Annotated in this window: 31 protein-coding genes and 1 pseudogene; 11 read left to right on the forward strand and 21 right to left on the reverse strand. The window is 45.6% G+C overall.

Translation table 11 applies throughout. The features are described 5' to 3' along the window. From AC55NX_RS17145 to cobB, 5 genes are all read left to right on the forward strand, one after another. Nucleotides 1-263, forward strand: a 263-nt coding sequence (locus AC55NX_RS17145) for a helix-turn-helix domain-containing protein (RefSeq protein ID WP_496996838.1), incomplete at its 5' end; no start/stop codon positions are given. A gap of 241 nt (nt 264-504) precedes the next feature. After that, entirely contained in the window at nt 505-888 is a 384-nt protein-coding gene (locus AC55NX_RS17150; RefSeq protein WP_496996839.1) for a DUF3305 domain-containing protein, read from the forward strand. A 315-nt stretch (nt 889-1,203) separates the two neighbouring features. After that, complete coding sequence (locus AC55NX_RS17155) at nt 1,204-2,424, forward strand: ammonium transporter (RefSeq protein ID WP_496996840.1); 1,221 nt, start codon at nt 1,204-1,206, stop codon at nt 2,422-2,424. A gap of 370 nt (nt 2,425-2,794) precedes the next feature. Further along, entirely contained in the window at nt 2,795-4,048 is a 1,254-nt protein-coding gene (locus tag AC55NX_RS17160) for an aromatic amino acid transport family protein (RefSeq protein ID WP_496996841.1), read from the forward strand. Nucleotides 4,049-4,270: 222 nt separating this feature from the next. Next, a complete protein-coding gene (gene cobB, locus AC55NX_RS17165; protein WP_496996842.1) occupies nt 4,271-4,987 on the forward strand; it encodes a Sir2 family NAD+-dependent deacetylase in 717 nt (238 codons plus the stop codon). Between the two features lie 117 nt (nt 4,988-5,104). Here the strand turns inward: cobB and AC55NX_RS17170 are convergent, their stop codons facing one another. The 4 genes from AC55NX_RS17170 to potA form a co-directional block, all read right to left on the reverse strand. Continuing rightward, nucleotides 5,105-6,157 (reverse strand): extracellular solute-binding protein, encoded by a 1,053-nt coding sequence (locus tag AC55NX_RS17170; protein WP_496996843.1) that lies wholly within the window; start codon nt 6,155-6,157, stop codon nt 5,105-5,107. A 159-nt stretch (nt 6,158-6,316) separates the two neighbouring features. Next, the gene (potC, locus tag AC55NX_RS17175; protein ID WP_496996844.1) at nt 6,317-7,099 is read right to left on the reverse strand and encodes a spermidine/putrescine ABC transporter permease PotC; all 783 of its coding nucleotides are present in this window, start codon (nt 7,097-7,099) and stop codon (nt 6,317-6,319) included. 3 nt (nt 7,100-7,102) lie between these two features. Next, complete coding sequence (gene potB / locus AC55NX_RS17180; RefSeq protein WP_496996845.1) at nt 7,103-7,960, reverse strand: spermidine/putrescine ABC transporter permease PotB; 858 nt, start codon at nt 7,958-7,960, stop codon at nt 7,103-7,105. Next, a complete protein-coding gene (gene potA, locus AC55NX_RS17185; protein ID WP_496996846.1) occupies nt 7,941-9,065 on the reverse strand; it encodes a spermidine/putrescine ABC transporter ATP-binding protein PotA in 1,125 nt (374 codons plus the stop codon). Before potA ends, potB begins: the two co-directional genes overlap by 20 nt. Before the next feature lie 308 nt (nt 9,066-9,373). Between potA and AC55NX_RS17190 the strand changes: the two genes are divergently transcribed. From AC55NX_RS17190 to ttcA, 3 genes are all read left to right on the forward strand, one after another. Continuing rightward, the gene (locus AC55NX_RS17190; RefSeq protein WP_496996847.1) at nt 9,374-10,159 is read left to right on the forward strand and encodes a hypothetical protein; all 786 of its coding nucleotides are present in this window, start codon (nt 9,374-9,376) and stop codon (nt 10,157-10,159) included. After that, a complete protein-coding gene (locus AC55NX_RS17195; RefSeq protein ID WP_496996848.1) occupies nt 10,152-10,973 on the forward strand; it encodes a glucosaminidase domain-containing protein in 822 nt (273 codons plus the stop codon). The genes AC55NX_RS17190 and AC55NX_RS17195 overlap by 8 nt, the downstream gene beginning before the upstream one ends. A 171-nt stretch (nt 10,974-11,144) precedes the next feature. Further along, nucleotides 11,145-12,038 (forward strand): tRNA 2-thiocytidine(32) synthetase TtcA, encoded by an 894-nt coding sequence (gene ttcA / locus AC55NX_RS17200; RefSeq protein ID WP_496996849.1) that lies wholly within the window; start codon nt 11,145-11,147, stop codon nt 12,036-12,038. A 139-nt stretch (nt 12,039-12,177) separates the two neighbouring features. Here the strand turns inward: ttcA and uspE are convergent, their stop codons facing one another. Together uspE and fnr are read right to left on the reverse strand one after the other, a co-directional pair. Next, on the reverse strand, nt 12,178-13,125 hold the full coding sequence (gene uspE, locus AC55NX_RS17205; protein ID WP_496996850.1) for a universal stress protein UspE: 948 nt from the start codon (nt 13,123-13,125) through the stop codon (nt 12,178-12,180). A gap of 130 nt (nt 13,126-13,255) precedes the next feature. Continuing rightward, nucleotides 13,256-14,005, reverse strand: coding sequence for a fumarate/nitrate reduction transcriptional regulator Fnr (gene fnr / locus AC55NX_RS17210; protein WP_021020298.1), 750 nt, complete (start codon nt 14,003-14,005; stop codon nt 13,256-13,258). A 322-nt stretch (nt 14,006-14,327) separates the two neighbouring features. Here fnr and AC55NX_RS17215 point away from each other — a divergent pair, with 322 nt between their 5' ends. From AC55NX_RS17215 to AC55NX_RS17225, 3 genes are all read left to right on the forward strand, one after another. Beyond that, a complete protein-coding gene (locus AC55NX_RS17215) occupies nt 14,328-14,687 on the forward strand; it encodes a hypothetical protein (RefSeq protein ID WP_496996851.1) in 360 nt (119 codons plus the stop codon). A gap of 148 nt (nt 14,688-14,835) precedes the next feature. Continuing rightward, on the forward strand, nt 14,836-15,963 hold the full coding sequence (locus tag AC55NX_RS17220; RefSeq protein WP_496996865.1) for an FIST signal transduction protein: 1,128 nt from the start codon (nt 14,836-14,838) through the stop codon (nt 15,961-15,963). Continuing rightward, a complete protein-coding gene (locus tag AC55NX_RS17225) occupies nt 15,960-17,693 on the forward strand; it encodes an ATP-binding protein (RefSeq protein ID WP_496996852.1) in 1,734 nt (577 codons plus the stop codon). The genes AC55NX_RS17220 and AC55NX_RS17225 overlap by 4 nt, the downstream gene beginning before the upstream one ends. Nucleotides 17,694-17,739: 46 nt before the next feature. Here AC55NX_RS17225 and AC55NX_RS17230 read toward each other — a convergent pair whose 3' ends face one another. The 15 genes and pseudogenes from AC55NX_RS17230 to AC55NX_RS17300 form a co-directional block, all read right to left on the reverse strand. Beyond that, on the reverse strand, nt 17,740-18,078 hold the full coding sequence (locus AC55NX_RS17230; RefSeq protein WP_496996853.1) for a hypothetical protein: 339 nt from the start codon (nt 18,076-18,078) through the stop codon (nt 17,740-17,742). 61 nt (nt 18,079-18,139) lie between these two features. Continuing rightward, nucleotides 18,140-18,868, reverse strand: coding sequence for a DUF1295 domain-containing protein (locus tag AC55NX_RS17235; protein WP_496996854.1), 729 nt, complete (start codon nt 18,866-18,868; stop codon nt 18,140-18,142). Between the two features lie 53 nt (nt 18,869-18,921). Next, nucleotides 18,922-19,971 (reverse strand): hypothetical protein, encoded by a 1,050-nt coding sequence (locus tag AC55NX_RS17240; protein WP_496996855.1) that lies wholly within the window; start codon nt 19,969-19,971, stop codon nt 18,922-18,924. A 2-nt stretch (nt 19,972-19,973) separates the two neighbouring features. Next, entirely contained in the window at nt 19,974-20,708 is a 735-nt protein-coding gene (locus AC55NX_RS17245) for a 4'-phosphopantetheinyl transferase family protein (protein ID WP_496996856.1), read from the reverse strand. Further along, nucleotides 20,692-21,006: a RedY/HapK family protein gene (locus AC55NX_RS17250; RefSeq protein WP_059120772.1), complete on the reverse strand. Its 315-nt coding sequence runs from the start codon at nt 21,004-21,006 to the stop codon at nt 20,692-20,694. Before AC55NX_RS17250 ends, AC55NX_RS17245 begins: the two co-directional genes overlap by 17 nt. Nucleotides 21,007-21,053: 47 nt before the next feature. Then, a complete protein-coding gene (gene pigJ, locus AC55NX_RS17255) occupies nt 21,054-23,420 on the reverse strand; it encodes a prodigiosin MBC biosynthesis protein PigJ (protein WP_496996857.1) in 2,367 nt (788 codons plus the stop codon). Then, nucleotides 23,417-24,883 carry a D-alanine--poly(phosphoribitol) ligase gene (locus tag AC55NX_RS17260; protein WP_496996858.1) on the reverse strand — a complete coding sequence of 489 codons (1,467 nt, stop codon included), beginning with the start codon at nt 24,881-24,883 and terminating at the stop codon, nt 23,417-23,419. The genes pigJ and AC55NX_RS17260 overlap by 4 nt, the downstream gene beginning before the upstream one ends. Before the next feature lies 1 nt (nt 24,884). Then, nucleotides 24,885-26,822, reverse strand: coding sequence for an aminotransferase class I/II-fold pyridoxal phosphate-dependent enzyme (locus AC55NX_RS17265; RefSeq protein ID WP_496996859.1), 1,938 nt, complete (start codon nt 26,820-26,822; stop codon nt 24,885-24,887). Next, nucleotides 26,819-27,085, reverse strand: a complete 267-nt coding sequence (locus AC55NX_RS17270; protein WP_496996860.1) for a hypothetical protein — start codon at nt 27,083-27,085, stop codon at nt 26,819-26,821. Before AC55NX_RS17270 ends, AC55NX_RS17265 begins: the two co-directional genes overlap by 4 nt. A gap of 7 nt (nt 27,086-27,092) precedes the next feature. Continuing rightward, a complete protein-coding gene (locus AC55NX_RS17275) occupies nt 27,093-28,127 on the reverse strand; it encodes a methyltransferase (protein ID WP_059120767.1) in 1,035 nt (344 codons plus the stop codon). Between the two features lie 66 nt (nt 28,128-28,193). Next, a complete protein-coding gene (pigE, locus tag AC55NX_RS17280; RefSeq protein WP_496996861.1) occupies nt 28,194-30,749 on the reverse strand; it encodes a prodigiosin MAP biosynthesis aminotransferase PigE in 2,556 nt (851 codons plus the stop codon). Further along, complete coding sequence (gene pigD, locus AC55NX_RS17285; RefSeq protein WP_496996862.1) at nt 30,746-33,334, reverse strand: prodigiosin MAP biosynthesis protein PigD; 2,589 nt, start codon at nt 33,332-33,334, stop codon at nt 30,746-30,748. The genes pigE and pigD overlap by 4 nt, the downstream gene beginning before the upstream one ends. A gap of 217 nt (nt 33,335-33,551) precedes the next feature. Then, nucleotides 33,552-36,212 carry a prodigiosin ligase PigC gene (gene pigC, locus AC55NX_RS17290; protein ID WP_496996863.1) on the reverse strand — a complete coding sequence of 887 codons (2,661 nt, stop codon included), beginning with the start codon at nt 36,210-36,212 and terminating at the stop codon, nt 33,552-33,554. Then, entirely contained in the window at nt 36,209-38,272 is a 2,064-nt protein-coding gene (gene pigB, locus AC55NX_RS17295) for a prodigiosin MAP biosynthesis oxidoreductase PigB (protein ID WP_496996864.1), read from the reverse strand. The genes pigC and pigB overlap by 4 nt, the downstream gene beginning before the upstream one ends. Before the next feature lie 1,438 nt (nt 38,273-39,710). Beyond that, nucleotides 39,711-40,510: pseudogene (locus AC55NX_RS17300) on the reverse strand (IS3 family transposase). Nucleotides 40,511-40,577 lie beyond the last annotated feature (67 nt).

Genomic DNA, 40,577 nt, shown 5'->3' on the forward strand with positions numbered 1-40,577 from the left:
TGATGCAGCCATCACAGTATGCATCAAAAGTGATGGTTACCGTTTCTCATCACAGCGAAATTCCTGAATTTCATCCTTCAGGACCACAAACGCTGATGCGAGGCTATCCTAGTGACTGGAGTCTCCAAGAAATAGAGAGAGCTCATATACAGAAAGTGGTTGATTTTTATAATGGTAATAAGTCAGCTGCGGCTCGGCAGCTCGGTATTTCAAGAAAAACACTGGACAGAAAATATAAAGAATGGCAATCAGAATCTGATTAAGATCACTAAAACGTATCATGTTACCTTTTTTGCAATAAAAAACCCTACCAATACTTCACTCTTCTCTAAAAAATGAGACATCTGCTTATTTATTGATACGCTATTCTATCCTGATATTCGGATATTAAACCTTATTTTTTTGTCTTGGCGTTACGATAGTTGCCATACAAAACATTGTAGTAAATAAAAATAGGGATGACCGAATATTTAATGCCTGCTATTAAAAATAAGAGCGAAAAAAATGTCATATTTAACAAAACCTGCAAAGTCAGAAATTACATGGCTAATTGAATGTCAGTTTATTGAGCATCAGATCACAGCCGGAGCATGGATCACGATACAAAAACAGTTAGTCGGGTTTGAACTGATTCCTGATCACGCCTCGGAAAACCTCGGTATGTTACAACTTCACCGTCGTGAAAAAAAAGACTACCGAAATAACTTAAAATCCAAAGAACCTAAGCTTTATGCGATATTAAATACAACCCCTCAAAAAGATATTCGAATGCTGACTGCGTCTCCCCGAACGGCTCGACAATTTATGGATCAAGAATATTTGGTTCTGTCGAATCGGATGCCGGATGAAGTCAGGGCATGGATAGCGTCTTATATTGATAAGCGCTAGCGCTGATATCGAGAATTATTTCACTAAATTGGGTGCCCAATATTGATGCATGAAATCAATATTGGTGCACTCCGTTATGCCATCACAATGTTTATCGATGTTGTATAAATTGAATAATTATTAATTTTCAAATAGTTATATCATGTCAGTTTGACGCTCTTCGCTACAATATAACTTGGCATAAATACTGCTTAACTCGCTGCAAACTATTATTCTCCCCAAAATGGGGATTTTTCATTTTTATTGGCACTAAGTTAGGGCGTTTCATGAGAGATGTCATTCCCGAGTGCAGTTGAATTGATGGAGAGAACGCGAATGGAGCACAACTTAAGTCAAGTTCAGGGAGCAGTCCAGACCCTGACTCAAAGTTCAGATACACTGTTTTTATTGCTGGGTGCGATCATGGTTTTTCTGATGCATGCTGGCTTTGCTTTTCTGGAGGTTGGCACGGTTCGAAAGAAAAATCAGGTCAATGCTTTGGTCAAAATACTGGTTGATTTCGGCGTCTCAACCATCGCCTATTTTTTCATTGGTTACTGGATTGCATACCATACGACTTTTTTCTCGAGTGCCGAAGTCCTTGCTGCCGGTAATGGTTATGCTTTGGTCAAATTTTTCTTTCTACTGACTTTTGCGGCTGCTATCCCTGCAATTGTTTCCGGTGGTATTGCTGAGAGAGCACGATTTCACCCAATCATGCTCGCCACCTTTTTTACGGTTGGTGTGATTTATCCGTTTTTCGAAGGGGTGATCTGGAATGGAAACTTTCAATTCCAAAACTGGCTTGAGACTCAGTTCGGCCATCCGTTCCATGACTTTGCCGGTTCGGTTGTCGTCCATGCTGTGGGCGGGTGGATTGCACTGGTTGCCGTAATCTTTTTGGGGATGAGAAAAGGGCGGATTCGAGCCGGAAAACATACCAACTTCGCCCCTTCAAACATTCCATTCCTCGCTTTAGGTGCTTGGATTCTCAGTGTGGGATGGTTTGGTTTTAATGTGATGTCTGCGCAAACGCTCAATGGGATTAGTGGCCTTGTTGCGATGAATTCTCTCATGGCAATGGTCGGCGGTATTCTGGCAGCATTTATTGTCGGAAAAAACGACCCCGGATTTATTCATAACGGGCCTTTGGCCGGTTTGGTTGCCGTGTGTGCCGGTTCGGATCTGATGCATCCCCTTGGTGCATTAGTCACAGGGGCTATCGCGGGTGTCCTGTTTGTTTGGGTCTTTACTTGGCTACAAAATAAAACCCATATTGATGATGTATTAGGGGTGTGGCCGCTCCATGGTTTATGTGGTGCGTGGGGAGGCATTGCTGCCGGCATTTTTGGTCAGCAGTCACTCGGGGGGATCGGTGGGGTGAGCTTTGCTTCTCAGTTGCTGGGAACCATCGCTGGCATTCTCGTGGCGCTACTTGGCGCTCTGATTGTTTATGGTTCACTGCAAAAAATTACAGGACTGAGACTTTCTGAGGAAGATGAATTTAATGGGGCGGATCTATCGATTCATAAAATTTCTACGATTAATGAAGAATAAACCGTAACGCTAGGGGCAGTTGATCTTTCGTGGTTGAATTCTGTTCAATCTGAACGGGTATTGATCGCGGTGTGAGGCATGCCGCTTAGCCATCCTAAGCACGGGGTTCACCCCGTGCATATTGGCTGATGTAAAAATTGACTTCATTGAAGCAACATATCCTCAACAATCCTATTTCGCATCAGTTTTTCTTATTCATATGATTAAAAATAATCATGTATAGCACGTAAATTTCGTGACCCGGATTGATTTTTGTTAAGCTTCTCTCCAAGTTCATTCACTTGCGTATTCCCAAAACTTCTCATTACTGGTCAAATATAACTGAAACTTATTTTTAGTATATTATTTTACCAATGATGAGAAACTTAACATGAACACAACAATATTAGTACAAAATAACAAATATTCATCTGGTAAATGGACTTACAAAGATTTTACATGGTGCCTCTCTCTGTTTGGAACAGCAGTCGGAGCTGGCGTACTTTTTCTACCGATTAAAGCAGGTGCCGGTGGTTTTTGGCCATTAGTCATTCTTGCCCTGATTGCCGCCCCGATGACATGGTTTGCACATAAAAGTCTGGCGCGTTTTGTGTTATCAGCCAAACATCCGGAATCCGATATTACGGATACGGTTGAAGAACATTTTGGTAAAACCGGAGCCAATCTGATTACATTTGCTTATTTTTTCGCAATTTATCCGATAGTGTTAATTTATGGTGTGGGAATTACCAACACGGTGGACTCATTTTTGGTGCATCAACTCGCGTTGCCATCGGTTCCCCGCTGGTTACTGTCCGGCGTATTAATTCTTGCGATGACGGGTGGGGTGGTATTTGGTAAAAACCTGATGCTGAAAGCCACTTCATTGATGGTTTATCCGCTGGTGTTAATCTTACTCGCATTATCGGTTTACCTGATTCCCGACTGGAATACATCCATGATGGAAGTTCAGCCGGATTGGTCCGGGATGCCGATGATCATTTGGCTGGCGATTCCACTGATTGTTTTTTCGTTTAATCACAGCCCGATTATTAGTCAATTTACCAAAGAACAACGGCTAACTTATGGTGATGATGCTGCGCAAAAAACAGATATGATTACTGGCGGTGCAGCATTTATGCTGATGGCATTCGTGATGTTTTTTGTATTTTCAGTCGTTTTGTCTCTTTCTCCGGAACAACTCGCTATTGCCAAAGCGCAAAATATTTCCGTGTTGTCTTATCTGGCGAATGAACATGGTTCACCGTTGATCTCTTATCTGGGACCTATCGTGGCGTTTGCTGCGATCACATCCAGCTATTTTGGTCATTTTCTTGGTGCACATGAAGGTTTGGTCGGGCTGATTAAATCTCGCAGCAACATGGCAGTGAAATCAATTGACAGAGCTTCTCTGATTTTTATCGTATTGACGACGTGGATCGTTGCCATGATTAATCCGAGCATTTTAGGCATGATTGAAACCATGGGAGCACCTATGATTGCTGCCATTTTGTTTATTATGCCAGTCTATGCCATGAGACGCGTCGGGGCGATGAAGAAGTTCAGAACTACGGTGTCGGTACAAATTTTTACGGTGATCTGTGGGTTGGCTGCAATCACCTCGGTTATTTGTGGCGCTTTATAAATATTTGCGAATCCTCTGAAACCCGCACAACCCCACAGGTGTTATCATCGCCTGTGGGGTTGTTGCTTTTGAGTCCAGCGCAAGCATCTTGCCCAATTGATGCCGGATGATAAAGATTTGATATCACTGTCGCTCGCAGAGCAGGGTATACCATTGTCTATTTTTTTCTGCAAAAAAGATCAGGTATATTAAGGTCAAAACATGAAAGCATAAGGATATGACATGCACTATCCATATCGTAATATCGTTGTTCTTACTGGTGCCGGAATTTCTGCGGAATCAGGGATTCAAACGTTCAGGGCACAGGATGGTCTTTGGGAAAACCACAGCATTGAAGATGTTGCGACTCCCGAAGGGTTTGAACGTAACCCGGAACTGGTTCAGAATTTTTATAATCAACGGCGGCGCAAACTTCTTTCTGCATCGATTCAACCGAATCCTGCTCACCTTGCTTTAGGTAAACTTGAAGCGGAGCTCGATGGGCAGGTTACCGTCGTGACACAAAATATCGATAATTTGCATGAGCGCGGTGGCAGTAAAAATGTGATCCATATGCATGGCGAATTGTTGAAAGCGCGTTGCTGCGAATCACAGCAAGTGATTGACCAAACCGATGATCTGAATATGGGAGATCTTTGTCATTGCTGTCAGATACCTTCTCAGTTACGCCCGCATATTGTGTGGTTTGGTGAAATGCCACTGAGAATGGGGGACATCTATACTGCACTCGAACAAGCGGATTTATTTATTTCCATTGGCACATCAGGGGTCGTGTATCCTGCGGCTGGTTTTGTTCATGATGCAAAAATGCATGGTGCTCATACGATAGAAATTAATCTTGAGCCGAGTGCCGTTGAAAGTGAATTTGTCGAAAAGCGTTATGGCAAGGCCAGTATTGAGGTGCCGAAACTGGTCGATGAGTTGCTTGCGTCTGATTAGGGCATTGGCTGAAGGGATGTCCGGTTTTATCGCAGTTAATCAAGCATAAAAAAAGTGGCCAAAGCCACTTTTTTTATTGGAAGGACACTGTCAGTTCCGGCGCGGACAACAATATCATTAGTTACTGACTTTCAGTTTTTGGAAATACGATTCGTACAAATGGTTGGCATCACCGACTTCATCTTGCCAAACACCGCTGTTCATCACGGATTGAGGCGGGAAGATATTCGGATCATTGGCAAATTCGCTTGGCAACAGTTTATAGGCCGTTTTAACGGGGGTCGGATAACCGATTTCCAGCGCAATTTTAGCTGCATTTTCAGGGCGAAGCAGGAAATCAATCATTTTATGAGCAGCTTTAATATGTTTGGCACCAGAAGGGATTGCCAGACTATCCATCCAGAAAATCGTGCCTTTTTCCGGCCATACGATATCAATGGGTGCACCTTCTTGCCGTGCCATATAAGCAGAACCATTCCATAACATTCCCAGCGAAACTTCATCGGCAATATATGGATTTGCCGGAAAATCCGAGTTGAAAACCAGTACGTTCGGAATGAGCGATTTTAATGCTTCGTAAGCTGCTTTAATCTCATCAGGATTGGTAGTATTCGGTGAGTAACCCAGCTTTGATAATGCGATATGAAAAACTTCGCGTGCGTCATCCATCAGTAATAGCTGACCTTTCCATTGAGGATCCCATAAATCATCCCAGCGATGGATCGTTGATTTATTGATAATATCAGTGTTGACTCCGATGCCTGTCGCACCCCAGATATAAGGGATTGAATAGTTGTTATTCGGATCAAACGATTTATTCAGATAATTGGGATCCAGTCCGTTGAAGTGAGGTAGGAGAGATTTGTCAATCGGTTGCAACATGCCTTCTTTGCGCATTTTCGAGACAAAGTAAGTGGATGGCACAACTAAATCATAACCTGAGCCCTGAGTCTTCAACTTTGCGTACATCGTTTCATTCGACTCGTAAGTTGAATAGATCACTTTAATCCCGGTTTCTTTGGTAAATTCCTGAAGGACTTCATTTGGAATATATTCAGACCAGTTATAGAAATAAAGCGTCTGATCGTCTGCCATACTATCGTTTGCCATACTGTAGCCAGAAAATAATGCGACTGTAGACAAAATACCTGCAAAGAATTTATTTTTCATTGTTGCTGTGGTTCCCTGTTACCATGGAAAATTTTAATCACACCGAAGGAGATACTGTCATCCGTCTGTGTAATTATGGATTTGAAAACAATCAATTATAGCAAATGAAGCTCACTTAAAGCTTCAAAGAATGATGTATTTCTTATCTTTGTGACACTCTTATTTTTGATGGAGTTGCAACTTGTCTCTCCCGATATAGTGAGAAATAACAACCAGTGTAAAGGATATCAGCAACATCACTGTAGCCAATGCATTTACTTCCGGAGAAATGCCTACTTTCACCATTGAATATATTTTTAAGGGGAGTATTTCGTAGCTCGGTCCGGTGACAAATGAGCTGATAATGACATCGTCCAGTGAGAGGGTAAAACTAATCAGCCAACCAGAGGCCACGGCTGGTTTAGCTAACGGGAAAATGATTTTATACAGAATCACCCATTCGCTGGCTCCCAAATCTCGGGCTGCTTCCAACATTTTGACATCAAAACCATTAAGACGCGTATAGACGGCAACGACAACAAAAGGCAGACAAAATGTAATATGGGAAAAGAATAACGTCAGAAAACCGAGATGGACACCTATCACCAGAAAGAGAGCCAGCAGTGAAATCGCCATCACGATATCCGGGGACATCATCACGACAAACAACATCCCGTTGACAAGCGGTTTACCTCGGAATCGATAACGGAATAGTGCAACTGCAGTCAAACTACCGATAATTGTTGCCGTTGTTGCCGAAAACACCGCGACATTTAAAGAGTGCCATGCCGCCTGCATCAAACTGTCATTTTCGATGAGAGAGTAATACCACTTGGTGGAGAATCCATCCCATCTCATGCCAAATTTATTGGCATTAAATGAATTGACGATCAAGACAAAAATCGGAAGGTACAGAAAACTATAGACAATCGTCATCAAACTAAAACGAAAGATTTTTGTCATGATTTAAAGTTCCATTTTTCTGTTTAACAGACGGCCTGTCTTATAATAAACATAAAGTAACAGCGCCATGACGAGTGTAAGAGCGATGCTGGTCGCTGCGCCCGCCGGCCAGTCTCGTGCATTGAGTATTTGGCTCTTAATAATATTACCGATCAGTGGGTTTTTCGCACCGCCCAACAAATCAGAAATATAAAACATGCCAAGTGCGGGTAATAGCACTAATAAACAGCCACCAATTATTCCCGGCATTGTGAGGGGAATGATAATTTTGATTAACGTCTGAAACTTATTTGCGCCGAGATCTTGTGCCGCTTCCACATAGGCGTAATCCAGTTTTTCGAATGCCGAGTAAAGCGGCAGAATCATAAAAGGGAGTAAAATATAGACAAGCCCGATCATGACAGCAATTTCGGTATACATGACTCGAAATGGGGTATCAATCAGCCCTAAAGTAAGCAATGATTTATTCAGGATACCATTGGTTCCCATGACGATTTTCAAACCATAGGTCCGAATCAGGGAGTTGGTCCAGAATGGCACAATCACTAGAAATAGCAGAAAAGGGCGACGGGACGGTGGCATTTTTGCAATGGCAAATGCGAAAGGGTAGCCGATGAGCAGACAGAGCAATGTCGCAATTCCCGCCATATAAAATGAATGCGCCAGCACTTTGATATAGAGTGGGTCGATCAGACGAATATAGTTTTCCCACGTGAGTGTAAAATTGATCAGATTGGTTTCATCCCGGGTGAGAAAGCTGGTGCCGATCACCATCAAGTTAGGGATGAAAACAAAGAGCAGTAACCAGCTTACAATCAGATAAATAATCGCTTGGCGGAGACTAATTCGGGGCATTTTCATCCAGAACGACCTCCCAACTTTCAACCCAAGTGAGCACAACTTTTTGCCCGAGAGAGTGATCGACATCAGGATCATCTTCGTTGAAAAACTCACTGACCATGATGCGCAGGCCGGACGACAATTCAACCACCGAATCCAACGTCATCCCTTTGTAGGTTCGATCAATCACATGACCGGTAATCCCTTCGCTATCCGTTTCTTTCACTTCTTTGAGACGAATATCTTCAGGGCGCAACAAAACCTGAAGCTGCTGGCCGGCAATCACAGGCTTGTCGAAGTCAATGACCGCATTCGTCCCTTCGATTGAAACGAGAATCCGTTTGTCATCCACTCTTTCGATCGTCACGGCTTCAAAGACATTGATTTCACCGATAAAGCGGGCGACGAAAAGGTTTTTCGGATCTTCATAAATCGCTTTCGGTGTGCCGTCTTGTTCGATATAACCATCTCTCATGACAATAATACGATCTGACATCGATAGCGCTTCTTCCTGATCATGGGTGACGAAAATAAAAGTAATCCCCAACTGGCGCTGAAGCTGTTTGAGTTCGACTTGCATTTGTTGACGCAGTTTATAGTCGAGTGCGGATAATGACTCATCCAGCAAGAGTACTTTCGGTTTGTTGACCATGGCCCGGGCAATCGCAACCCGTTGCTGTTGTCCTCCGGACAACTGATGAGGTTTGCGTCCGGCATAATCGTCTAATCGCACCATTTTCAGCACATCTAATACTCTGGTGTGAATATCCGCGGCAGGTACTTTTCGCATTCTCAACCCAAAGGCTACATTGTCAAAGACCGTCATATGCGGGAAGAGGGCATAACTTTGGAACACGGTATTGACGTTACGATGTTCTGCCGGGATAGCTGTGACATCCTGTCCGTCGAGAAAGATATTGCCCTGATCAGCTGATTCAAATCCTGCAATCATTCTCAGAATGGTTGTTTTACCACATCCGGATGGCCCGAGAATGGTTAAAAACTCACCGTGATTAACTTGCAATGAAAAGTCATCAATGATTTTTTTCCCGTCGTAACTCTTACTCATTCCTACCAGAGAAACCACGGGAGATTCATGCGGTTGTGCTGCGTTCAATGTTTCCATTTCTCCATTGAAAGGCTGAGACTGTCAGCGTCGATTAAGGTATATATCATGGCGATTCATGCTATTCGCTGCATCATAATATTCACTCATTTGAAGTCAATCCAATTTTCGAGGCTTGACGATGAATTTTTATTACAGTACCGACAAACCGCTCGGATGATGAGCGAAAATCAGCACCAACGAGAGCATTTTCATAAAATGAATGAAAAAAGTTACATCTATGCAATTTCGGGTTGAAATCAATTTCAGTATAATGCCCCCTTCGTTGTGGATATGGTGGTCTGAGTTACAGCCATCCAAGAGGTAGCATGAGTCAGAAATTTGAAAAAGAGTTTAATTTAGGGGGAAGCTTAGAAAAAGCTTTGACTGGCGATTATCAACTGAAAGTTGGTGCGATTCTCAGGGAAGGCGCATCCTGCACGGCCAAGCATTTTTGGTCCTTTACCCCGGCTATATTTATTTTGCTCGCAGTACAACTCATCATTTTCTACGTTGTTCTGAAACTCCAGCTACCAGACTTGGACAACATTCTGGCGAGTGTTCAGAACCCGGAGCAGATTGATCCCCGTCTAGTGCAGGCCTTTTTCATCGCTGTATTTAGTTTTGAAGTCGTTAGTGCACCGATTTATGCCGGAGCCAGTCTCATGGGGATGAGTCATGCCGCTGGCCTAAAAACCCAGACCCGGCATATCACGAAAGGGTTGCAATTCACAGTCTCCGTGACTCTGGCAACATTAATTATGCTGGTTACTCAATCCGTCCTTGGGCAAATTTTTTGGCTTCTTTCCATGTATGCCTCCGTTGCATTTAGTCATACGATTCTGTTGATTTGTGAGAAACGTTTACCTGTCTTTAAAGCATTATTGATCTCTTTAAAAGCAACCAATAAAAAAATCCTGCCACTGACCAGTATCTACTTTATTCTGATGCTGCTGACCGGATTTGCGATTCTTTTTTACGGTATCGGTTTTATTTTTGTCTTACCGTTCTTTTTACATGTCAAAGGGATCGTATATCGAAACATGTTTGGCATTCGGTTAACGATTGTTTCGACATCAGACAGTGATCAGCAAAGTAAGGTTTTCAATGCGTAAACTGATTTATCTCTTCTTCTCCGTCTTTGTACTTATTCTCGTGAGTTGTACTTATTATCAGCTACATATTGAAGAGAGTCGCTCGACGATTGAAGGCAAACAACCGCAGGGTATTCCGGTGGCAACCGCGCCAAACTTCAAGGCGTTTAAAAATATAGAGCAGAAAAAACATGCTTTCTTTAATTATCTCAAACCGGGTATTGAATATGAAAATCACAGAACCCGGAAAGAGCGAAATTTTTTGCTAAATACCAAAGAGAGCATCGAGTCCGGTTCGCTGTCTCAGGCTGAAATCGAGCAACTGGCTGAACTCAGTTCACTCTACTCGGTTAAAATTCCTGTGGAAGGGCCCGACTTAAAATGGCTGGATAAAATGCTGCATAAAGTCGATGTGCTGCCAGAGGCGTTGGTCCTGATTCAGGCAGCCAATGAGTCAGCCTGGGGAACTTCCCGCTTTGCCAAAGAAGCCAATAATTATTTTGGTCAATGGTGTTATCAAAAAGGTTGTGGGTTGGTACCGCTAGACCGAGGCGAAGGGATGGCGCATGAGGTTGCAAAATTTAAATCCGTACAACAATCGATTCATCGGTATTTTATCAATGTTAACCGCAATTTAGCTTATCGTAAATTACGTGAAATTCGTTATCAGCTTCGCGCGGAAGGGAAGGATCTTTTATCGATGGAGAGTGCAATACAATTAACCAACGGATTGACCAAATACTCTGAGCGAGGCATAGCTTACGTGAAATCCCTTCAGGCCATGATTCGCCATAATCAGAAATATTTGCAAGATGACTTAGTTGCCACGGAATAACACCAGTTTGACCGAGCCGGAATTAACGGCTCGGTTTCACGCCTTCGCGCCAGCGATATTTAGCCATGACAGATATATTTCAACCCACATGAAAAATCCGTATAATCCACGCCCTACAGAGAACCGAGCTGCAATCTACAGTCAGAATAATCGACAGTGTGAGAAGTCGTCATGAATCAAAAAGATACCAGAAAAGAAACCCTTGAGTTCAACAAACTCCAGAAACGTCTGCGCAGAAATGTTGGTAACGCCATCATCGATTACAGCATGATTGAAGAAAATGATGTAGTGATGGCCTGTATCAGTGGCGGAAAAGATTCATTTGCGATGTTAGATATCCTGTTGAATCTGCAAAAAGCTGCACCTGTTCAATTCGATGTGGTTGCTGTGAATCTCGATCAAAAACAGCCCGGCTTTCCCGAACATGTGTTACCTCAGTATTTTGAGAGTTTGAATATTCCTTATTATATTGTGGATAAAGATACTTATTCGGTCGTCAAAGAAAAAATCCCGGAAGGGAAGACCACATGTGGGCTGTGCTCTCGGTTGCGTCGCGGTACGTTATATTCATTTGCTGAAAAAATTGGTGCAACAAAGATCGCGCTTGGACACCATCTGGATGACATTGTTGAAACCTTGTTCCTGAATATGTTTCATGGGTCACGGATGAAAGCGATGCCGCCGAAACTTCGTTCTGATGATGGCCGTAACATTGTCATCCGGCCATTAACCTATTGCCGGGAAAAAGATCTGATTAAGTATGCTGAGCATAAAGCGTTCCCGATTATTCCTTGTAATTTGTGCGGCTCTCAGGAAAATTTACAGCGACAGGCGATTAAAGCAATGCTGATGGAATGGGACAAGAAAACTCCCGGACGTGTCGAAAGTATTTTTAAATCACTGCAGAATGTCAGTCCAAGTCAATTAGCAGATAAATCACTGTTTGATTTCATTGATCTACCACTGGCGCGTGACGGTGACAGAGGCGAGTACGAATACAGTGAAGCCGTTGTCTCCTCAACAAATATCGATGAATCCATGTTTATTGATGTGACAAACGTTTAGGCTGAAAACACGCCAAACCAGATTCGTGATTTGGTTCAAAGCGATGAACTTGCGTTACAAACAAAACAACCTTGCGTCAATGAATGGCGCAAGGTTGTTTTATACAAATACATGCGTTTATATCACTTTAAATATCAGCCTACGAATTCTGATTCGGATCAAGCGGACTGATATATCCTTCCGGTTTAATTGCCAAGACATCACAGTCAATTTTATCAATGACATGTTCGGCGGTGTTACCGATAAAAATCGAAGATAAACCTGTTCGGCCCGTCGTACCGATAATCACCATGGCTACATCCAGTTGCTTCGCTTGTTTCGGAATAATATCTTCAGGTAAACCTTCTTCGACGATAGTTTGTTCATCATCAATCCCAAAAGACTGGCGCAAGTCTTTCATCGAGGTCAGGCAGTGGGAGCGGACTGCATCCCGGTAGGCCGTGATATCAAACTCCGGTAACTCAAGTGTGATATTACTTGGTGTGATCGGATATGAACTGACCAAATACGGGGTTGCGTCGAGATGATCGGCAATACTCAGTAATTGTTCGGTCAGTTTTACATTCAATGAATGATGGACCTCATTTTCAGAACCGACATGAACAGATGCCATCACATTGGATTGGGTCTTCCACTCAGCATTTTTGACCAGTAATACGGGGACAGGGCATTTACGCATCAGATGCCAGTCGGTTGGTGTAAAAATCACTGATTCGAGAAAGTCATGCTTGCGTGTTGCTTTGATTAAAATATCGTATTGCCCGGAGAAAACTTCAGCAATAATTGCTTCATAGGGCCGATGGTACCAAACAACTTTGACCGTAAAATCGACCGTGTCGTCGATATAAGGTTTCGCGACATTCTTGAGCCAAGTCTCTCGCTGATGAATCACACCGCGACGCATCGCTTCTCGTTCATCGGCAGAAAGCATGGATGTCATGTCATAAGAAAAATCATAGATAGAGAGGAACAACGTGATGTGACTAATATCTTTACTTTTTTGGGCCAGCAGCATTGCTCTCGCAAGTGCCGGTTGTTCATCATGGTTAACATCTGCAATCACAAGAATATTATTGTAAATACTCATTATATCTCCCTCATATCATGGGGTTTCAATACAACTTTAGCTTAAAAGGGGGCAGAAGATGAGAAAAATTGTCGGGGGAGTCGTAGAATTTTGATACAGCTCATTCATTGAATGAGCTGTATCATCATGATTAACTGTCGGCTGAGACACCAGCCAATTCCATGAGAGAATCGTGATCTAATATCGTGATATATTTACCTTTTACACTCAAGATTTCCGATTTTTGGAATCGACCTAATAAACGACTGATTGTTTCGACGGTCAGGCCTAAATAATTACCGATATCACCCCGGGTCATCGTGAGGCGAAATTCTCGTGGACTAAAACCACGTTGCGCAAAACGAGTGGATAGGTTGAAGAGAAAAGCGGCTAAACGTTCTTCGGCATTTTTCTTGGATAACAACAGAATCATTTCCTGATCGCCTTTAATCTCATTACTCATCAGGCGCATAATCTGTTGGCGTAATTTGGGCATTTTTCCTGACAGATCGTCTAAGATTTCGTAAGGAATCTCACAAACCATTGAGGTTTCTAATGCTTGAGCAAAACTGGGGTGACTGTCTCCGGTAATCGCATCAAAGCCAACTAAATCACCGGCTAGATGAAAAGCAGTAATCTGTTCGTCACCTTGTTCAGTAATCGTATAACTTTTGATGGTTCCGGACCGAATTGCATACAACGAGCGAAGCTCATCACCGGCTTTGAATAGTTCCTGTCCTTTTTGGATAGGCTTCTTTCGCTCAATAATTTGATCGAGCTGATCTAACTCAGACTCATTCAAAGTAAAAGGAATGCAAAGTTGGCTAATACTGCAGTCCTGGCAGTGAATCGCACACCCTCCAGATTGAATCCGTTTCGTACCTGGCTTATCTGAAATCATAATAACCTTTCACTATCTTGATATACATCAATATTTTACCATTCCTTGATCATAAAGAATAGTCAAAAAAAGAGTACAGGAATCAGGCGATTATATAGAATTCTTGCAAAATTGACAGATAAACTTTATCTGAACGATACCTGTATTCTTGTCACACATTCTTGCTCAAGGGGATGAGCTGAGACCTTCATTGTAACACGCTACCTATGGCATACAAATCATTCGAACCGAATTTCCTCCACTCAGGCTTCAGTGGTAGACTAAACACTTTTCAGCAGTCTTGGTAGACTGTTCATCTGAGATTGAGAACATTGAAGCAACTATGCCAGCAGAAAAACTCACCAAACAGAGATTGATACATATCACCGTGATTTTAGCCATTTTAAGTGCTGCATTTTTTTGGCGAACCTATCACTATTCAGCCCCTGAATCATTGACCTGTGAATATCCGTGTCAGGTTTCGATTGATGGCCGCCTCACTCATATTAAAGCTGGTGAAGACGCTGGTACCATTTCGGTTTACCCTGCGCAAAAAAGTTGGTCAGTGATAGAGCTCTCACCACAGATTAAGGATAAGGCAAATGGTCAAATGCAGCTGACTTTGACGCTGGATAACCGCTCTCAATTTACATTGGTGACCGGTATGCATAAAAAATATATCATTCATATAGAAAACAGATAGAAAGGCTACCGAGTCGATTGTATCTCATATAATTATTGTTAAAATGCCCAACAAATAAAATAATCATCAACGGTGGCAGATGCGATTTTTAACTCAAGTTTCTCAGATTATTGATCCTATTGCGGCCGTATCTTCACTGATTTCTTCGTTGGATCGCCCTCACTTGCGCGGTGTGTTTTTTTATTATACCGAAGAGTATGCCCCAGAAATCTTATGGAAAGAGTTAACTCGGCAGCTACCGAATGTCCCGATAGTGGGGTGTTCGTCATATCAGGGTATCATGACAGAAAAAGGCTATTTTAACGGGCCGACCGTTGCCTTAATGGCCGTTCATCATGATACCTGTACGTTCGGAACGGGATTCGCTGAATTTGCGAATCACGCCACAATTAATGAGGCCGTTCAACAGGCGATTCAGCAGGCATTACAGCACGCACAACGGTGTGGAGAAGTACCGGATCTGGTCGTTTTACACGCTATCCCCGGATATGAAGAAGAAATTATTGCTGCGATAGATGCTGTGTTTGGTATGTCGGTGCCGATGATTGGCGGCAGTGCGGCTGATAATTTTATTCAGCAGAGATGGTCTGTCATGACCGATAAAGGCTGGTCCGGCAATGCGATTGCAGTTCAACTGTGTTTCCCTCTCAGTCCCGTGACAACCGGCTTCTGTGCCGGTTATTCTCCGACTGAATGTGTCGGAACCATTACCAAATCTCATGGCCGCCTGCTTGAAGAAATTGATCATGAACCTGCAATTGATGTTTATAAGGCTTGGATCAGTGATCATTCTAATCGACTGATTTCTGATGAATATCTCTACCAACACATTACCAGTTTTCCTCTCGGACGCATTGCCGGGCAAATCTATGAACAATCTTATTATAAATTGACTCATCCAAGACGAATCACGGAGCGGGGCGAGTTGGAATTGTTTGCTGATGTTCAGGTTGGTGAAGAAATTACACTGATGACCGGTTCCCGGGAACAGTTGGTGAATCGGGCAGCCAGAGTCTTGAAAGAAGCAAGTGCTAAGAATTATACCCACTCGGAGATCCTTGGTGCCATCTCGATTTTCTGTGCCGGTGCCATGGCTCGATTGGGGAGTGATATTCAGAGTGTACAAAAACAGATGTGTGAGCAGTTAAACGACAAACCTTTTATCTGTCCGTTTACCTACGGTGAGCAAGGGCAGTTTGTCGGTGGTGAAAATGCTCATGGTAATTTGATGATTTCATCTGCCATTTTATATGAGCCGGAGTCTTTCTCATTATGAAGAACCTCGAGCATATAGAAGAGCTGAATGAAACCTTACTGGAATTGAGAAGATGCCGGGAGCGGGAAATCAGTCTGGCTGAAGAAAACCGAACTATTCTTGCGACCTTGTCAGCGTTAAGCCATTCAGAAAACAAATATCAGATCTTTGATGAACTTCAAAAAGTGCTGGGGCAATACATCGATTTCAGCGACTTTATTGTTATTTCCAAACAGAAATCAGAACAGACATTTACCACGTTTCTGACCACCAATGGTGCATTTAAAGATAGACAGTGGCGCTACGGTGATAAATTTCAACGTGTTCTCGATGGCGAATGTATTTTACTGTTTCAGCCCGATTCTCTTGCTGAGTTTAGTTTCTTAAGTGAGCCGCTCAGGAAAAGTATCGGGATGGCACTGATGATTGGTATTAGGGCACAAGCCAGTGACTCGGTGTTATTACTGCTCGGTTCTGAAAGTGGTCAATTCAATACAGATACCAAATCAACGTTTCTCCGCTTTCGGCCACTGATCGAACGTGCAATTAGTGAAATTGAGCATAAAGAAGCCCTGCAAAATATCGTTGATCAGCGAACTAAAGAGCTACAAGAAGCTCGCCAGATTGCAGAACAAGCCAATGAAACCAAATCTCAATTTCTTGCAATGATGAGTCATGAACTGAGAACACCGCTGAATGCGGTGATTGGTATCATTGATATCTTGCAGCAAGATTCAGATGACTATCAGAGTGATTTGTTAACCCGTATGGGGCATTCTGCGGAGTTACTGCACGTGATTATCGGTGACATTTTAGATGTCAGTCAAATCGAGTCAGGGCATTTTAAACTACATCGCCAGTGGACCAATTTGAACGAACGTCTGCTCGGCTCTCTGGAACATTATCAAGAGAATGCTAAACAGAAAAATCTGGCGTTTCACATTTCAGCTCAGGTCGCAGATCAATATGAATATTTTGTTGATCCGGTTCGGCTCATGCAGATTATTTTTAATCTGGTGGGGAATGCGATCAAATTCACCGATGAAGGCGAAGTTAAGGTTGAACTCAATACAGCGGATGATCAGTTGACGATTATTGTTGCTGATACAGGCATTGGGATTAAGCCGGAGAAACTGCATCATTTATTCACCCCATTTATTCAGGCTGACAGTACCAAAACAAGAAACTATGGGGGGACAGGGCTTGGTTTAGCCATCACGAAGCACCTGGTTGATCTCATGGGCGGGCAGATTGATGTAAAAAGTCGAGTAGCAAAAGGCACGACCTTTCATGTCAACTTGCCGTTATGTTTAAAAAAACCTTATCAGGTTGCTCAGTCCCAGTTACCCGCGTCTGTTTCCCCCTCGCTCAAAGCCGCCGCTCAGAAGACTATTTTGGTGGTTGAAGATACGAAAACCAATCAGATGGTTATTCAGATTCTGTTGGAACAATTAGGTTACAGTGTCACTATTGCTGAAAATGGACAAGAGTTTCTGGATATTATCGCAGAGAATTCCACATTTGACCTGATTCTGATGGACATTTCGATGCCGGTAATGGATGGGATTGAGGCCACCAAAAGGTTACGTCATCATAATATTCTCACGCCGGTCATCGCCTTAACAGCTCACTCAACACCGGAAGATCGGGAGGAATGCCTTCTGGCAGGAATGGACGACTTTATCGTCAAGCCGTTCAGAAAGCACCATATTCAAGCGATCGTCAATAAGTATCTCAATGAAAATCGCTAGGTTTTCTGGAATCCGGTTCGGCTCGCAGGCACTCCAGTGAAGAGACTTATTTTTCGCTCGAGGTAAATTGGAACAGCATCAGATCTTGCATAAAGTCAACCGAGACGGATGCCGGTGAATACTGACAAGTATCAGATACGGGGATCAGCGTCCCATGCCAACCATATAACGTACGGAATGAAACCAACCGTCCAGAAGAGTTACGTTGCTGATCCGCCGGGATTTCTGCAAATTTCATATTCCGATCAAAGCATGCACCTCGGCCAAAAATAGTCGCACGTGCATCAACATAATAAGGCTGTTCAAATACCAAATCATTCAATGCGGTCTCTCGTAGGACAGGGCTGATTTTTTCTGGCTGAGAGGTAATGGTCTTATTATTCACTCGGCCGAAACAAAACAACCAGCCCTAATCGGACTGGTTGTTTTGTTTCTGTGCAATCACATTACACGACAAACGGAATAAAGCATTTCACTTTCCGTTTATAATTTTCCCATTGTTCGCCATAGCGTTCACCAGACATTTTTTCACTTTTCGGAATGGCATCCCCATAATATTGTCCGATATTGGTGAGTGGGGCAATCAGCCCGATCCAGTGATTCGCGAGCAGGCCGAAACTGACAAAAATCAGAAAGTCGCCAAAATAATTGGGATGGCGGGAGGTGCCCCAGAAACCGGTGTTTAACAGCTTGCCGCGATTGTTGGGGTTTTGCTTGAAACGACGCTTCTGATAGTCGCTGCCAAAGTGGTAGATGGTGCCAATAATATAAACAATGATTGCTAACCATTGCATCGCGCCGAATGGTCCTTGAATATCGGCAGCCCAGTAAAACGGTAAACAGTAAAGCCAACCGAAAATGTTGACCATCATGATCGCCAACATCGGTTGTTGTTGCTCGGGGATGACGCCACCGAGTTTCGCTGCAGCGGTATTGGCATACCAACGCGTTAATACAATATTCATCCGCAACAGGTAAATGCCGACAAATATAATAATCAACGCTTTATGACCAAAATCCCCCGTTCCCCAATAACAATAGGCGAGGGCAACCGGGGCCATGGTATTAAATCCCCAGACAAACATGGGGCGGGTATCTTGTGCTTTTCGAGTGGCACGATAAGCCAGTCCGGATAAAACCAACATAATGACAATTAACGTGATCCAAATTTCCATAGTAACTCCTTCTTGCGAGGACAATTTATATTTTCCCTCTTGTCGCTGAGGGCTTAATCGATAGTTAAAATACTGTCTAATTGACGTCGTGGTGAAACATCTGCTGCAATTTTGATCTGCCCGAACCGGGCAAAAAATATTGGCTGATGTGTCATTCCCAACGTATTTGCCAGTGTTGCTTTGGGTAAATCGTGTTGAACGAGTACACTGAGCGGGTGAATCCCCCAACCCCATTGTTGAAGTAACAACCATAATCGGGCCAGCATCATTCCGGTCAGAAACAGATTGTGCTGATTGGGATCAGCAAGGCTCAGAGCCAGATATTGCGGCCCTTGCGCGGTCAGCTTTGCGAACTCGCGGGCCATGAACTGAGGTAAGCGTAGGAGACGAGTGAATGGGTTCAGTTTCGGATGGAAACCGATACGGAATAACCACTCGACATAGGCAGGAATTTTGCCAAATAGATGATGGAGGTAGAACCCATCCTCTACAGATTTATTTTTATCAAAATGAATAAAGCTATAGGTTTCTTGCCAGGCCCGTTTGTCGGCAAAATCCAGTGCTGCATATTGATAAACTAAATCAGCAACCTGTCGACGACTCATTTGATCTTGCCACAAGTCTAACCGGACCGGAGAATCGGTGAAAATTTCCTGAAGCCGAAACTGTTGTAGTGCAGAGAGCTTTGTCGTTTCGTAAGGCATCCTGTTGGTATGACGATGTTGAATCTGATCAGCCAGATCATAATAAGCCTCTGGATTGGCCGGCTGCAAACCTGCCGGACTGAAGCAGATGAGACCGTCTTGAGCGTGAGGAAGTGTCGGTGTGGCGTGAAACTCATCAAACCATGTCCATTGCAGCGGTGTGCCGGCATTACGCATTAATGTCTCAATATGCTGAAAGAAAATGCCACAGCTCATCAGCATTTCATTTTCTAATGACGGCAGACCTTTCAACGCTCGACGACGATCAATTGCCAGATAACCCGTCTGGGATGAGGGCGAATAACGCACCGCCCAAGGCTGACAATTATGAGAAGAGGGGGCTGAACGAGCAATTTCAATCGCACCGGCCAAGTTTTGTTCAAACGATGTTGTAAACATTATTATGTGCTCCTGCCGGATGAAACGGTCAATGGTACAGATGTAGATAACGTCATCACATCCAGCTCCGGACGTTCGCTTTCAGGGTAATAACAGATCGCACAAACCCAATATAAGCCATAAACCATCCAGAACATGCGTTCACTCAAGTTTGCGCTGGGATCAGATACCCGCTGTTGCTGCCAGTCAATATCAATGGTTCGCAATAAATGAGGAAGCCCGATGCCATGACTCTTCAAAAAGGCTTCTCGTACAGCCCAAGTCGCACAAAGTAATGTCATGGACTGCGTACATTCTTCAGTCGTGAAAGCCCATTGCCGGGCTGACGTACCAAAATGCCGATAGCACTGGAGATCAATCCCCAATGCCTGTTGCGATGCCGTGGCAATCGCATACCAGATACCACTGTGACTGACAGACACACCGCGCACACCTAAATCGGGATGGAAGCCAAATGGCTGACCTTGCTGAGTATATATGATATTAAATTCAAAGCACTTGGTTTTCTGTGCAACCGAGCTTTCTTCCCTGTGACTGAACGGCAAAGCGGCAGTATGCCATACCTGATTAAGCCAGTGTCTGGTTTGCCAGCGCGCTTGTTGTCTGACCTGTGAGCGTGCGTCAGCTACCGTTGTATGTTGATCGAAACACGCTTGCGCAATCAGCAAGCGGGGCACATCGGTGCCCGCTGTCGACTGGCTGGCGATACGTGCAGGGTCTTCACTGTTGATAGCCATTGCCGATTCTTTCCCCGGAAATTTCTTCAATCACTTCGGCCATTTGCTCGAAACGTGCAACCAGACTTTGAAATACCGGGGTTTGCATATCACGATCGAATGCTTCCAGAGAGCTGAGACGAATGATCTCAATAAAGTGGAATTGAGCATCGGCTGCCTGACTGACATCGATCACATCAAATGCCAGAACAGAATCGAGCTGATGACATGCCTGATAGTCGGTGTGAACAACCCAGTCGCGAAATTCGTGGTACAGAGCGATATCTTTCAGGCGAATTTTATGCACAATTGTTTTCATCTTATTGTCCTTTTTCATCTATGGTTCTGATGGTGTTTCAATGTCCGTTATTCATGGTGATCAGCAGTACCGCTTTGTTCGATAATCAGATGGTAATTGATTCCGCCCGTACCGAATGAGTTGATGGCAGCGATACGCCCTCCCGTACAAGGGTAAGGCCAAGGAATCGTTTGCTGAGGGATCTCCGCCGGAAGATCGGCCAGCATCAACTGAGGATTCATCTGCTCATAAACCGGCGTTGGTGGAATCTGTTCATGTTCAAATGCATTGAGCACTTTACACATACTCAGGGCTGCGGCACCGGCAAAACAGTGACCGAAATTGTATTTCACTGAGCCAATGAACAACGGTGCGCGCTGCGGTGCTGCATCCGGAGAGTCGCTTTCTCGCTGATAGTGTTGCCGAATCGCACTAATTTCTGAAATATCCCCCAGAGCCGTTCCGGTACCGTGAGCCTCAATATATTGAATCTGCTCCGGTGCGACGTCAGTTAATGCCAGTGTTTTCTCTATCGCGAGCGCTTGTCCTTCCGGATCCGGTGCGGTCATTGAGCGGCTGTCACATGAACCAGAAATCGCACGAATCGTCGCGAGCGCTTTTGAGTTGGCGGGCTGACGGGAGAGAATAAATATCCCGCCGCCATCTCCGGGAGTAAAACCATCATTTTTATCGGCAAACGGGCGAATCCGAGATGTTGAGAGCATCATCTGGGCGCTGCACAGCACCAAATCGCGTTCTGTCGTTGCCATCTCAATCCCTGCAACGATTACCTGATCATAACGTCCTGATTGCAATGATCTAACTGCATCATGAAGTGCTGCCATCGAGCTGGCACATGCGGCTTCAACCGCATAACAGTCTGCCTCAATTGCTAACTGTTGTGCCAGTAACATTGCTGAACCGATACCACTGGCGCCATACCAGTTCCAACGGTTTTGAGGTAGCGGCTGAGGGCGGGGAAGCGTGATTGTCTGAGGTAGCTGATCCCACAAATGGCGCACAGTGCGAACCCGATCTGGTGTCAGCGACAGATTGGTTGCGACAATAATCGCCGTACGACGATTGGAAGCATCTGATGGCAGTGATAAACGTGTGCTGGCATTGAGCAGGTACTGCTGCGTGACATCCAACCGATGTTGTTTCGCCGGCATCATCGGCTTCTCGGCAGTCACATCCTGAATGTTGTGACTGGGAAAGCACATGGCTTGACGAATATAGGTGCTGAGCTTTTGGGGATGCGGACGAAATAGCGCCACCTGATGCAGTTGCTCGGCAGATAACGGCTGAATCGTATCGCCCCCTTGTGCCAGCGTTTGCCAGAATGACGACTTGTCATAACCGAGTGCTGTCAGCGGACAGTAATCCAGAAGCTGGATCGGTGCTTGTGGGTGGGGGATCGTCTTATTGACCGATGTCGGACTGATTTGCCATCCGAGCCCCGTGAATGAGTGGCCGGAACAGTGTTGTTTTTGCTGGCGCAGCATGTCGAGTAACTGACAGAACACCTGATTTGCACCGGCAAAATAGTCACAATCATTTTGTGTGGCTTCAGTCGATGGCAGCGTATCGATGTCACCCAATTCGGCAAGAACCGGCCATTGATTCTCCTGAGCGACATTGACCGGGCAAACCAGCAAACTAATCGCACCTTCCAACCAAGTCTGGTTCGCAGAGACGCCTTGTTCCAGCAATAGGTTAGCTTGTTCCGGATGGTGAAAACATTGAATCGATGTTAAGAGGGCAACCCGGCTGTCTTGAAATCGAAAGCTATCTTGTGCCAGTTGCAGCAGCCGTAAACCACCTAAATCTGCACCATCGATAGTCTGACATTTACCCCGGGTCTGAGCAAAGTGTGCGATCCGGGCAGGGATACTGGAAGCCATTTCACCGATGCGGTCATGGGAAGATGCGCCCAGACATTGCACGAGTTGTTGCTTATACGCATCAATCTGTTGTTCTGCTTCTTGAAGAGAATGGTTCTGTTCGGTCAATTGATCGCCAAGCAGACGTAATGCCTGAACTTTCGCAGCATTACGATAGGCCGCATCACTTCCCAGATGTACCGCACAGAATTGATCACAATGATCCCGCAGGGAATCAGGGAGCGAGATCTGTTGGAAAACTTCATCCGCGGCTAACAACGCCAGCCGGGTTTCTTTACTGACTGCCTTGCGAAACAGCGGTGGTATGGCGAACTTTCTGAAATCAAACTCCTGATCACTGACTTGACCGATAGAGAGCGCCGCTTTTACGTCCAGCTCAGTATCAACATGTTGCCATGGCGAAACGTAATGCTGTTGCACTAGTTGTTGCCATGCTTGTGGCTCTGCCAGATGATTAAAATGGCGTTGTCCGGGGAAAACACACCCAATACTGACGATCGCCAGTCGGTTGTTCGATTGATCTGAACTCATCTTGGCGTAACCTCCGCTAAACGTCTGCGATCTACTTTGCCATTCGCATTCATCGGCAATTGTTCAGTCATCACCAGTTTCTGCGGCAGCATATAAGCGGGGAGCTTCTCCCGGAGAAATTGCTTGATAGCAAGCAGACTCAGCTTGGCTTCAGGGTCTTTAAGAACAGCGACCATCACCAATTGTTGGCTGAGTTCCCCGAGTTCGACAAACAAAGCCACCTGTTGAATCGCAGGATGTTGGTATAAGGCCGACTCGATTTCTCCCAGCTCAACCCGATAACCGTTGATCTTAACCATATCGTCAATTCGACCGCGATAGATGAGGCCGTCTTGTGTCATTTCCACGCGATCCCCGGTTGCATGGCACTGTTTGGCATGCAACGCGGTTTGTCGCGATTCAGGCGCATTCAGATAGCCCGGTGTTACACAAGGGCCTGAAATCAGTAACTCGCCACTGACTCCGGTGCAGTCCGGGATTTGATGACGTTGGCCGGCATCATCTTCAATTTCTCCTTGGAGACCAGAGAGCGGATAGCCGATAGGGATATGACTCAGCTGAGACAGACGGTCACGGTCAATGGTGTAGGCGGTACACACATTGGTTTCTGTCGGGCCATACCAATTGCTGATCCGGCAGTGCTGGGGGAGATGTACAAGTAACTGGCGAAATGCCGCAATCGGGTAGGCCTCACCAGCAAAAATAACTCGCCTCAGTGACGCTGTCACATTTTGATTCAGTAACCCACTTTTCTCCATCATGGCCAGAATTGAGGGGACGCTGTACCACACCGTCACTTGATGTTGTGCGATGCCTTCAATCAATGCCGGACAGTTTTTCTGTTCGGATTCTTGAATAATCCAGACACAAGCACCGACGGAGGCCGCAGCAAACAGATCGAAAGTACTCAGATCAAAAGCAAAGCTGGCATGATTAGACAGGGTATCTTCCGCTTGCAAGCCAATATCAGTGATCGCCCATTCGATAAAAAAGCTTAGCATCGTATGAGTGAGCTGAACGCCTTTGGGTTGACCGGTTGAGCCCGAGGTGTATAACACTGCAGCGAGCGAATGACTGAAGGTCTGAAAATCCTCAATGGCTGTCGTCGGCACTTGTTGATGTTCGAGTGAATCCAGCCAATCCTGATCAATGATCAGTACCGGCCGGGCAATGTCGATAATCCGCTGAATTCTCGATTCCGGCTGACTGAAATCAACCGGAATATAGTGATTGTCCGTCAGCCATACCGCATAAATCGCGGCAACCGTATCCGGGCCTTTTGGCAGATTGAGTAAAATCCCCTGATGAGATAAATCCATCCGCTGTAGTGCCGCAGCAATTTGCAGCATCCGTTGACCCAGCTGCGCGTAACGCCAGTGCTGCGTTCCACAACGCAGCGCTGAACGATCCGGTGCATGACGAATATGAGATAACAAACGGTTTAAAATCGTTGGTATCGCCATATTATGCCTCCGCGATGGCAACTTTTTCCCGTACTCGAGCCGCATCAGCAACAGGAACACCCACCTCAAGTGCTGAATCCACTAAGATTTGATAGGCTTCATCAAGATCCTGACGGGTATGCTCACTGGTGACACTAATCCGCAGCCGCGCATCACCGACACTGACACCGGGGAAGACGACGGTCTGGCAATACATGCCACGTTTTCTGACCGCGCGGCCAAACAGTAGAGTTTTCGCATCATCACCGACAACAACAGGAATAATCGCTGAATCGGAGTTTTCCAGATCAAATCCGGCATTGAGCAGACGCGTCCGGAAATAGTAGATGTTATCCCACAGGCGAGTCAGTCGCTCCGGTTCGCGCAGCATGATATCGATTGAAGCGATGACGCCCGCGGCCACATGAGCTGGGATCGTCGCGGCAAAAACATAGGAATTGGAATAGAAGCGTAAATATTCGACGACGTCACCGTCGGCACAAACGTATCCTCCCAGTCCTGAAAGAGATTTACTCATCGTCCCCAGTTCGAGATCGACCTGACCTTTCATATTGAAGTGTTCGGAAGTACCGGAGCCGGTTTTCCCTAACACACCAGTTGAATGGGCATCATCAACCAACACTTTGGCGCCATAACGTTCTGCCAGTTTGACCAGACGCGGCAGATCAACGATATCTCCGTGCATACTGAACACACCGTCGGTCACAATCAGTTTGCCGCCCGGATGATCAGCATATTTCGCCAGTGATTTTTCTAAACTGGTCAGAGAGTGATCGTAAATTTTGCGTTGTGCGCCTGCCAGTTTACAACCATCTTGAATACTCATGTGGTTAATCGAGTCGGTAAATACCAGATCATGTTTACTGGTCAGGGCAGAAATACAGCCGAGGTTGGCCGAGTAACCGGATGGATAGACGATACAGTCATCCCGTCCTTTCAGTTTTGCCAGCTTGCGTTCCAGTTCCAAGTGCAGCATGTTACTGCCAGCAATAATCCGACAGCCCGTATTGGTAGCACCGTATAAACCCGCGGCATCCTGAATGGCTTGAATCACTTCCGGATGACTGGATAGTCCAAGATAGCTGTTTGAGCCAAACATCAGAAATTCGCGGCTTTTCCCTGTTGTTTCATCAAAAATCACCGCACGGTTTTTACAGGGAGTTTCTAATGGCATGCCATACCAGTAAAGCTGATTATCCCGTTTTTCATGGTAGAACTTACGGAACTCACGCGCTTTATAAAACAGATCGGGATGTTGAATCCCAACGAAATCGCGCATGGTTCGCGGGTCACCGATTTGTTGGCGATCCGCCTCTGAAGACATCGCAAGGTGCGCATATGGATCTTCGTCACTCGGTATCGGTGCTTCCGCTGTTGCGATCACAGGAGGTTGATAGCCTGCACCGTCTTGTGGGAGTTGACTGACAAGCGCTGCTTTCATGGCTGCCAGTGTCTCGGCTTTGGGTAATTCCAGTTTTGGGTCCAACCCCAGCAGGGTCAGTAATTCACTTTGAACTGAGAGCACATTGATCGAGTCAATCCCTAAATCATTTTCAATCTGAGCATTCATACTGATTGATTCAACAGGATAACCGCTGTGACTTGCGAAGACCTGACAAATCATATCATCCAGCCAATGCGTATCAGAGGTTGCTTTGGCAGCAGACGACGCTGTCGGTAACTGATATTCCGTGGACGCAATCGCTGACACAATATCCGCGAGTGTATCGAGCTTGTCTGTCGCCAGCGGTGTGGAAAGCTGAAGTTGCTTGGTCAGTGTGGTGGCAATATCTGCCAAGGCAATCGAATCAACTCCTAAATCATTTTCCAGATGGCTGGTCACTGACAATGCATCGACCGGATATTCGGTGATTGTGGAAAACGTTTGCAGAATGAATTGCTGTAGTGCATCAGATGCGGCTTGGTTATGTTCTGTCATACTTGTTCTCCTTCATTTTGATTCGCCTTCAACCGTTCAACAAGCGAAACCATCGCGGCAACGGATGCAAAGTTTTCCGGGTAGATATCTTGCATTTTGATTTCAACCTGAGCCTCATTCTTTAAAAAATCGACCAGATCAAAAATTGCGGCAGAATCAACAATATTCAGCTCAAATAATGGGGTTTCGCTCTCTAAACCGTCCGTGTCTCCGTCAAGAAACTGCTGGGCGATATGCTGGATTAATTGGTTGGTTAACATCATGAGCTCCTTACAGATTGGCCGATTGAGGCTTATCGCCGCAGATGAGCGTCCGTGGACCGGACAGTTCGATAATCCGAACATTTTCAAATCCGACAGCCCGGAAACGCTCCAGATATTCCTGAGTACTACTTTCAATCCCGCCATCCGTTGAAACCAGCATGTTGAGTGAGAGCAGGGCGGTAAACTCAGGGCCGGATTTCTCATCATTCAACGGTGTTTCTGATGCCATGAAGCGTCCGCCGGCTGGCATCGCTGCATAAATGTTCTTCAAGATAGTCATCTGAATTTCTGGTGCATAGTCATGTAACATCCAGCCTAAATGAATCAAATCGTGATCCTGTAACGCCAGTTTTCCGGAAATCACATCACCTTCGATGACATTGATTCTGTCGCCATAGCCTTGGACGGCCAATCGGTCGCGCAGAAATGCACACGCTTGAGGCAGTTCGCAAATCGTCAGATTAATGTCGGAATTGATCCCGGCAACGGCGATGGGCAATGTTCCGATACCACTGCCGATATCCAGAAACGACTCATGTTGAGAAAAATCGTAATCTTGGATAAATCCTTCAATGAATGGTGCGGCAAACTTCCCCAAAAACTCTTGAAAATCAGTTACATCATCCGGATTCTGATAAAGAATGTCGAACCAGCTGCGATTATCACCGAATACGGCCTGACGTTGATTGGTATCACTGGTTACTGCGGTTTTCAACTCACCCCATAATGGGTAGAGGAATGTATCGATGTGACGACCTAACCATCCCAACCACATCGGCTCACTACTAACCAAAAATGAAGCATGTTCCTGTGGCAAGTGATAGCACTCGCCCTGTTTTTCCAAATATCCCATCGCGCGAAGTGCGATCAGTATTTGCTCGACGGAGCGAAGCGGGCTATTGAGTTTGTCGGCAACTGCCTGAGCGCTCAAATCTTGGTGATGTAAATGGTCGAATAATTTTAAATCTAATGCCGCTGTCAGGGTTTTTGCCTGAAAAAAGCCCATCATCTGATTAACGGCGTCTTGTTTTGTTCGTGTCATGAAAAATTCCTTTATTGGTGCTCAGTTTTAATTTCAGCGATTGAATTCCGTATATGAATTCAGTGCTTAGTCCATAAATGTCGAGAGTTCTTCACAGACATCTGCAAACGCAGCTACAAACCGTTCCATTTCTTTCTGTTCGATGATCAACGGCGGTTGAATACGAATGACGGTTGAGCTGTTGGCGGTGATAAATGTCAGAATGTTGTGATCCAGACACAACTTCGTGACAAACTTCATACAGAACATTTCACCAAGCGATTGCTCCATACGAGTCATGGCAATCTGAAGATGTTCACGTACCGGATCCGGTAAGAACTTCCACGTGGTGTGCCAGTCACCGGGCAGGCGTGTCGCAAACTCACGGGCTGATGCTGCAACGGCTCCGGCAAAAGATTGCTCGAACTGAATGCCCAGCATGAGTCCACGCCCTCGAATTTCCTTGATAAACGGATATTGCGCGGCGATCTCTTCCAAGGCTTGCTTGAGATATTGACCAGAGCGAGCCGCTCGCGCCGGCAGATCTTGTGCTACCAACTCTCGCAACGCATTCAGGGCAACTACAGAGGCAACGTTACCGCCACCGAATGTTGAACTGTGAACCAGAAAACGATCCGCTGTGCCATAAGCACGTTGCCAGATATCAGCACGACACAAGGTTGCACCGATCGGAACCAGCCCTCCGGAAAGAGATTTCGAGAGGATCATGACGTCCGGCTCTAGGTTGTCCCACTCACAGGCAAACAGTTTGCCGGTGCGAGCGAGTCCGGTCTGAACTTCGTCCACCATTAACAGTGTTCCGGTCTCCCGGCATAATTGCTGAGCGCGTTGCAGATAACCTTCGGGGAAGAGATGTACACCACCTTCGCCCTGAATCGGCTCAAGGATCAATGCACCGACATCATCACGTCGGATCGCGGTTTCCAATGCGTCCGGATCGGCGAAGGGGACTTCCACCATGTTTTCTAACAGCGGTTGAAAATAACGGCGGTGTTTATCACGACCGGTGAGTGAGAGCGCGCCGAGCGTTTTACCGTGATAACTGTTATTGATATACGCAATGCCCGGTTTACCCGTTGATGCTTTAGCAATTTTGATTGCAGCTTCGACGGCTTCGGTGCCCGAGTTGCTGAAAAAGACCCGTCCCATATTGCCGGGAGAGAGATAACACAACAGTTCAGCAAGTTTCGCTGTCTGTTCCGGGACCGAAATATACTGAATAAAGTTTGGCCCTTGTGCATCGAGGTAATCTTTCAATGCATTGACCACAGGCTGAGGGTTGTGACCGAGACTCAGACAGCCATATCCCGCGACCATATCCAAAAACGCGGTTCCGTCTGCCGTCCATAGTGTGGTTCCGGATGCGCGTTGGAACACATTGTCACAATGCTGTAGACGGAGAAAATCAACCATCATCGGATTCACATATTGGCGATAACGATCCAGTGTGTCTTCACGTTCGGCATCTTGATTCAATAACCCATCAATAAAGGCTAATTGCGCTGTGGGCGTGTTATCGGATGTCTGCTCATAAATGTCTTGGTGATAGTAGCGTTTGAGATTCGTTACTTGCTGTCGTTCGAGGCGTTCGCCAAAAGACGCGAGCGGATAGGCGTAAAATCCGTGTTTCTCGGCAATTTCACCGATCTCAAGCACTTTTTCCGGTGGCAGGTAGCGACCGAGTGAAAATTTTTCCCGGCGTCCTTCCAAAGCCAATACAATTGTCTCGGCCATACAGCCATTTAACTGTTGCTTGATGGTCACATTTAATGACTCACCACCAAGTTTGACGGCATCGGTCGCTGTGACACAGCCACCGTCGATGATCAGAATGTCTTCTCGCTGAGGGCGAACATCGGTATCGACATCCCGGGGGAGTGCGATATCAATAAAGATCGAACCGGGTTGGAGACGAGCTGTTTCGATAATACCACCGGAAGAGGTTGCTCCCGCAAATAAGCGACATGACCGATAGAGCGTCTCCGGATCACCGGTTAACGTGACACGATGGTGATATTGTTCCGGTAAGTGGCTGAGGAGTTCAGCTTGATCTTTGTGACTGGCGCGGTGGAGCAGGTAGAGTGAATAACCTTCGGCCAGCAATAACCGACTTAAAGCCAGACAGATTGACCCGGGATAACCGACAATTGCAATCGGCTCTTTCTCCGGATTGATATCCAGCCATTCGGTAATCTGACGTAATGCACGGTAACCGGCATACGTTGTCAATGAGTTCCCTGATGTAACCGGCACCGGTGATTTTTCAGCGGTCGCTTCTCCACGCCGTCCGACGATCGAAGTGAATCCTCCCAGACCAACCAGCTCCGCACCATCTTCAACGAGCTCTTCAATTCCCTGAATTACCCGCTGAGCGATCACTCGCGGTTCTGCCAACATTTCGTCGGCAACCAACGGCATATAGCGAATAATGCCTTCACAGGTTGCCCCCGTCGCTGATGTGATCCGGGCAAAGTTCATAAACGGCACGAGATTTTCTTTATGCCATAACTCTCGGTTGTAACCGCTGTGGAGTTCATTTGAACTACGCTGCAGCAGATCCAGCATTTTGACATAACGTTTTAAACCAACAGATGTTGGATGAGCAATGAACCCGAACTTCATGATGTGACTTCCTTTGCTTGAATTTGGTCAAATGATTGGCTGGCAGGCTCTGATTGGCTAGCAGCCGCAGTACGTTGTCGTAGTGTTTCTTTATCACAGGGGTCGCGCTGCCAGCCTTTGGCGGTTGCCAGTGAAATACCATCCCCTTCATTGTTGTGACCGAGCACCACGGAAAATAAATTGAGTCGCTTCGGACTTGTCAGCGCATCACGGATGACGGTTTCATCAAAATGCGTCAGCGTTTGATTTTTGATCTGAAAGTCATTGATGTTCTGTTCGAACGCCGGTTGATCAAGGTTCATCAGCCGCATTTGCCGAGATGTCCGGTTAAAGAGAATACGTTCCTGATAGGTATTGATGACGGATAGTCCGCCGTTACATAAATAGAACACAGTAATGCTTTTATTGAGTGATTCCGGATGGGTGAGAATGTTGTCGATAAACGCCGGCAACATATCAGGCACAATCCCTTTCGCACCGTCACCGATGAAAGCAATGACATGGGTCGGACTGGTGTGCGCCAGATAGGTTGTTGCCATCAAGGCATCTCCCATCAGTGCCCGGCCATACCAGCCGGAAAAACCGCGGCGGGTTCTGGCGACATTTCTGACTGCAGAAATCCCGCATCGGCCAACATCGTAAACCCCGGTATAGTCATATGACTGGGTTGTAATTAAATCTTCAATTACCCGATTGAGTTGCGAGAAGAAATAGTTCGGTGACATCGGCAGCGTCGGTAAACGACTGACCACATCTGAAGGCGAGTCCAGATAGGCGCGAATCAGCGACTGACGTTTTTCCCGCAGACTATCACTGACATTCAGGTTGGCTTTGACGGCCTTGAGGAATGTCAAACAGTCCATATGAAGATGGATGTTGGCATAAGGCGATAAGTGGCGTTCATCGTGCGTTAACTGAACAAGATGAACCTTATTTTCTAAGCGACCATCGGAGAAGGGCGTTGTAATTTGAGCCACGCGGCTTTTGATCATGAACAGGCTCTGTTCATGGAGTGGGTTGATCTTATCGTTGGTATGCATGAAGTTATAGACTCGCGGGCTATAACCGTAGATCGCCAATGTGCCGAGATAGTGTGGGTTCAATTTCCCCTGATAATATTTCGGTGCTGTGCCGGGGTGTGCCAATGAGTCAACGAGAGCAATCCCTGCAACGTCAGCGATTTCATGGATCAGTGCATATTCATCGTCAGTCACCGGGCCGAGCTGCCAGATGAGTTTTTCCGGCCCCGCGTTGATTAGTTGCATCGCTTGTTCAAATGCTTCACCGGATACCGACACGGTATCTGCGGATTGAATCGGTAGGCTAGCGACATCACTGATCACATGGTCCAATGGCAGGCTGGATTCCAACACATTCTGAGTTGCGAGAATCACTACCGGCCCCTGATTGAGATGATAAAGCCGGAAGACTTCCGTCAGTCCTTCAGTCATCTGACTGACATCGTGAATGTAGACATGAGGGATCCGGCGCGCTTGCAGGACTTCCCGCATGTCTTCCGTCGGTGTCAGAGTCCCCTGGAAACTGTACCACTGGTTATTGCGGTTTTCTGCAACGACCAGAATCCCTTTGGCTGCGGTTTCACGCAGATTGGCTAAGGTTCCTTTGAACTCATCCATCATGCCGGATGTGACGACACCGAGAAACGGCATTCGGTAGAGCTGCCAGTTGGCAATCGCACCGCAGGCGATGGCATGTTCATTCGGCCCTCGCAGAGTTAAAGCACCATGCGTTTGGGCATGCTTATCCAGATAACCAATCAGATTGGAGACGATTGAACCGGTGTAATAAGAGAACAGCCACCGATCTGGTGTCACATCCTCAAAGAATCGGATCAGCTGATCCGCCAAGGTATTATGGAGTGCAGCGGCACCTTCAGGTTTAACCCGTCGGTTGGTGTAGTTCATTTCAAAGAAATCCATCCACAGGCAGAGCAGTTCTGTCTGGAAAACTTGAGGATCTTGAGAACGAACAATTTCTCGGTATTGCTGCGGTAAATAACGACAGGGGGAACGCAGACTACGAATAAATGTCACCGTAGAAAACGTGGTATAAAACGCAGGAATCCCCGTTTTTTGCATGGCGCAATAGAATGCATCCAGATCGCGATCGATTTTCTCGATTTGATCATCGCTTTGCCCTAAAGAGGCTTGATCGTAAAACAACATTCCGACCTGAAATGCCGATTGTTCTTCCAACGCGTGGGAATACACAATTTTACCAGTGGCTTCCGCGAGACTGCTGCACTGGATGACCTGAATGTTGATGGCTTTTTTCTGCTCTTTCAGAAAGTGAATAGCTTTGCCTCGCGTCTCCAGATAGAGCTCATCATAAGATAAGTCGAGTAGCTGTAAAGGCAGGTCTGACTGAATATGGACCTGATTAAATGAATAATCCCGGATATCATTCAATACACTCAGGCCAGTCTGAAAAAAGGCGGGATCTTGAGTGACGACAATCACACCGACAGTAATCGTATCCAGTTTCCTCTGAGGCTGATCTTCGTGACTCGCTTGCCAAAACTGCTCATATAAGGCGCCGGAAGCGTTTGTTGCTTGTCCTATCATGGATCGGTTCCTTGTTTTCTCTGAAATCATGGGAGTTATCCAACTCACATGTGTACTTGTTCAAATGGGGCGAACCGTATGCATGAATACAGCCGTTGCCCGCTTAAAAAACGCAGCAGCCCCCGCCGAATCATCCGTAATGATTCGATGCTAATATGAATAATTTTGCTTATGGTGACAGAGTTTCTCTGCCACCGATATGGGTGATTCGTTCTGCCTATGATTCCTGACGCTGGATCCTGACATGCCCGTTATCGCCATCGATAATCAGCGTATCGCCACTCTGAATCTGTTGTGTTGCTGTTTTCAGATTCACGACCGCCGGAATCCCAAACTCACGCGCAACAATACAGCTGTGAGAGAGAGCGGAGCCGATATCCGTGACAACACCACCGGCCAGAGCAAATAGCGGGGTCCAACTGGCATCAGTAAATTTGGCAACCAGAATTTCACCGGGCTGTAATTCTCCGGCTTGGGTTTGCAAGTCGGTAATGACCCGAGCCTTGGCAACGACCTGTCCCGGACTTGCGGCTAAACCTTTTAACTGATCCGGGTGGTCGTCAGCACTTGAGACTTTAAGTTGTGGCGTATAACCACCGATAATTGCCATTGGCGGCTCATCCGCATGGAGATTTAGTAAATGCTGATGGCGATTTTGATTGAGCAATTCAGGATCAAACGCTTCATCGGTAGAAATCCGACCGGCGACATAATCACGAAAACGCTGAAAATCGATATAAGGCAGATCCTCGCGGCGCACAATGTTCTGTGTTTCCAAGCGTCCCAGCACTTCCAGAATGATTCGGCGATAGAACCATGTTTCGGTGATAAATGTCGGACGTGTCGCTTCGCGCCGTTCCGCCATGACACCATAAAGCTTCATCAGCATTTTCAGCTTGAATCGTCCCATAAAGGGCAGTCCGCTCAACAGTTGTGCACTGTCTTGATTGCGGAGGCTTTCTGTCTCTTGTAATTTCTTCTGTAAATCAACCGGATGCTGGAGATACATCTTCATCACTTGTAATAAGTAACTTGGATCATCACGCCAGCGTGGAATACTTAATTCAAACTCTTGTCTTCCCCGGGAGCCGAATTCAAACAGAAAATCTTCAAATGGCCCATGCCAGAAGTCTTGACCGTTGGGATCTTTCTGCAGGCGTTCAACCAGTTCATTCGCTTCATATTTGTCAAAAAGCTGTTTCAACAGAGGTTGCTGATTGATGGTATCAACCAGTTTGAGAATACCGAGTGTGACTTCAATCGTCCGTAGATTATTCATCGACGCTTTGATGCGATTTTGCAGACCATTGCCTTTGTCACCCAAATACGCCTCGCAGGTTTCCGTTAATGCATCGTACAACGCAAAAGATTGCAGGAAGAAGGGCATATAAGCGGCGCAACTCTCCAGAAAGTATTGATCTGCACGCTCCAATTCACGATTCAGATCGGCCAGGGTCATTTTGCTGAAATCCAGCGCCAGAAAACGCTGTGTTTCTTGCTGACGCAGGGTAATCATGCGTTCAACGATTTTCGGTGCATGACGGACATTATGAATCTGCTGCTTGAGCCAGTACCAGGCACTTTTGGCATAATCCCATCCCTGAACACCGGGACCATAAGGATTCTGATAGTGGGTGAAATCAATATCGTCCGTCGCATACCGGGTGGTAAATTTCATCTCATCGCGAGTCGGCGGACACTGTCTGAGCATGTGGGCCGAGCCGGAAATATTCAGATAGACGTGTCCCTGAATGTAGCCCATGTAGATCGTCCAGTCCGAGATATCTGCCATCCCCATTTTCTGAATCGCCGGCCCGTGAATATGTTTCTGATAATACTCACAAAATGACAGCCCCAGCGGGGTCATCAGGCCGGTCACAATTTCACCGGTATCCATCCGGGAGAACAGGGCACCATCTTTCACCGATTGTTTTGATTCCCAAGGATTAGCGTAAACAACAGTTGCTTCTTTTGCCTCGGTCGTGACCGGACGTGCCTGTAGCAGCCAAACTTTGTTATCTTTTACCGCCCATTCGATATCTAAATCCGTGCCGTAAATTAACCGGGCCTGACGTGCAAGGTTGTTCAGCTCGCTCAAGTGTTCCGGTGTCAGGCTGGGTTTCTCTTGCAATGCTTCAGGGGTCGGCAGAATAGTGACTTGTCCTTTTTCATCACACTGACAGTAGTGGGGCTTGTGACGGATCTCCTGAGCAATAACGTTGCCAGTCTGTTTGTCGAGGGTAAAGGTATCGGTCGTGACCTGACCGGAAACAACCCCTTCACCCAATCCCCAGCAGCTATCGATGACAATCTGATCCTGATTGCCGGACAGTGGATCACAAGTAAACATCACACCGGCTGCATCCGCATCGACCATCTCTTGCAGAACCACTGCGATAGCACTCTCGCAGGCATGTCCCTGACGGTAAAGTGCCGCTCGGTCAGCCCAAAGCGATGCCCAACAGGAACGCACTTTTTGCAGAACATCTTGAATCCCTTGAACATGCAGATAAGTTTCGTACTGACCCGCAAATGATTGGGATTGGCCGTCTTCATCCAGTGCGGATGAGCGTACCGCTATACGGGGATTCTCTCCCAAATTCTGATAGGCTTGCTGAATCGCCTGTTTAATGGATTCCGGGATATCTGCATTGAGAATTGTTTCTCGCACCTGTGCCATCTCTCCGGATTCGAGCAGTGGCGCGGGAAGTGTTTCCCGAATAAATTGCTGATAAGCATCTGCTGTCACACAAAAAGCCACTGGAACGGGCAGGCCCGCATGAACCAAATGGTTCAGTGAATAACCTTTACCACCCAAATGTTGATGGGCGAGTTGCTGATCACCGGAGATCCCGACAACGATATGAGCATCCGTCATAGTGTTGCTCCTGCTAAAGAGTCTTCAGTCTGATGTTGAGATACGCTTGCCTCCGGTTGAGGAGTCAGCGCAGCATTTAGCTGTTGCTTGACCGCTCTTGATGTCTTCAAGCCAGAGAAAATTGCGCCTTCAATATTACCGATACCGACACTATCCTGATTCGCAAATTGAATACATTTAAATGGCTGCCCTGCGGTATTAAAGATACCACGACTATGATGTCCTTTAACCGCAGTAACCAGACCGCCAGACCAGTGCCAAATTTTGATATCTTGAATCACATTCGGATTGATACCGATGTTTGTCAGGAGTTTGGATATTTCAAAATGAGTCTGTTTTTGCAGCGATCTGAATTTTCCATAAGCATCGCGGCCTTTGCGCTCAGGACGCGTTGTGGGCATCAGTAGTGAGAGTACACCGACCTCAGCGTTGCTGTCAGGATCCATCCAGTTTGCGACCAAACAAGTCCCGGGTTTACACCAGTAGAACGGTTCATTCACAGAAGCGTGTTCAGGTTCGATCATATACCCGCCAAATGCATGACTAAGCACAGGTTTTGATAGCAATACGCTGGCCATATAATAATCTTCGTAACAAATCGTCTGAATGGCTTCAACCTGAGCCTGTGGCAAGCTTGGAACATGAGGAACAATCGCGCTTTTCTGTGCAGCCCAAATGACTTGGCGCGTATTGACCTGTATCGATTGGCCGCCCACCATCAGTTGTAATTCAGCATGATCCTCAGCAAGTTGGTTGATGTTGTCCAACGTTGCATCGGTCACCATGGTCACATTTTCTTTTGCATCAAGGTAACGACATAATCCTTCACTGATGCCGCCATTTCCTCCGGGCAGTGCCATCAGGTTGCCGCGTAAATAACCGATGAGAAAGTAAAGTCCGGCATAGGCAGAGACATCATTGAGATCAGAACATTCAACCCGCAGTGCAACCCGAATTGCATTTTCAACTAATTTACCAAGGACGGGTGGACGCAGATGCTGAGGGAAGTGGGCAATTTTCTCGGGTTCAAACAGATAGGTGTACAGAGAAATATTATCCAGCAGTTCCATTTCTTCCCGGGGCCAACCACTTGCTTCACTCCAAGGCACTTGAGGATAGAGCCGGGTTCCGGGAGCGAATCGGTCCAGAAAGCGATAAAGTTCAGCAAACGTTGGATCTCCGAGCTGTTTGGATGAACTTACATACGGTTTACCAATAATGGCATTTACAAAGAGCTGGCAGGTGAGTCCCCATACTTCAGGTTTGAGCAGAAAAGCCGGTTTTTTGAGAAAGCCAATAATCACTTCTCCCAAACAACGCATCAATAACATCGTATCGAAAAAAACCAACATGTCTTCAGCGTTGGAGCGGTAGCTTTTATCCATGCCGATTTTCTTCAGAATATACATCATCTCAGAGTCGGGGAGTGGCTCTTGAAAACAGACACCACCGACAGGATGCTTGAGTCCTTGATAGGATTCATGACGAGCATTACCTCCCAAAGATGCCGTTTTCTCGACGACTAAAACGCGTTCCTGATCAAACTCACTGGCTGCGGTTAATCCGGCAATACCGCCACCAATAATGACAACGTCATAGTTCTCTCCATTTTGAGGTCGGTCTGTTTGTGCGGAGGTTGACTGAAGCTGAGAAAAATCTTGCGTGGGGAAGATGCGGAATGCTGTTTTGCGTCGGTATTGGTTGCGGAGCATGTACAGTGCTGCTAAAGCAAAGACGGCATCCAGCAATATGACCTGAGGTTGTGAGCGGTGCAAAATGGTGACAAAAACGACCATCATCAGAAGCTGGCCATAGATAACCCATTTTGTCCAAGGCGGATTCAGTAGCAAAATCAGCCCTGAAATGAAGAGAATAGCACCGGAGAGGAGATTGAAAAATTGAGCGTGAGTACCAATCCAAGCAGAAATCCCTTCGTACCAGGTTCCTTGATTTGCCACAGCTGCTATTTGAAGTTCTGCTACAACATCTTCAAACTGAGGGAACAGTTTAGCAATGCCGGCAAGCATATATAGTACGGCGAAAATACGTTGAATCATCATTCGATAGTTACCTCTATAAAGCCTATTTTGCGAACGATAATTGGTGATTACCGTTCGCAGTGGACAACTTGTCGGGCGGGTAACTTACTTTTTCCTGAAACCGTCATTCTAAAAATCACATACAGTTGATGACCGTTGAAAGACGGTAATTCTGGTTATCCAGTTCGTTATATATTCAAAAGCTTTATTGCTCAAACGGCACTTAACCTACATCTATTGATATAGATCATATTATTGACATAACGATACCGCTGACGAAATAAAGCCCATGATCCTAGCCCTGACGTTGTTATAGTATTAATCAAAAAAACAATTATTGATGAATGTGTAAATTATGGTTTTTTTGACGCTGTACCTCAATTTTTTGTTTTTATAATATGCGATCATATCGCGATGAATTTCTGGTTATTTTTATAAAACAAAATTATTAAACTTTTAAGTCAGAGAATTTTTATTTAATTAAGTTTTTATTCTCTGTGAAAATAGTTACCACATAATCCGAGAGGCTATCAAGATAGAAATATTTAAGAATATATTTGCTGAACAAGGGTTAAGCAGTTATTTTTCATAAAAATCAAATATATAAAATAATTATTCCATATTTGAAAATATTTATTGAAAATTTCAACATGAGAGATACTTCTCAAAAATTAAAGAAACAAGATCTGCGGTTTGCAGTTCAACATGAGGCGTATTTCATTTTATTTTTTTGACTTACCTCTTGCTATGCCATACATATAAATAATAGAAATGTAAAAAAGAAAATAGAGTTTATACTTTAACAAATGAAGTGTAGATGAAAATATTCATTCTGTGGTAATTATTCATGTAAAAGTCATCATTCATGCCCTTCAAAAGGGAAAAATTAAAGCTCGTAATCATTAATTAACTTATCTATCAAAAAAACTGTGTCATCATTTTGGCTTATCTTAATGCTGCCATGTAGGTCGTATTCACGGTCATATCATTTCATCTTTGAGTAGTAACGTTATCGTTCATTCAATGGAGTTCTATACATTTATCAGCCGTAGAAAGATTTTTAATGCTCATAATCTATGTGATATTTGAGTATTGCTAAATTTATATGTAACTAACGGAGTGCCACATTTGAATGAACTGTATTTATTGTGGAGTATTTACTCCAATCATTTGTGGTTAAATAAAAGAATCAAACTGAAAATTGATAATTTCAAACGGTTAGTTTATTGGAAAACCTGATTTCTCCGCTCAACCAGAAACAGAATGGAAACAACTATGGGCGACTCGTTTAGAGCGGGGAAAGCAGCAGCATATGGTTATGCTTTGTGGTGTCTAATGTGATTTGAGGCAGCAATTGAAACAGACGGCTAAGGATTTAAGACTATACGGCTCTTGGATCAATGATGCTGTAAATCATTTTCCCGACATGATGAGGGTGGATCGTATGAAGCTGTGTGTTCTACCCCGTTTTTAGTAAAGACGTAAACTGACGATCTTGATTCGCTAGTCTACGTCGCATTCTTGGATTATGGAACCGTTCAATATAATCAAAAGTATCTGCTCTGGCTTCGTCTCTCGTCCGGTATTGCCGATAATTGATACGTTCCCGTTTCATTACACCGAAGAACCATTCACAAGCCGCGTTATCTGCACAATGGCCTACAGCGCTCATGCTGCTGGTTAGGTTCTTTTGATTGAGAAAGCGCTGATAGTCTCCGCTGGTAAATTGTGTGCCACGATCTGAATGTAAGATAACATGATGTCTTTCCTGACGCTGCCAAACCGCCATTTCGACGGCTCGAATCACCATATGACGGTCTTGTCGATGATGCACCGACCAACCAACGATGAGCTTGCTAAACAGGTCAAGCACCACACACAGATAAAGCTGCTTGCAGCTCTTCGTGCATATGTGGTGCGCCGATAATGCTGCCACTATAATCATGTATCTCGCGCATTCGTTTTAATCACGTTGCGTTAGCAAGAGTACGCGCACTTGGCTGACGTTCCACCCAAGCGTAATAACCACTAGGAGAGACGCTCAAACAACGGCACATGAGGAGAACAGAAAACACATCGCGGCAACGCGATATCGCAAGCTTTATCTTGAGACTGCTCAGCCTCGCGTTTCCAGCGACTCAGTAAATTGGGATTAATACCGATATCTAACGCAATTTGACGACAACTCGCGTCAGGTTGCTGAGCGAGCAAAACAGCTTCACGTTTCAATTCTGCAGAATATTTTCTTCGCTTGGTCATAGACACTCCTTTTAGGCATAGTATGCCTCTTTATAGATGTGTCCGTAAAATCTGGGTAGAACCCAAG

It is taken from the genome of Vibrio rubrogenes, from assembly GCF_059641415.1.

Excerpts from the sequence above, each read along its gene's own strand:
- AC55NX_RS17160 (WP_496996841.1), top strand. The coding sequence starts at position 2,795 with ATGAACACAACAATATTAGTACAAAATAACAAATATTCATCTGGTAAA.
- pigC (WP_496996863.1), bottom strand. The coding sequence starts at position 36,212 with ATGACGGATGCTCATATCGTTGTCGGGATCTCCGGTGATCAGCAACTC.
- AC55NX_RS17245 (WP_496996856.1), bottom strand. The coding sequence starts at position 20,708 with ATGGCTATCAACAGTGAAGACCCTGCACGTATCGCCAGCCAGTCGACA.
- AC55NX_RS17195 (WP_496996848.1), top strand. The coding sequence starts at position 10,152 with ATGCGTAAACTGATTTATCTCTTCTTCTCCGTCTTTGTACTTATTCTC.
- potC (WP_496996844.1), bottom strand. The coding sequence starts at position 7,099 with ATGACAAAAATCTTTCGTTTTAGTTTGATGACGATTGTCTATAGTTTT.
- AC55NX_RS17150 (WP_496996839.1), top strand. The coding sequence starts at position 505 with ATGTCATATTTAACAAAACCTGCAAAGTCAGAAATTACATGGCTAATT.
- potA (WP_496996846.1), bottom strand. The coding sequence starts at position 9,065 with ATGGAAACATTGAACGCAGCACAACCGCATGAATCTCCCGTGGTTTCT.
- AC55NX_RS17260 (WP_496996858.1), bottom strand. The coding sequence starts at position 24,883 with ATGGCGATACCAACGATTTTAAACCGTTTGTTATCTCATATTCGTCAT.
- AC55NX_RS17265 (WP_496996859.1), bottom strand. The coding sequence starts at position 26,822 with ATGACAGAACATAACCAAGCCGCATCTGATGCACTACAGCAATTCATT.
- cobB (WP_496996842.1), top strand. The coding sequence starts at position 4,271 with ATGCACTATCCATATCGTAATATCGTTGTTCTTACTGGTGCCGGAATT.
- pigE (WP_496996861.1), bottom strand. The coding sequence starts at position 30,749 with ATGAAGTTCGGGTTCATTGCTCATCCAACATCTGTTGGTTTAAAACGT.
- AC55NX_RS17235 (WP_496996854.1), bottom strand. The coding sequence starts at position 18,868 with ATGGAAATTTGGATCACGTTAATTGTCATTATGTTGGTTTTATCCGGA.
- pigB (WP_496996864.1), bottom strand. The coding sequence starts at position 38,272 with ATGATGATTCAACGTATTTTCGCCGTACTATATATGCTTGCCGGCATT.
- AC55NX_RS17215 (WP_496996851.1), top strand. The coding sequence starts at position 14,328 with ATGCCAGCAGAAAAACTCACCAAACAGAGATTGATACATATCACCGTG.
- AC55NX_RS17275 (WP_059120767.1), bottom strand. The coding sequence starts at position 28,127 with ATGACACGAACAAAACAAGACGCCGTTAATCAGATGATGGGCTTTTTT.
- pigJ (WP_496996857.1), bottom strand. The coding sequence starts at position 23,420 with ATGAGTTCAGATCAATCGAACAACCGACTGGCGATCGTCAGTATTGGG.
- AC55NX_RS17240 (WP_496996855.1), bottom strand. The coding sequence starts at position 19,971 with ATGTTTACAACATCGTTTGAACAAAACTTGGCCGGTGCGATTGAAATT.
- pigD (WP_496996862.1), bottom strand. The coding sequence starts at position 33,334 with ATGATAGGACAAGCAACAAACGCTTCCGGCGCCTTATATGAGCAGTTT.
- uspE (WP_496996850.1), bottom strand. The coding sequence starts at position 13,125 with ATGAGTATTTACAATAATATTCTTGTGATTGCAGATGTTAACCATGAT.
- AC55NX_RS17270 (WP_496996860.1), bottom strand. The coding sequence starts at position 27,085 with ATGATGTTAACCAACCAATTAATCCAGCATATCGCCCAGCAGTTTCTT.
- AC55NX_RS17250 (WP_059120772.1), bottom strand. The coding sequence starts at position 21,006 with ATGAAAACAATTGTGCATAAAATTCGCCTGAAAGATATCGCTCTGTAC.
- AC55NX_RS17170 (WP_496996843.1), bottom strand. The coding sequence starts at position 6,157 with ATGAAAAATAAATTCTTTGCAGGTATTTTGTCTACAGTCGCATTATTT.
- potB (WP_496996845.1), bottom strand. The coding sequence starts at position 7,960 with ATGAAAATGCCCCGAATTAGTCTCCGCCAAGCGATTATTTATCTGATT.
- AC55NX_RS17190 (WP_496996847.1), top strand. The coding sequence starts at position 9,374 with ATGAGTCAGAAATTTGAAAAAGAGTTTAATTTAGGGGGAAGCTTAGAA.
- AC55NX_RS17155 (WP_496996840.1), top strand. The coding sequence starts at position 1,204 with ATGGAGCACAACTTAAGTCAAGTTCAGGGAGCAGTCCAGACCCTGACT.
- AC55NX_RS17225 (WP_496996852.1), top strand. The coding sequence starts at position 15,960 with ATGAAGAACCTCGAGCATATAGAAGAGCTGAATGAAACCTTACTGGAA.
- ttcA (WP_496996849.1), top strand. The coding sequence starts at position 11,145 with ATGAATCAAAAAGATACCAGAAAAGAAACCCTTGAGTTCAACAAACTC.
- fnr (WP_021020298.1), bottom strand. The coding sequence starts at position 14,005 with ATGATTTCAGATAAGCCAGGTACGAAACGGATTCAATCTGGAGGGTGT.